The sequence below is a fragment of the Solwaraspora sp. WMMD406 genome, assembly GCF_029626025.1.
In the GTDB taxonomy this organism is placed as follows: domain Bacteria; phylum Actinomycetota; class Actinomycetes; order Mycobacteriales; family Micromonosporaceae; genus Micromonospora_E.
Map to the genome: position 1 here is coordinate 5,654,318 of NZ_JARUBF010000001.1, position 55,766 is coordinate 5,710,083.

The 55,766-nt window shown below is 71.1% G+C and carries 58 protein-coding genes, 3 pseudogenes and 1 riboswitch (2 of these 62 running past the window's edge); of the genes and pseudogenes, 19 read left to right on the forward strand and 42 right to left on the reverse strand.

All coding sequences use genetic code 11. From position 1 onward, the window contains the following. From gatC to O7632_RS25045, 10 genes are all read right to left on the reverse strand, one after another. Positions 1-256, reverse strand: the 5' portion of a protein-coding gene (gene gatC / locus O7632_RS25000; protein WP_123600383.1) for an Asp-tRNA(Asn)/Glu-tRNA(Gln) amidotransferase subunit GatC. The gene continues 44 nt to the left of window position 1, outside the view; 256 of the gene's 300 nt are visible here — the first part of the coding sequence; it begins with the start codon at positions 254-256; the stop codon falls past the left edge of the window. Between the two features lie 141 nt (positions 257-397). Beyond that, entirely contained in the window at positions 398-2,500 is a 2,103-nt protein-coding gene (locus O7632_RS25005) for an EAL domain-containing protein (protein ID WP_278117706.1), read from the reverse strand. A 274-nt stretch (positions 2,501-2,774) separates the two neighbouring features. Continuing rightward, entirely contained in the window at positions 2,775-4,901 is a 2,127-nt protein-coding gene (ligA, locus tag O7632_RS25010) for an NAD-dependent DNA ligase LigA (protein WP_278117708.1), read from the reverse strand. Between the two features lie 75 nt (positions 4,902-4,976). Beyond that, positions 4,977-5,123, reverse strand: a complete 147-nt coding sequence (locus O7632_RS25015; RefSeq protein WP_278117709.1) for a hypothetical protein — start codon at positions 5,121-5,123, stop codon at positions 4,977-4,979. Positions 5,124-5,251: 128 nt separating this feature from the next. Then, positions 5,252-6,262: a methionine synthase gene (locus tag O7632_RS25020; protein ID WP_278117711.1), complete on the reverse strand. Its 1,011-nt coding sequence runs from the start codon at positions 6,260-6,262 to the stop codon at positions 5,252-5,254. Positions 6,263-6,316: 54 nt separating this feature from the next. After that, on the reverse strand, positions 6,317-7,390 hold the full coding sequence (gene mnmA, locus O7632_RS25025; RefSeq protein WP_278117713.1) for a tRNA 2-thiouridine(34) synthase MnmA: 1,074 nt from the start codon (positions 7,388-7,390) through the stop codon (positions 6,317-6,319). Between the two features lie 86 nt (positions 7,391-7,476). Beyond that, positions 7,477-8,673, reverse strand: coding sequence for a cysteine desulfurase family protein (locus O7632_RS25030; RefSeq protein WP_278117715.1), 1,197 nt, complete (start codon positions 8,671-8,673; stop codon positions 7,477-7,479). A 245-nt stretch (positions 8,674-8,918) separates the two neighbouring features. Beyond that, on the reverse strand, positions 8,919-9,881 hold the full coding sequence (locus O7632_RS25035) for an electron transfer flavoprotein subunit alpha/FixB family protein (protein WP_278117717.1): 963 nt from the start codon (positions 9,879-9,881) through the stop codon (positions 8,919-8,921). A gap of 14 nt (positions 9,882-9,895) precedes the next feature. Then, on the reverse strand, positions 9,896-10,675 hold the full coding sequence (locus O7632_RS25040) for an electron transfer flavoprotein subunit beta/FixA family protein (RefSeq protein WP_278117719.1): 780 nt from the start codon (positions 10,673-10,675) through the stop codon (positions 9,896-9,898). Between the two features lie 201 nt (positions 10,676-10,876). After that, the gene (locus tag O7632_RS25045; RefSeq protein WP_278117721.1) at positions 10,877-11,314 is read right to left on the reverse strand and encodes a hypothetical protein; all 438 of its coding nucleotides are present in this window, start codon (positions 11,312-11,314) and stop codon (positions 10,877-10,879) included. Between O7632_RS25045 and O7632_RS25050 the strand changes: the two genes are divergently transcribed. The 3 genes from O7632_RS25050 to O7632_RS25060 are packed head-to-tail and all read left to right on the forward strand — an operon-like array spanning position 11,315 to position 12,482. Then, the gene (locus O7632_RS25050) at positions 11,315-11,704 is read left to right on the forward strand and encodes a DUF202 domain-containing protein (protein WP_278117722.1); all 390 of its coding nucleotides are present in this window, start codon (positions 11,315-11,317) and stop codon (positions 11,702-11,704) included. It begins immediately after the preceding gene. After that, positions 11,697-12,023 (forward strand): DUF202 domain-containing protein, encoded by a 327-nt coding sequence (locus O7632_RS25055; RefSeq protein WP_278117725.1) that lies wholly within the window; start codon positions 11,697-11,699, stop codon positions 12,021-12,023. Before O7632_RS25050 ends, O7632_RS25055 begins: the two co-directional genes overlap by 8 nt. Positions 12,024-12,059: 36 nt before the next feature. Continuing rightward, positions 12,060-12,482: a PLD nuclease N-terminal domain-containing protein gene (locus O7632_RS25060; RefSeq protein WP_278117727.1), complete on the forward strand. Its 423-nt coding sequence runs from the start codon at positions 12,060-12,062 to the stop codon at positions 12,480-12,482. Between the two features lie 134 nt (positions 12,483-12,616). Here the strand turns inward: O7632_RS25060 and O7632_RS25065 are convergent, their stop codons facing one another. The 4 genes from O7632_RS25065 to O7632_RS25080 all read right to left on the reverse strand — a co-directional run bounded on the left by O7632_RS25065 (position 12,617) and on the right by O7632_RS25080 (position 17,140). Then, positions 12,617-13,402, reverse strand: a complete 786-nt coding sequence (locus tag O7632_RS25065) for an ABC transporter permease (protein WP_278120364.1) — start codon at positions 13,400-13,402, stop codon at positions 12,617-12,619. 26 nt (positions 13,403-13,428) lie between these two features. Continuing rightward, positions 13,429-14,469: an ATP-binding cassette domain-containing protein gene (locus O7632_RS25070; RefSeq protein ID WP_278117728.1), complete on the reverse strand. Its 1,041-nt coding sequence runs from the start codon at positions 14,467-14,469 to the stop codon at positions 13,429-13,431. Between the two features lie 140 nt (positions 14,470-14,609). Continuing rightward, positions 14,610-16,232 (reverse strand): acetolactate synthase, encoded by a 1,623-nt coding sequence (locus O7632_RS25075; RefSeq protein WP_278117730.1) that lies wholly within the window; start codon positions 16,230-16,232, stop codon positions 14,610-14,612. A 134-nt stretch (positions 16,233-16,366) separates the two neighbouring features. Beyond that, the gene (locus O7632_RS25080) at positions 16,367-17,140 is read right to left on the reverse strand and encodes an enoyl-CoA hydratase-related protein (protein WP_278117732.1); all 774 of its coding nucleotides are present in this window, start codon (positions 17,138-17,140) and stop codon (positions 16,367-16,369) included. A gap of 95 nt (positions 17,141-17,235) precedes the next feature. Here O7632_RS25080 and O7632_RS25085 point away from each other — a divergent pair, with 95 nt between their 5' ends. Continuing rightward, positions 17,236-17,877 (forward strand): DUF6232 family protein, encoded by a 642-nt coding sequence (locus tag O7632_RS25085; RefSeq protein ID WP_278117734.1) that lies wholly within the window; start codon positions 17,236-17,238, stop codon positions 17,875-17,877. Positions 17,878-18,708: 831 nt separating this feature from the next. Here the strand turns inward: O7632_RS25085 and O7632_RS25090 are convergent. Continuing rightward, a pseudogene (locus O7632_RS25090) lies at positions 18,709-19,401 on the reverse strand (PrsW family intramembrane metalloprotease); the annotation flags it as partial. A 98-nt stretch (positions 19,402-19,499) separates the two neighbouring features. Then, positions 19,500-20,060: a hypothetical protein gene (locus tag O7632_RS25095; protein WP_278117736.1), complete on the reverse strand. Its 561-nt coding sequence runs from the start codon at positions 20,058-20,060 to the stop codon at positions 19,500-19,502. Between the two features lie 186 nt (positions 20,061-20,246). Between O7632_RS25095 and O7632_RS25100 the strand changes: the two genes are divergently transcribed. From O7632_RS25100 to O7632_RS25110, 3 genes are all read left to right on the forward strand, one after another. Continuing rightward, positions 20,247-21,020 (forward strand): hypothetical protein, encoded by a 774-nt coding sequence (locus O7632_RS25100; RefSeq protein ID WP_278117738.1) that lies wholly within the window; start codon positions 20,247-20,249, stop codon positions 21,018-21,020. 37 nt (positions 21,021-21,057) lie between these two features. After that, the gene (locus tag O7632_RS25105) at positions 21,058-21,603 is read left to right on the forward strand and encodes a hypothetical protein (RefSeq protein WP_278117741.1); all 546 of its coding nucleotides are present in this window, start codon (positions 21,058-21,060) and stop codon (positions 21,601-21,603) included. An 87-nt stretch (positions 21,604-21,690) separates the two neighbouring features. Further along, positions 21,691-22,170 (forward strand): DNA-binding protein, encoded by a 480-nt coding sequence (locus O7632_RS25110; RefSeq protein ID WP_278117743.1) that lies wholly within the window; start codon positions 21,691-21,693, stop codon positions 22,168-22,170. Here the strand turns inward: O7632_RS25110 and O7632_RS25115 are convergent. The 4 genes from O7632_RS25115 to O7632_RS25130 all read right to left on the reverse strand — a co-directional run bounded on the left by O7632_RS25115 (position 22,141) and on the right by O7632_RS25130 (position 25,659). Next, positions 22,141-22,548 (reverse strand): YccF domain-containing protein, encoded by a 408-nt coding sequence (locus O7632_RS25115; protein ID WP_278117745.1) that lies wholly within the window; start codon positions 22,546-22,548, stop codon positions 22,141-22,143. The genes O7632_RS25110 and O7632_RS25115 overlap by 30 nt on opposite strands. A gap of 45 nt (positions 22,549-22,593) precedes the next feature. Continuing rightward, positions 22,594-23,484 carry a ribokinase gene (locus tag O7632_RS25120; RefSeq protein WP_278117747.1) on the reverse strand — a complete coding sequence of 297 codons (891 nt, stop codon included), beginning with the start codon at positions 23,482-23,484 and terminating at the stop codon, positions 22,594-22,596. Positions 23,485-23,555: 71 nt separating this feature from the next. Next, positions 23,556-24,365: an ABC transporter ATP-binding protein gene (locus O7632_RS25125; RefSeq protein ID WP_278117748.1), complete on the reverse strand. Its 810-nt coding sequence runs from the start codon at positions 24,363-24,365 to the stop codon at positions 23,556-23,558. Between the two features lie 118 nt (positions 24,366-24,483). Next, a complete protein-coding gene (locus tag O7632_RS25130) occupies positions 24,484-25,659 on the reverse strand; it encodes an ROK family transcriptional regulator (protein ID WP_278117750.1) in 1,176 nt (391 codons plus the stop codon). A gap of 180 nt (positions 25,660-25,839) precedes the next feature. Here O7632_RS25130 and O7632_RS25135 point away from each other — a divergent pair, with 180 nt between their 5' ends. Further along, complete coding sequence (locus O7632_RS25135) at positions 25,840-27,291, forward strand: glycoside hydrolase family 3 N-terminal domain-containing protein (protein WP_278117752.1); 1,452 nt, start codon at positions 25,840-25,842, stop codon at positions 27,289-27,291. Positions 27,292-27,450: 159 nt separating this feature from the next. Here the strand turns inward: O7632_RS25135 and ahcY are convergent, their stop codons facing one another. The 4 genes and pseudogenes from ahcY to O7632_RS25155 all read right to left on the reverse strand — a co-directional run bounded on the left by ahcY (position 27,451) and on the right by O7632_RS25155 (position 31,831). Further along, positions 27,451-28,920: an adenosylhomocysteinase gene (gene ahcY / locus O7632_RS25140; protein ID WP_278117753.1), complete on the reverse strand. Its 1,470-nt coding sequence runs from the start codon at positions 28,918-28,920 to the stop codon at positions 27,451-27,453. A gap of 221 nt (positions 28,921-29,141) precedes the next feature. Further along, positions 29,142-29,816: pseudogene (locus tag O7632_RS25145) on the reverse strand (NADPH-dependent F420 reductase); the annotation flags it as partial. A 118-nt stretch (positions 29,817-29,934) separates the two neighbouring features. Continuing rightward, positions 29,935-31,242 (reverse strand): NAD(P)/FAD-dependent oxidoreductase, encoded by a 1,308-nt coding sequence (locus O7632_RS25150; RefSeq protein ID WP_278117754.1) that lies wholly within the window; start codon positions 31,240-31,242, stop codon positions 29,935-29,937. A gap of 172 nt (positions 31,243-31,414) precedes the next feature. Next, the gene (locus O7632_RS25155) at positions 31,415-31,831 is read right to left on the reverse strand and encodes a CBS domain-containing protein (RefSeq protein WP_278117755.1); all 417 of its coding nucleotides are present in this window, start codon (positions 31,829-31,831) and stop codon (positions 31,415-31,417) included. Between the two features lie 181 nt (positions 31,832-32,012). Here O7632_RS25155 and O7632_RS25160 point away from each other — a divergent pair, with 181 nt between their 5' ends. After that, positions 32,013-33,143, forward strand: coding sequence for a PP2C family protein-serine/threonine phosphatase (locus O7632_RS25160; protein WP_278117757.1), 1,131 nt, complete (start codon positions 32,013-32,015; stop codon positions 33,141-33,143). A gap of 21 nt (positions 33,144-33,164) precedes the next feature. Here O7632_RS25160 and O7632_RS25165 read toward each other — a convergent pair whose 3' ends face one another. The 3 genes from O7632_RS25165 to O7632_RS25175 all read right to left on the reverse strand — a co-directional run bounded on the left by O7632_RS25165 (position 33,165) and on the right by O7632_RS25175 (position 35,307). Beyond that, a complete protein-coding gene (locus O7632_RS25165) occupies positions 33,165-34,190 on the reverse strand; it encodes an aspartate-semialdehyde dehydrogenase (RefSeq protein WP_278117759.1) in 1,026 nt (341 codons plus the stop codon). Between the two features lie 134 nt (positions 34,191-34,324). Then, entirely contained in the window at positions 34,325-34,948 is a 624-nt protein-coding gene (locus tag O7632_RS25170) for a GNAT family N-acetyltransferase (protein WP_278117761.1), read from the reverse strand. A 77-nt stretch (positions 34,949-35,025) separates the two neighbouring features. Then, positions 35,026-35,307 carry a hypothetical protein gene (locus O7632_RS25175; RefSeq protein WP_278120366.1) on the reverse strand — a complete coding sequence of 94 codons (282 nt, stop codon included), beginning with the start codon at positions 35,305-35,307 and terminating at the stop codon, positions 35,026-35,028. Positions 35,308-35,616: 309 nt separating this feature from the next. Between O7632_RS25175 and O7632_RS25180 the strand changes: the two genes are divergently transcribed. Further along, positions 35,617-35,799, forward strand: coding sequence for a DNA-binding protein (locus O7632_RS25180; RefSeq protein ID WP_278117762.1), 183 nt, complete (start codon positions 35,617-35,619; stop codon positions 35,797-35,799). A gap of 157 nt (positions 35,800-35,956) precedes the next feature. Here O7632_RS25180 and O7632_RS25185 read toward each other — a convergent pair whose 3' ends face one another. From O7632_RS25185 to O7632_RS25215, 7 genes are all read right to left on the reverse strand, one after another. Then, positions 35,957-36,265, reverse strand: a complete 309-nt coding sequence (locus tag O7632_RS25185; RefSeq protein ID WP_278117764.1) for a TraR/DksA C4-type zinc finger protein — start codon at positions 36,263-36,265, stop codon at positions 35,957-35,959. A 295-nt stretch (positions 36,266-36,560) separates the two neighbouring features. After that, the gene (locus O7632_RS25190; protein ID WP_278117766.1) at positions 36,561-37,628 is read right to left on the reverse strand and encodes a hypothetical protein; all 1,068 of its coding nucleotides are present in this window, start codon (positions 37,626-37,628) and stop codon (positions 36,561-36,563) included. A gap of 4 nt (positions 37,629-37,632) precedes the next feature. Beyond that, on the reverse strand, positions 37,633-38,847 hold the full coding sequence (locus O7632_RS25195; RefSeq protein ID WP_278117768.1) for a geranylgeranyl reductase family protein: 1,215 nt from the start codon (positions 38,845-38,847) through the stop codon (positions 37,633-37,635). 55 nt (positions 38,848-38,902) lie between these two features. Beyond that, positions 38,903-40,246, reverse strand: a complete 1,344-nt coding sequence (locus tag O7632_RS25200) for a pitrilysin family protein (RefSeq protein WP_278117770.1) — start codon at positions 40,244-40,246, stop codon at positions 38,903-38,905. After that, positions 40,243-41,535 carry a pitrilysin family protein gene (locus O7632_RS25205; protein WP_278117771.1) on the reverse strand — a complete coding sequence of 431 codons (1,293 nt, stop codon included), beginning with the start codon at positions 41,533-41,535 and terminating at the stop codon, positions 40,243-40,245. The genes O7632_RS25200 and O7632_RS25205 overlap by 4 nt, the downstream gene beginning before the upstream one ends. A gap of 125 nt (positions 41,536-41,660) precedes the next feature. Then, the gene (locus tag O7632_RS25210; protein WP_278117773.1) at positions 41,661-41,921 is read right to left on the reverse strand and encodes a hypothetical protein; all 261 of its coding nucleotides are present in this window, start codon (positions 41,919-41,921) and stop codon (positions 41,661-41,663) included. A 94-nt stretch (positions 41,922-42,015) separates the two neighbouring features. After that, a complete protein-coding gene (locus O7632_RS25215; RefSeq protein WP_278117776.1) occupies positions 42,016-43,170 on the reverse strand; it encodes an alkaline phosphatase PhoX in 1,155 nt (384 codons plus the stop codon). Positions 43,171-43,496: 326 nt separating this feature from the next. Between O7632_RS25215 and O7632_RS25220 the strand changes: the two genes are divergently transcribed. Beyond that, the gene (locus tag O7632_RS25220) at positions 43,497-44,582 is read left to right on the forward strand and encodes a 3-deoxy-7-phosphoheptulonate synthase (RefSeq protein WP_278120368.1); all 1,086 of its coding nucleotides are present in this window, start codon (positions 43,497-43,499) and stop codon (positions 44,580-44,582) included. Between the two features lie 173 nt (positions 44,583-44,755). Here O7632_RS25220 and O7632_RS25225 read toward each other — a convergent pair whose 3' ends face one another. After that, positions 44,756-45,046 (reverse strand): GlsB/YeaQ/YmgE family stress response membrane protein, encoded by a 291-nt coding sequence (locus O7632_RS25225; RefSeq protein WP_278117778.1) that lies wholly within the window; start codon positions 45,044-45,046, stop codon positions 44,756-44,758. Between the two features lie 343 nt (positions 45,047-45,389). Here O7632_RS25225 and O7632_RS25230 point away from each other — a divergent pair, with 343 nt between their 5' ends. Further along, positions 45,390-45,599, forward strand: coding sequence for a hypothetical protein (locus tag O7632_RS25230; protein WP_278117780.1), 210 nt, complete (start codon positions 45,390-45,392; stop codon positions 45,597-45,599). A 6-nt stretch (positions 45,600-45,605) separates the two neighbouring features. Beyond that, on the forward strand, positions 45,606-45,812 hold the full coding sequence (locus O7632_RS25235; protein ID WP_278117782.1) for a hypothetical protein: 207 nt from the start codon (positions 45,606-45,608) through the stop codon (positions 45,810-45,812). Between the two features lie 46 nt (positions 45,813-45,858). Here the strand turns inward: O7632_RS25235 and O7632_RS25240 are convergent, their stop codons facing one another. The 3 genes from O7632_RS25240 to O7632_RS25250 are packed head-to-tail and all read right to left on the reverse strand — an operon-like array spanning position 45,859 to position 47,095. Further along, positions 45,859-46,383, reverse strand: a complete 525-nt coding sequence (locus O7632_RS25240) for a DUF1360 domain-containing protein (RefSeq protein WP_278117784.1) — start codon at positions 46,381-46,383, stop codon at positions 45,859-45,861. 15 nt (positions 46,384-46,398) lie between these two features. Beyond that, entirely contained in the window at positions 46,399-46,743 is a 345-nt protein-coding gene (locus O7632_RS25245; RefSeq protein WP_278117786.1) for a hypothetical protein, read from the reverse strand. Next, complete coding sequence (locus O7632_RS25250; RefSeq protein ID WP_278117788.1) at positions 46,730-47,095, reverse strand: DUF6158 family protein; 366 nt, start codon at positions 47,093-47,095, stop codon at positions 46,730-46,732. Before O7632_RS25250 ends, O7632_RS25245 begins: the two co-directional genes overlap by 14 nt. Positions 47,096-47,275: 180 nt before the next feature. Here O7632_RS25250 and O7632_RS25255 point away from each other — a divergent pair, with 180 nt between their 5' ends. Next, positions 47,276-47,815, forward strand: a complete 540-nt coding sequence (locus O7632_RS25255) for a hypothetical protein (protein ID WP_278117790.1) — start codon at positions 47,276-47,278, stop codon at positions 47,813-47,815. 66 nt (positions 47,816-47,881) lie between these two features. Beyond that, positions 47,882-48,208: a DUF3817 domain-containing protein gene (locus O7632_RS25260; RefSeq protein ID WP_278117792.1), complete on the forward strand. Its 327-nt coding sequence runs from the start codon at positions 47,882-47,884 to the stop codon at positions 48,206-48,208. A gap of 132 nt (positions 48,209-48,340) precedes the next feature. Here O7632_RS25260 and O7632_RS25265 read toward each other — a convergent pair whose 3' ends face one another. Continuing rightward, on the reverse strand, positions 48,341-48,556 hold the full coding sequence (locus O7632_RS25265; RefSeq protein ID WP_278117794.1) for a DUF397 domain-containing protein: 216 nt from the start codon (positions 48,554-48,556) through the stop codon (positions 48,341-48,343). A 297-nt stretch (positions 48,557-48,853) separates the two neighbouring features. On the opposite strand from O7632_RS25265, the gene O7632_RS25270 reads away from it, so the two are divergent. Further along, on the forward strand, positions 48,854-49,720 hold the full coding sequence (locus O7632_RS25270; protein WP_278117796.1) for a helix-turn-helix transcriptional regulator: 867 nt from the start codon (positions 48,854-48,856) through the stop codon (positions 49,718-49,720). A gap of 36 nt (positions 49,721-49,756) precedes the next feature. On the opposite strand, the gene O7632_RS25275 is transcribed toward O7632_RS25270, so the two are convergent. Continuing rightward, the gene (locus O7632_RS25275) at positions 49,757-50,467 is read right to left on the reverse strand and encodes a DUF6232 family protein (RefSeq protein ID WP_278117798.1); all 711 of its coding nucleotides are present in this window, start codon (positions 50,465-50,467) and stop codon (positions 49,757-49,759) included. Between the two features lie 469 nt (positions 50,468-50,936). Beyond that, positions 50,937-51,069, forward strand: a riboswitch (cyclic di-AMP (ydaO/yuaA leader). A gap of 43 nt (positions 51,070-51,112) precedes the next feature. Here O7632_RS25275 and O7632_RS25280 point away from each other — a divergent pair. Continuing rightward, on the forward strand, positions 51,113-52,039 hold the full coding sequence (locus tag O7632_RS25280) for an NlpC/P60 family protein (RefSeq protein ID WP_278120369.1): 927 nt from the start codon (positions 51,113-51,115) through the stop codon (positions 52,037-52,039). A gap of 132 nt (positions 52,040-52,171) precedes the next feature. Here O7632_RS25280 and O7632_RS25285 read toward each other — a convergent pair whose 3' ends face one another. After that, on the reverse strand, positions 52,172-53,167 hold the full coding sequence (locus O7632_RS25285) for a sigma-70 family RNA polymerase sigma factor (RefSeq protein ID WP_278120371.1): 996 nt from the start codon (positions 53,165-53,167) through the stop codon (positions 52,172-52,174). Positions 53,168-53,901: 734 nt separating this feature from the next. Here O7632_RS25285 and O7632_RS25290 point away from each other — a divergent pair. Further along, complete coding sequence (locus O7632_RS25290) at positions 53,902-54,624, forward strand: SDR family NAD(P)-dependent oxidoreductase (RefSeq protein ID WP_278117800.1); 723 nt, start codon at positions 53,902-53,904, stop codon at positions 54,622-54,624. Here the strand turns inward: O7632_RS25290 and O7632_RS25295 are convergent, their stop codons facing one another. Further along, positions 54,625-55,248 carry a thymidylate kinase gene (locus O7632_RS25295; protein WP_347403601.1) on the reverse strand — a complete coding sequence of 208 codons (624 nt, stop codon included), beginning with the start codon at positions 55,246-55,248 and terminating at the stop codon, positions 54,625-54,627. A gap of 425 nt (positions 55,249-55,673) precedes the next feature. Here O7632_RS25295 and O7632_RS25300 point away from each other — a divergent pair. After that, positions 55,674-55,766, forward strand: a pseudogene (locus tag O7632_RS25300) (nucleotidyltransferase); its annotated part runs 453 nt beyond the window's last position; the annotation flags it as partial.

Below are 55,766 nucleotides of genomic sequence, written 5' to 3' on the forward strand. Positions count from 1 at the left end.
CCTCGGCGTCGGGAGCGGCGGCGAGCGCGGCGTCCCGGTCCAGGCCGGGGACGACGACGTCGTCGCGCAGGACGTTGGTCAGCGGCACCGAGTGCGAGGTGGGTGGGATGTCGTCGGCGGCGACCTCGCCGATCCGGGCCACGGACTGCAGGATGACGTCGAGCTGGCCGGCGAACGTCGCCAGTTCGTCCTCGGTCACGGCCAGCCGCGACAGTCGCGCCAGGTGCGCGACCTCCTCGCGGGAGATGGCGGCCATCTGCGCCCCCTTCGTACGGTGATCGAATGGTCGTGCCGGATCCTCGACATCCTCGACGCGGCGTGACACGCCGACGATGACCCGAGCGAGTCTATTTGCCACCGGCGGCGGCGTGTCCCGCGACTCCCCCGATAGGTGCGATCAACCGTCGGCGGTCGGGCCGGGTGAGACCGGGCGGTATCGGGCCAGCCAGCTGACCAGTTCGTCGGCCGGCATCGGCCGGGCGTAGAACCAGCCCTGGGCGACGTGGCAGCCCAGCGCGTGCAGCCGCCGCCAGGATGCCTCGTCTTCGACTCCTTCGGCCACCACCCGCAGACCCAACGCCCGGGCCAGCTCGATCACCGACCGGACGATCGCCGAGTCGTCGGCGTCGGTGGCCATGCCGAGGACGAACGAACGGTCCACCTTGACCTCGGACAGCGGTAGCCGGCGCAGGTGCTGCATCGACGAATAGCCGGTGCCGAAGTCGTCCAGGGCGATCGCCACCCCGATCGAGTCGAGCCGGGAGATGGTGGCCAGCACCCGCCGGGGGTCGGCCATCAGCGCGCCCTCGGTGATCTCCAGCTGGAGCTGCTCCGGTGACAGGTTGTGCCGGTTGAGCCGGTCGGCGATCTGGTCGGCGATCTCCCCGGTGTGCAGGTCCCGGACGCTGACGTTGACCGCCGCCCGCAGTTTGATCCCGGCCGCCGCCCACTTGGCGAGCTGGTCCACGACGTCGTCGACCACCCGGCGGGTCAGCAGTCGCATCACCGCGCTCTGCTCGGCGACCTTGATCAACTCTTCGGGGTCGACCATCCCCCGGCGCGGATGCCGCCACCGCAGCAGCGCCTCGACGCCGACGACCGCGCCGGTGGCGACCTCGATCTGCGGTTGGTAGTACATGGTGATCTCGCCGACGTCGTCGACCTCCCGGCCGGGGTCGGCGGCGTGCGCGCCGTTGACGTCGAGCACCCGGCGCAGGTCGGCCAGCAGGCTCAGCCGTTCCGGGGAGTTGTGATCGGACTCGGCGGCGTAGACGGCCGTGCCGTCCCCGGTGTCCTTCGCGTCGTACATCGCCACGTCGGCGTGCTGCAACAAGGTGGCGAAGTCGGTGCCGTGCTCGGGATAGACGGCGATGCCGACCGAGCCGCCGACGTCCAGCGGCAGCCCGTCCAGCGGCACCGGTTCGGCCAGCGCCGTGACGATCTGGTCGGCGATCTCGCGGGCCTGTTCCGCACCGGTGAGGCGGGTGGCCAGGATGGCGAACTCGTCGCCGCCGAGCCGGACCACCAGGTCCTGGGGTCGGACCACCATGGCCAGCCGGAGCCCGACCTCGACCAGCAGTCGATCGCCGACGACGTGGCCGAGCGCGTCGTTGACATGCTTGAACCGGTCGAGGTCGAGCAGGAGCAACGCCATCCGGCCGTCCGGCGCGCCCCGGCGCGCCGCCTCGGCGTGCACCGGCAACTGGTCGGCGAATTCGCTGAGCAGGGCCTTGCGGTTGGCCAGCCCGGTGAGTGGATCGAGCCGGGCGGAGCGTTCCTGTTCGCTGGCCAACCACGCCATCCGGTACACCGCGTAGATCGGGACCAGGACCAGCGGAATCAACGCCGGGTCGGCCTGGGCGGCGACCACCAGGACCGGTCCGAGCAGCAGCAGCGCGCCGGTGGACAGCAGTTCGAAGCCGAGGCCACGGCGGGCCGCCCACCACCAGCGGCCGCCGAAGCGCAACCGGATCGCCAACGTCACGGTGCTGTAGTTGACCGCCGACCAGACCGCCGCGGCACCGACGGCGGCCACCACGTCGCCCCACCGCAGGTCGCTCGTGCCGGCGAAGGCACCCGGACCGGCCAACGACGTCACCAGGTGCGCGGCGGCCAGCGCCAGCGCGTACTGGGCGCTGTTGAACACCGCCCGCCACGGCACGTGCCGGGCCCGCCAGGCGAAGACCCCGACCGCGACCGCCTGGACGGCGACCGCCGGGCCCAACCCCCAGGCCAGCAGGATCGCGAAGGTGAAGCAGACCGACGGGAAGACTTCCGATCGGCGTCGCCGTCCGGGCGGGGTGAACGGCCGGGCGTCGCCCACCACGGCCAGGACGGCCATCAGCCAGAACGCCGCCGGCAGGTCCGGCACCTGGGCGGGGAGATCCCGCAGCGGTACGGCGCAGACCGCGATCGCCGCCGCAGTGACGCCTCCGACGAAGCCGAAGAACATCGGCGCACGTTCTGGAGGAACGGAGTTCCGCAAAGCCGCGGCCTCCATGAGCCCTCCCGTCGCGCTCGCCTGGCCACCCGCACCTGTCGGCCTATCGGCGCTACCCCCCGGTGCCGCCGATGCTGTACACCTTATGAGGGCGGACCCGTCAGGTCAGGACCGAAGCGCGGTCGTGATTGATTTGAGACGCAGTCGATCGTGGCGTCCGGCGCGGATTAGCCGCCGAATAGGCCAATGTCCGTCGCCAATTGCTTCCCCCGGCGGGCCACCGCGCGTCACGCCCGGCACCGACCGGCTTGTCGCGCACCTGATGCCGACGGCGTCATTCGTCCGGCCCGGTCCGGGCGACCGCCTGCGCGGCGCTCACCCCGGCACTGAGCAGCACGCCGAACCCTTCCTCGTCGAGGACCGGCACCTTCAGGGTGACCGCCTTGTCGTACTTCGATCCTGGGTTGTCGCCCACCACGACGAACCCGGTTTTCTTCGACACCGAGCCGCTGACCTTGCCGCCCCGGGACTGGACGGCCTCGGCCGCCTCGTCGCGCGAGTACCCGGCGAGCGAGCCGGTGATCACGACGGTCACGCCATCCAGCGGGCGTGGCGTCGCGTGGGTGGCGGCGTCGTCGGCCATCCGGACCCCGGCGGCCCGCCAGCGACGGACCACGTCCTGGGCGTACGGCGAGGCGAACCAGTCGGCGACCGCCGTGGCGATCACCGGACCGACTCCGTCGACCTCGACCAGTTCCGGCTGGCTGGCGGCGGCGATCGCGTCGATCGACCGCAGCTCACGGGCCAGCGCCTGGGCGGCGACCGGGCCGACGTGCCGGATCGAGAAAGCCACGACTATCCGCCACAGCGGCTGCCGCTTGGCCTCGGCGAGATTGGCCAGAAGCTTTTTCGCGTTTTCGCTCAGTCCGCCGTCCTGGTTCCGAAAGAACTCCACGGCGGCCAAGGCGTCCGCGTCGAGCTCGAAAAGCTCACCGATGCCCCGCACCGCGCCGGAATCGACAAGTGCGATAGCGGACCGCTCGCCGAGCGCCTCGATGTCGAGAACGCCGCGGCCGGCAATGTACTCCAGTTTGCGGGTCAACTGGGCGGGACAGTCGAGATTCGGACACCGAATGTCGGCGTCGCCTTCCTTTTCGTACCGCAACTCGGTGCCGCACTCCGGGCAGTCGGTCGGCATCACGAACTCTCGTTCGGCACCGGTCCGCAGGTCGACGACCGGGCTGACCACCTCGGGGATCACGTCGCCGGCTTTGCGGATCACCACCATGTCGCCGATCAGCACCCCCTTGCGGGTCACCTCGCCGGCGTTGTGCAAGGTGGCGAAACCGACGGTCGACCCGGCCACCTTGACCGGTTCGAGGACCGCGTACGGGGTGACCCGTCCGGTGCGCCCCACGTTGACCTTGATGTCGAGCAGCCGGGTGTTGACCTCTTCCGGCGGATACTTGTACGCGATCGCCCAGCGCGGGGCACGGCTGGTCGATCCGAGTCGCCGCTGGACGGCCACCTCGTCGACCTTGACCACCACGCCGTCGATCTCGTGTTCGACCTCGTGCCGGTGGGTCGCGAAGTGGCCGATGAAGTCCCGGACCCCGGCGAGGTCGGCGACCACCCGCCAGCGGTGGCTGATCGGCAGCCCCCAGGCGGCCAGCCGCTCGTACGCCTCGGACTGACGTACCAGCTCGAATCCCCGGCGGGCCCCGATGCCGTGCACCACCATGCGCAGCCCGCGCCCGGCGGTGATCCGGGGATCCTTTTGCCGCAGCGAGCCGGCGGCGGCGTTACGGGGGTTGGCGAACGGTGCCTTCTCCTGGGCGACCAGGCTGGCGTTGAGCTCAGCGAAGGCCGCGACCGGGAAGTAGATCTCGCCCCGCACCTCCAGCAGCTCCGGCACCTCGCCGGTCAGCTGGTCCGGGATCTGGCGGATGGTCCGCACGTTGGGGGTGATGTCCTCGCCGACCCGGCCGTCACCCCGGGTCGCCGCCCGGACCAGGGATCCGTGCTCGTAGGTGAGGTTGATCGCGAGGCCGTCGACCTTGAGTTCGCACAGGTAGCTGACCGGGCCACCGGCGTCGCGCTCGACCCGCTCGGCCCAGGCGGCCAGTTCGTCGTCGTCGAAGGCGTTGTCCAGGCTCATCATCCGCTCGGCGTGGGTCACCGGGGCGAACTGGGCGGCGTACGCGTAGCCGACCCGTTGGCTGGGCGAATCCGGCGTCCGCAGGGCCGGAAACCGCTCCTCCAGCTGGGTCAGTTCCCGGATCAGCAGGTCGTACTGCCCGTCGGAGATCTCCGGAGCGTCCAGCACGTGGTAACGGAACTGGTGCCGGTCGATCTCCGTGGCCAGTGTCGCGTGCCGCTCCCGCGCCGATGCGTCTGGTTCCTCCCCGGCCCGCGCCTCCTGGGCGGCACTGACCTGCTGCGGAACGGCTTCTTCGGACACCGGCTGACCTCCGTGATCGAACACCTACCAGCGCACGGTAACGGTTCGCACCGACAACGACGTGCACGCCAGGTGTCAACCGCCCTGGACGACGCGGAACGCCGCCACCCCGGCACACCACAGGAAGCACAACACCAGCACCACCAGTACGACCACGACGAGCAGGCCGCGGTAGGTCGACCACCAGCCCGGCCGGCCCGAACCGGCGTCGTCATGACTCACCCTGGCAACGGTAGTCGCTCAGCGGCCGCGAGTACGCCGGACGAGCCGGTGCCGACCTACTGCGCGAATACGCCGGACGAGGCGGTGCCGACCTACTGCGCGAATACGCTGGACGAGCCGGCGCCGGTCTACTGGTCGTCGGCCAGCCGTCGCCCCGCGTCCCGGCAGGCGGCGAGCGCGGCCCGCGCGTACCGGGGTGTGGCGCCGGCCAACCCGCACGCCGGCGTCACCACCACCTGAGCGGCGGCCCGTTCGGCCGCGAAACCCAGCTGTGACCACAGTGTCCGGATCCGTTCGGCGGCCGGCGCGGACTCCGGGTCGCGGCCGCCGCCCGGCGTCCCTGTCGCGGGCACCACCCCGGCGAACAGCCCCATCCCGGCGTCCAACGCCTCGCCCAGGGGGTCCAGCCGGTCGAGCCGGTCCAGGTCGATCGCGACCGCGACCGCTCCGGCGGCCCGGATCATCGCCAGCGGTACGTCGGCCGCGCAGCAGTGCACCACCACCGGCGCACCCGCCGCGTCGACGACCACGCCGAGCAGTTCGCGCGCGGTCGCCTCCGGCACCGATCGGTAGGTGTGCAGCCCCGAGTCGGTCGGCAGCCGGCCGGCCAGCGCGGCGGGCAGCAGCGGTTCGTCGAGCTGCAGCAGCGGCTCGGCCCCGGGCACCCGGCGGCGGACCTCGTCGAGATGCGCCCGCAGTCCTTCGGCCAGCGACGCGGCCAGGTCACGGACCGCGCCGTGGTCGCGGATCAGCCGTCCGCCCAGTCCGACGTCGAGGCTGGCCGCGAGGGTCCACACGCCGGCGGCCTGCAGCTTGAGCGGCCCGGTGTAGCCGTCGGCTTGCTCGGTCAACTGGTCCAGGTCCCGCTCCCGCAGGTCGAGTGCGCGCCGCAGATCCCGGCCGGGGCGGGCGGCCACCCGCCAGTGTCCGGCGTACAGCTCGATCGGCAGGTCGACCAGGAAGCTCGCGCCGCGACCGATGATGTCCGCGCCCGGTCCGCGTGCCGGCAGTTCCGCCAGATGCGGCAGGTCCGCGAGCTCGCCGAGCACGGTCCGCTGGGCCTCGGCGACGTCGGTGCCGGGCAGCGAACCGATGCCGGTCGCGCTCCCGGCCGGCCAAGGCCACGATGGTGAGGTCACGTCCGACGACTCTACCGCCGGGGCGGCGGCGGTCAGTCGGTGATGGTGGACGGATCAGTCGGTGATGGTGGCGGAGCCGAGGACGACGTCGCCGGCCGGCTCCGGGCGGTAGACCACCATCGCCTGGCCGGCCGCCACCCCACGGATGGGCTGCCGCAGCTCGGCGCGGATCCGCTCGCCGGTCACCTCGACCACCGCCGGCACCACCGAGCCGTGCGCCCGTACCTGGACCATGGCCTCGACCGGCCCGTCGGGCACCGGCCCACCGGTCCATACCGGACGGTTACCGGTAACGGTGGTGACGTCCAGCGCCTCCGCCGGGCCGACGGTCACGGTGTTGGTCGTCGGCGTGATCGACAGCACATAGCGGGGCCGTCCGTCGACCGCCGGCGCGCCGATGCCGAGCCCGCGTCGCTGGCCGACCGTGAACGCGTACGCGCCGGAATGGCTGCCGACCACCGCGCCGCTGGTCACGTCGACGACGTCACCGGGAGCGCTGCCCAGCCGCTCGGCCAGGAAACCCCGGGTGTCGCCGTCGGCGATGAAGCAGATGTCGTGCGAGTCGGGCTTGTCGGCCACGGCCAGCCCGCGCTCGGCGGCCTCGGCGCGCACCTGCGCCTTGGTGGTCCCGCCCAACGGGAAGATCGCCCGGTCCAGCTGGGCTCGGGTCAGCACGGCCAGCACGTACGACTGGTCCTTGGGCAGGTCGACGCTGCGCCGCAGCAGACCGTCGGCGCCCAGCCGGGCGTGGTGGCCGGTCACCACCGCGTCGAACCCCAGCGCGACCGCCCGGTCCAGCACCGCCGCGAACTTGATCTTCTCGTTGCAGCGCAGGCAGGGATTGGGGGTACGGCCGGCGGCGTACTCGGCGACGAAGTCGTCCACCACGTCGGCGTGGAACTGGTCGGCCATGTCCCACATGTAGAACGGGATGCCGACCACGTCCGCCGCCCGGCGCGCGTCGCGGGCGTCCTCCACCGTGCAGCAGCCGCGCGCACCGGTCCGATAGGTCTGCGGGTTACGGGCCAACGCCAGATGTACGCCGGTCACGTCGTGCCCGGCCGCCACCGCCCGCGCGGCGGCCACCGCCGAATCGACGCCGCCGGACATCGCTGCCAGCACCCGCACCGCTACCCACTCCGTCCTGTCGCCTCTGTCGAGGCTGTCGCCTTTCGTCGAGGGTAGCCTGTGCGCCGGTGGCCTGTGCGCCGCGCTCAGCCCGCCGTGGACTGACCGTGCTTGCCGCCCCGGACGGCGCCGGCCCGCCGGGCCCGGTCCACCGCACCCGGCAACGCCGTGATCAGAGCGTCGATGTCGGCCTGGGTCGAATCGTGCCCCAGGCTGAACCGCAGCGACGAACGCGCCCGGTCGTCGTCGGCCGCCATCGCGAGCAGCACGTGCGACGGCTGGGCCACCCCGGCGGAACAGGCCGATCCGGTGGAGCAGGCGATCCCCTGCGCGTCGAGCAGCAGCAGCAGCGCGTCGCCCTCACAGCCGGGGAACGAGAAGTGCGCGTTGCCGGGGAGCCGATCGACCGGGTCACCGTTGTAGATCGCGTCCGGCACGACCTGACCGACCCGGGCCACCAGGTCGTCGCGTAGGGACGCGACCCGGGCGGCGTGTTCGGCCTGCCGTTTCACCGCGATCTCGACGGCGACCGCGAACGCCGCGATGCCGGCGGTGTCGAGCGTCCCGGAACGCACGTCACGTTCCTGCCCGCCGCCGTGCAGCAGCGGACTGCAGGCCATGTCCCGACCGAGCAGCAGCGCACCGACCCCGGCCGGCCCGCCGAGCTTGTGCCCGCTGACGGTGAGCGCGCCGACCCCGCTGGCCGCGAAGTCCACCGGCACCTGGCCGACCGCCTGGACCGCGTCGGTGTGCGACGGCACACCCGCCTCGACGGCGATCGCCGCGTGCGCGGCGATCGGCTGGATCGTGCCGACCTCGTTGTTGGCCCACATCACGGTGACCAAGGCGACGTCGTCGGCCCCGGCACTCAGCGCGGCCCGCAGCGTCTCGGGTGCGACCCGTCCGGCGGCGTCCACCGCGAGCCAGGTCACCTCGGCCTGTTCGTGCTCGGCCAGCCAGCTCACCGCGTCGAGTACGGCGTGGTGCTCGACCGCGCTGGCCAGGATCCGCCGTCGGCGCGGCTCCTCGGCGACCCGTGCCCAGTAGATGCCTTTGACGGCGAGATTGTCACTTTCGGTGCCGCCGCCGGTGAAGATCACTTCGGAGGGGCGGGCGCCGAGCGCGGCGGCGACCCGCTCGCGCGACTCCTCGACCGTACGCCGAGCTGCCCGCCCGGCGGCGTGCAGAGAGGACGCGTTGCCGACCTGACGGGCGGTGGAGACGTACGCCTCCACCGACTCGTCGAGCATCGGCGTGGTCGCGGCATGATCGAGGTAGGCCATCGTCAGCAAGCCTATCGGCCTTCTCGCAGCCAGCGACACGCGAGGCGGACGACCACCGGGCTCGCGCCGGCGGCACACTTCTCCCAGGCGACCAGGCCCGGCAATCCGGGACGGCCTGCTGCGGGGCACCCTCTCTGGCTGACGCGCCGCTACGACGCCGATAGCCGGGACCTGACCAGGTCCCGGCTATCGATCACCCCGCCTCGGGTCGGCACGCCACCGGCGTCCGACCGTGCGTCAGCGGGTCACTTGCGCTTGCGGATCTCCTCGGCCGCCTGCGGCACCACCTTGTTGAGGTCACCGACCACGCCGAAGTCGACGAGTTCGAAGATCGGCGCCTCGGCGTCCTTGTTGACCGCGACGATCGTCTTCGAGGTCTGCATGCCGGCCCGGTGCTGAATCGCCCCGGATATGCCCAGTGCCACGTAGAGCTGCGGGGAGACTGTCTTACCGGTCTGCCCGACCTGGAACTGATGCGGATAGAAGCCGGAATCGACCGCTGCCCGGGACGCGCCGACCGCACCGCCGAGCAGGTCGGCGAGTTCCTCGACGAGCTTGAAATTGTCCCCGCTGCCGACACCCCGGCCACCGGAGACGACCACCGACGCCTCGGTCAGCTCGGGGCGCGACCCGGACTGCTCGGCGACCCGCTCGACCACCTTGGCGCGCTTGTCCGACTCCGCCACCCGCACCTCGACCTGCTCCACCTGCGCGGTGGCCGGGGCCGGCTCCGGGGTGACCGAGTTCGGCCGCAGCGTCACCAGCGGCAGGCCACGGGTGACCCGGGCGGAGACGATTGTGGATCCGGCGAAGGCGACCTGAGTGGCGACGCCGTCGGCGGACAGGTCGACCACGTCGGTGAGCAGGCCGTTGTCCAGCCGTACGGCGAGCCGGCCGGCGATCTCCTTGCCTTCCTGGGAGGAGGCCAGCAGGACCGCGCCGGGCTGCACCCGCCGGATCAGGTCGGCGAGCACGGTGACCTTCGGGGCCACCAGGTAGCCGTCGATCTCCTCGCTCTCGGCGGCATACACCTTCGCGGCACCGTACTCACCGAGTTTGTCGGTCATCGCGGCCGCCGCGCCGGGTCCCCCCAGCACCACCGCGCAGACCTCGCCACCGAGCTTGCGGGCGAGCGTCAACAACTCCAGGGTGACCTTCTTGACCCCGAACTCGCCGGTGGCCTCAACGACAACGAATACCTCAGCCATCTCATCCACCCCGCTCACACGAACTTCTCGGACGCCAGGAACTGCACCAGCCGTACGCCGCCGTCGCCGTCGTCGGCCACTGTCTCGCCGGCCGCGCGCGGTGGCCGCCGGTGGTGTTCGACCACTTCACTGGTCGCGCCGTCGAATCCGACCTCTGCGGGGGCGACCCCCAGATCGGCCAGGGACAGCGTCTGCACCGGCTTCTTCTTGGCGGCCATGATCCCCTTGAAGGAGGGGTAGCGGGGCTCGTTGATGGTGTCCCAGACGGAAACCACGGCGGGCGTGGTCGCGGTGACGATCTCGTAGCCTTCTTCGTTCTGCCGCTCCACGGTCAGCGTGGTGCCGTCCACGGTCAGCTTGCGCGCGCCGGTGAGCGCGGCCATGCCCAGCCGTTCGGCGAGCATGTGCGGCATGACCTGCACCCGCCCGTCGGTCGACTCCGCCCCGCACAGGACCAGGTCGGCGCCGAGAGTGTCGAGGGCGGCTGCGAGGACCTTGGAGGTGGCCACCGCGCAGGAGCCACGCAGCGCGTCGTCGACGACGTGCACGGCCTTGTCCGGTCCCATCGACAGCGCCTTGCGGATCGATTCGCTGGCCCGGTCCGGGCCCATCGTGAGTACGGTCACCTCGCCGCCGTGCGCCTCGCGCAACCGCAGCGCCTCCTCGATCGCGTACTCGTCCATCTCGTTGATCACGTTGTTGGCCGACCCACGGTCGACGGTGTTGTCGTCAGCACGCAGGGCGCGCTCCGCGCCGGAATCGGGCACCTGCTTGACGAGTACGACGATGTTCATCGCGCTTCGACAACCCTCCTGATAGGTGGTGCGTTGCATTGCCGCTCTCGGCGCAGCCTGCCGAGTACCTTAACGATCGGTCGGCCGAGCTGCGGTGTGGGCGTCCCATCCGCAATGTTACCCGCAAGTAGCCTAGGGCCAAACGACACCTGGCTCCAGATCCGACCGGCCCGACCTTCGCCGGCGGACGACCAGTATCGGTCAGGCGGGCGTGGCCAGCGCCTGCTCGATCTTGCCGACCATCTCCGCCTCGGCCGGATCGATCCCGGCCGCGGCCCGCGCCACCCGCTGGGCGGCACCGGTGATCGTGGCGCGGTACTGCTCCACCTCGTGCGGAGCCTTCTCGGTGAGGATCGCCACCGACCGTCGCAGCGCGGGCAGCACCAGCCGCTCGACCTCGTCGGCCGACTCACGGGGCAGCTTCGGCAACGGTCCGGTGCTCAGCACGTCCTTGACCAGCCCGGTCGCGTCCGCGAACGCGCCAGATGCAGCGAAGCTCTCCTTCACCATCGAGATGACTCCCGGGTCGGCGTTCGACACCAGGTACACGGCTCCGAACGCGGCCGTCTTCAAGGTCTCCCGGTCATCGTCGGTCAGCTCTGCCACAGTCGGTGAGTCTAACCGCCGATAATGATCCATGTGTGGAGTGCGCTGCGAGACTGGTTCGACCCACGGGAGCTACGCCGGACCGGCGTCGCCCCCGACTACCGTTTCTCACTGGCCAACGAACGGACCTTCCTGGCCTGGATCCGCACCGCGCTCGCGCTGATCGCCGGTGGGCTGGCGATCGCCCAGTTCCTGCCCGAGCTGTCCATCGCCCATCTGCGCGAGGGACTCGCGGTGACGTTGCTGCTGTGCGGCGGCGTCGTCGCGGTACGGGCGGTCGACCACTGGGCGCGGTCCGAACGGGCGATGCGGCTCGGGGTGGACCTGCCCGCGTCCCGGTTCCCGGCCGTCCTGGCGATCGGCGTGGGCATCGGCGCGGTGGTGCTCACCGTCGCCGTACTGGCCGAGGCCGTCCGTGGCTGATCGGCCGGAGCGCCCGCCAACCGAGCCGAGCGATCCCGGGCTGCAGCCGGAACGCACCCGGCTGGCCTGGCGACGGTCGGCGTTGGCACTGACCCTGGTGGTGCTGCTCGCGGTGCGATTCGCCGTCGAACGGGGTGGGCCGGCGATGATCGCCGGGTTGCTCGCGGTGATCGGCTGGGCGGGTCTGATCGGGTACGGCTACCGGCGGGCACGGGGCCCACACCGGCCGGCAGCCGGCCAAATCGGGGCAGAAGTTCCGCTTTTGGGCTTGATCACCGCCGCTTACGCGGTACTCGGAGTGATCCTCATCCTCGGCTGACTAGGCTGAACCCGCCGGGCGGGGCATCATTGCCAGATGGCCCGCGTGTTCATCTTGCTCTTCATGCTCCACGTCGTGCTCATGGCCGTGGCGCTGATCAGCTGCCTGTCGGCGGAGAAGAGGGACGTCCGCGCCCTGCCACGCTTCCTCTGGGTGCCGGTCATCGTTCTCGTCCCGATCATCGGACCGGTGGCATGGTTCCTCAGCCGCCGCCGGCCGATCCTGGGCGGTATCTCTCCGGCGGGCAGCCCGGCCCGGCCGCTCGGCGGTCCAGCCAACCGCGCCAGACCGCCGGCCCCGGACGACGATCCCGACTTCCTGCGTGATCTCGACGCCGAGCAGGCGAAGCGGGACCGCGAACTCTTCCAACGCTGGGAGGAGGATTTGCGACGCCGGGAGGACGACATCCGTCGGCGGGAAACCGACGACCGGGAGGACCAGCACCGGCCCGAGCCGTGAGTCCGACTCCACGACGGCCATCAACACGACGGTGGTGAAACCCTCGCGCTCATGGGGCGACCTGGGGGAACAGTCGCCGTACGCGACCGCCCGGCCCCGGTCCGGCCACCGACCGGACCGGGAGCGCGGAGCTGTCACATCCGGCGCTTGAACCTGGCCAGCGCCAACGGAGCGAATATCGCCGCGATGCCGACCGCCCACAGCAACGAGTAGCCGACCGGTCCCGCCGCCGGTACGCCGCCGAGCAGCCCGCGAAGGGCGTCGGCCAGGATCGTGACCGGGTTGATCTCCACCCACGCCTGCAGCCAGCCGGGCATCGTCTCGGTAGGCACGAACGCGTTGCTGGTGAAGCTCAGCGGAAAGATGACCATGAAGCCGAAGATCTGCACCTTCTCCGGCTCGCTGACCATCACCCCGACCAGGACCGAGATCCACGAGGCGGCCAAGGTGAAGGCGAGAATCAGCGCGAAGGCACCCAGCAGCCCGAGCACGCCACCGCCGATCCGGAAGCCGAGGATCAACCCGACGGTCAACAGCAGTGTCACCGACCACGCCTGCTTGACCGTGTCGGCGAGAATTCGCCCGGCCAGCGGCGCCCAGCGAGCGATCGGCAGCGAACGAAGTCGATCGAACACGCCCTTGGTCAGGTCGGTGTTCAGCCCGAACCCGGTCGTCATCGTCGCGAAGAGCGCGTTCTGCACGATGATCCCGGGCAGCGCGAAGGTCAGGTAGTCACCCGGCGATCCGGCGATCGCGCCGCCGAACACATAGGTGAACAGCAGCACGAACATCAACGGTTGGATGCTCAGATCGAGCAGCTCCATCGGGTTGTGCTTGATCTGCACCAGGCTCCGCCAGGCGAGGGTCCCGGTGTGGCGCAGGCCGGCCAGCGGGCTCACCCACTGCGGAGTGGCTGCCATCTCGGCCGTGGGCGCGGTCGTCGCGGTCACCTGCGAATCCCTTCCATGCTCGGCGTCGGCCGCTGGCCATCCGCCGGTGTCTCAGATGTTCCGGGGTCGTCGATCGTGCCGGGGCTCCCCGGTGCCGGGTCCGGGGATTCGGCCCGGTGCCCGGTCAGCGAGAGGAACACCTCGTCCAGGCTGGAACCGCGCAGCGCCAACTCGCCGACCCGGATGCCCGCGTCGTCGAGCCGGCGTACCACGGCCGGCAGTAACGCCGGGTCGGCGGTGCCGACCGTCACCGTGGTCTGCGCCAACGCCGGCTCGTTGCCGGAGAGTTCCCGCAACGCCGCGAGGACGACGGGCAGATCGGCCGGATCGACCGGGCGCACCGCGAGCACCTGGGCGCCGGTCTTGGCCTTGAGCTCCTCCGGGGTGCCGCTGGCGATCACCCGACCGTGGTCGACCACCGCCAACTCGTCAGCGAGCTGATCCGCCTCCTCCAGGTACTGCGTCGTCAGCAACACCGTCACCCCGCTGGACACCAGCCCTCGCACCAGGTCCCACAGCTCGTTGCGGCTACGCGGGTCCAGCCCGGTCGTCGGCTCGTCGAGAAAGAGCACCTGCGGGCGCCCGACCAGGCTGGCGGCCAGGTCGAGCCGGCGGCGCATCCCGCCGGAATAGGTCTTGGCCGCTCGGTCGGCGGCGTCGACGAGATGGAAGTCGACCAGCAGCTGCCGGGCCCGCGCCCGCGCGTCGGAGCGGGACAGCCCTAGCAGTCGACCGATCATCACCAGGTTCTCCACCCCGGTGAGGGTCTCGTCGACCGAGGCGTATTGGCCGGTCAGGCCGATGCACTGGCGTACCTGGTGGGCCTGGCGGACCACGTCGTACCCCTGGATGCGGGCGTGTCCGGCGTCCGGCCGCAGCAACGTGGCCAGCACCCGTACAGCTGTGGTCTTGCCCGCCCCGTTCGGGCCGAGCAGCCCGAACACGGTGCCGGTCCGGACCGCGAAATCCACCCCGGCCAGCGCCGTGGTCGGACCGAAGCGTTTGATCAACCCTTCGGCCCAGATCGCGTGCGACATCATCGCTCCTGTCGTTCGTCTGTGCTGATCACAATGAACGAGGGGACCGACATTCCGCCAAGCATTTGTCGACGCGAGATCGTTTCACCGCAGCCTGACGAGCCGAGCAGCGGAAATTTGACAGTGCCGGGCGGTGCGCGTCAGGCGAGGTTCGACGACCTCGGATAGGCGTCGTCCGGGTCGGTCAGCACGTTCACCAGGTACGGCACCCCGGCGTCGAACGCCCGCCGCAACGCCGGACCGAGATCACCGGCCTTGGCGACCGTCTCCCCTGCCCCGCCGAGCGCCACGACGATCTCGTCGTAGCGCAGACCCGGCTGCAGGTCGGCGGCGACGTCGTAGCCGTACATGGCCCGCATCGGGTGCTTCTCCAGACCCCAGATCCCGTTGTTGCCGACCACGATCACCACCGGCAACCGCTGCCGGACCAGGGACTCCACGTCCATCAGCGAGAAGCCGGCCGCGCCGTCGCCCATCAGTACACAGATCTGCCGGTCGGGGTACGTGACCCGGGCACCCATCGCGTAACCCATTCCGGTGCCGAGGCAGCCGTACGGGCCCGGGTCCAGCCAACTACCGGGGACCGCGGGTTCCAGGTAACGCCCGGCGTAGGAGACGAAGTCGCCACCGTCGCCGATGGTGACCGCGTCCGGCTCCAGCACCGCCCGCAGTTCGCCGTAGATCCGGGCCGGCCGGATCGGATCGGTCTCGGCGGCCAGGGCGACGGCGTCGCGCGCCCGGGCGGCGTCCTCGGCCACCCGCAGCTCGGCGATCCAGTCCGTGTGGTCGACCCGGTCACCGGTGTGGTCGGCCAGCGCGGACAGGATCAGCCGCAGGTCACCGGCGGGCGAGACGACCGGCTGTACGTGGCTCGCCCGCTGGCTCGGGGCGTCCACGATGTGCACCACCTGGGCCGCGCCGAAGTCGCCGAAGCTGAGTCGGAAGTCCAACGGCGTACCGATCACCACCACGACGTCGGCGGTGCCCAGGCCGATCCGGCGCGCCTTGGCGAACGACAGCCGGTGCCCGGGCGGCAGGGCCCCGCGACCCATCCCGTTGGTGAACACCGGCACCTGCAGCGCCTCGGCGGCTTCCCGCAGGGCCGCGATCGCGTCGGCGGCGTACACGTCGGAACCGGCCACGATGACGGGACGGTCGGCGGTGGCGATCAGCCGGGCCGCCTTGGCGACGTCGTCCGGGTCGGGTTCGAGCACCGGGATCCCGGCGGCGGTCGGCACGTCGACGTCGGCGGTCGAGAAGACGACCTCTAGCGGTAGGTCGAGAAACGCCGGCCCACGGTGCGGAGTCAGGGCCGCCGTCAGCGCGGCGCTGACGGCGGCGGGGATCTCGTCGGTCGACGGCACCGTGGCGGCGTGCTTGGTGACCGGGGCGACCAACGGCACGTGGTCGATCTCCTGGAGACTGCCCGAGCCCCACCGGAAGGCCGGCGCCCGACCACCCAGCACCAACACCGGTGCGGCGTTGAAGAACGCGCTGGTCAGGCCAGATATGCCGTTGGTGACGCCAGGGCCGGCCGTCAACGCGGCCAGGCCGGGCCGGCGCCGCAGCTTGGCCACCGCCTCGGCGGCGAACACAGCTGTCTGCTCGTGGCGCACGTCGAAGATCGGGAAGTCGGCCGTGTGCGCCGCGTCGTAGAGCGGGAAGAGGTGTCCGCCGGAGAGGGTGAACAGCTCCGTCACGCCGTACGCCTGCAACGTGGCCAGCGCCAGCGCACCGCCGTGACCTTCGATCCGTTCCGCCATCGCCGGTCTCCTCCAGTCCCGTGGACGCCGGTCGTCCGCCACAGGGCAGGTTACCGCTCAGTCACTTGGCTTGTCCGCCTGTGTCGGCGGACCCGACCGGCCGCGCGACATCAGCCTCGGCCGCCCGCGCCGTGTCAGCGGCCGGTGAAGTCGGGCTTGCGCTTGGCGACGAAGGCGGCCATGCCTTCGGCGCGGTCGGCGGTGGCGAACAGCCCGGCGAAGAGCTGGCTCTCCCAGGCCAGACCGGATGCGAGGTCCATCTCGAGCCCACCGTCGATGGCCAGCTTGGCCGCGCGGATCGCCTGTGCGGGACCGGTGACGAACGGACGGACCAGGTCGAGCGCGACGGCGTACACCTGGTCAGCCGGGACGACCCGGTCGGCCAGGCCGATCCGCTCGGCCTCGGCGGCGTCGACCATTCGTCCGGTGAGGATGATGTCCTTGGCCCGGGCCGGACCGACCAGGCGGGCGAGCCGTTGGGTGCCGCCGGCACCGGGGATGACGCCGAGTTTGATCTCCGGTTGGCCCAACTTCGCGTCCTCGGCGACCACCCGCCAGTCGCAGGCCAGCGCCAACTCGCAGCCGCCACCGAGGGCGTAGCCGGTGATCGCGGCCACCACCGGCTTGGGGATCCGGGCGATCGCGTCGAAGGCGCTGGACAGGTGGGCCGCCCGCGCCGACATGTCCACGTACGACATATCGGCCATCTCCTTGATGTCGGCGCCGGCGGCGAAGACCTTCTCCCCGCCGTAGATCACCACCGCCCGCACCAGGGGATCGTCGGTGACCTGGAGCGCCGCCGCCCGTAGCCGCTCCTGCACGGCGGTGTCGAGCGCGTTCATCGGTGGCCGGGCCAGCCGGATGGTGGCGATGCCCTCCTCGACCTCGACCAGCACCAACTCGTCCACGGCGGACCTCCCCATCGACGTCGCGTTCCTGGGACAGCCTACGGCGAACGCCGGAGAGTGGGTAACGTGATCGATAACGTGACGAGGGCGGGCGGATGATCACCTATTACGACGACAAATCCGTACGAATCACATCGGCCGAGATCCGGGTCGGGCAGCAGCGCTTCCCGCTGCGGGACCTGTACCGCATCTGGCAGCGGCGCGGTGCCCGCTCCTGGGGCGCGCTGGCCGGACGAGGGATGGTCGGCATTGCCTTCGTCGCCCCGGTGGTCACCGCGATCCTCGGCCTGGTGACCGCCCTGACCATCCAGGCGTCGCCGACGATCACGATCGCCCTGGTCGGCGGATCGATCCTGGTCGGCCTCGCCATCGTGCCCCTGGCGGACCTGCTGCTCGGTCTGCTGGACGACTCCTACGACCGGGGCTCGCACGTCCTCGAACTGTGGGTCGAGGCACGCGGCGTACCGGTGCTTCTGGTGGCCAGCCGCGACGCGCTGCGGATCGGTCGGATCCACCGCTCGCTGCGCCGTGCGGTCGAGGCCGCGCTCGACGCCGAGGCCCGGACGACCGCCCGCGAACGTGACGGCGTCCAACGGGCCGCCATCGCGTCCGGGTCAGAACTCGTGCGCGAACAACGCCACGGTCAACAGGCTCGCCGACCACAGGTGCAGGCTGGCCACGGCCAGCGCGGCGGCCGCCAGATCGAGCGGGCGTACCGCCCGACCAGCGACCCGTGAGCTGATCAGCCACGCCACGGCGAGCGTCGCCGCCATCGACGCGGCCGCCCAGTGGAACACACCGACCACCCCCAGCAGGAGCAGCGTCACCAGGACCACGGGACGGACGATGGTCACCGGCCGCTGCGGCAGCGCCGGTAGCCGGTCGTCGCCACCGGCCTCGCGCAACGCGGCCCGGGCCCGCGCCACCTTGTCGCGGGCCTGCTCCAGAGGGCCGGGCGGGGGCGGCGGGGCCACCGTCGCGAACGGCCCCGCCGGATACCAGGCCGGCGGGCCGGGCTCCGCCGGAGGCACCGGATAGGGGTACGGATACCCGGGATACGGATACGCGGGATACGGATACGCGGGATACGGATACGCGGGATACGGATACGCGGGATACGGAGTCGGCGGCAGCGGAGCGGCGGGCTGACCGGTCAACGGGGCCGGCCACGACAGTTGGCCGTCCGCCGCTGGCGGCCAGGCGGGTGACGGTGACCAGGTCGCCGTCGGTGACCATGCCGGCGGAGCGATCGGCGCCGGCGACCACACCGGTGGTACGGCCGGCGGGGCCGGGGCGGTGGGTCGGGTCAGCTCGTCGGCCAACGCCAACATCGCCCGTTGCACCTCACACGCGGCCCGTACCGCCGGGCCACGGGCAGCCGGCGGCACGCCGTCGCGGACCAGCCGACGTACCCGCGCCCGATCCACGTAGCCGGTCAACGCCTCGGCCTCGGCGGCCGTCGCCGCCGCCGGTTCGACGCCGGCCAGCCGCTGCACGGCCTGCCGGAACTCGGTCCGACGCAGCCTGGCCAGCCACCACAACGCCGCCGCCGTGGGCACCCAGACGATCAGCAGGTAACCGGCCAGGTCGCCGGCGGGTCGCGGCCAGGCCGGCAGGGTCACCACGAACGGCGCGTTGACCACGGCGTGCGTCAGCCAGGCGAGACCGGCCGCCGCGACCGTCACGCCGACCCGGCGCGCCCGGCTCCGGTCGGTCCGCAGCAGCAGATAGGTGACGCCGGCACCGAAGGTCGCGGTGAACAGAGCGTGGCCGGCCACCCCGGGCACGAGCACCCGCAGCGCCACCACCGAGACGGCGGCGGACACGTCGTCGGGCAACGGATCGTCGGCCGAGATCAGCGCGTAGCCAAGGTCCTCGACGGCGGCGAAGCCCACTCCGACGACCGCGCCGTAGACCGCGCCCGCGAAGACGGTCCGCAGGTGCGGTCGGGCGGCGAGGAAGAGCAGCAGCACCCCGGCGCCCTTGGCCAGTTCCTCGGCGGTCGGGGCGACCAGCGCCGCGCCCCAGGTGGCGGCGAACCACGGCGAGGTCGCCTTGGCCAGCAGATCGTCCAGGAGCCAGCCTGACCCGGCACCGACGGCCACCGACACCGTACCGCCCCAACCGAAGGCCAGCGCCACCAGCCACCACGGGCGGCGGGCCAACTGGTCGACCGACCGGACGACCAGCAACACCGCCACCGCGTACGCGGCGATCAACGGCAGCGCCGCCAACGTCGACAGCGGTGCCGTGAACGCCATGAACGGCACCAGCAGGAGTACGGGAACACCGGTCAGCCCGACGGCACCGGTCAGCAGCCAGAAGCTCGGTACCCGTACCGGTGTCCAGGCCTGGCTGGTCACGGCGACTCCTCGATGCTCAGGCTGTCGATCGCGCGGCGCACCGCGTCGGGTACGGCGGCGCAGTCGGGCACTCCCGAGACCAGGGCGGTCACGCCCACCCGGCTGGCGGCGGTGCCGGCGGTGACGACGGTCAGGCACTCGCCGAGGTCGTCGTCGAACGGGTCCGGCGTCCAGTGGCGTACCCCGGTGAAGCCAGAGCCCGGTAACCGGACCTGCTCCAATTCGGCCGACGGCCCCGGCGGATCCCAACTCAACCGGTCGAGGGCGTGGTCGACGAACGGCTGCGGATCACCGGTGAACCGCCGGGCGGCGAGGGCGAGGTACACGTCGTCGCCGACGTCGATGCCGACGTCACCGGTGCCGGGACGGGAATCGATGGCGAGTCGCGCGTCGGCGGGCGGATCGACCGTCACGCCGTAGCCGACGTCGAGCCGTCCGGTCAGCCGTGGCCCGTCGACGGGCCACGCGAGCGACACCACACCGGGCAGGCACACCAGGATCGTCAGCCCGACCAGTACGGCGACCCCGGCGAGGGCGTTGCGCCAGCCCTTGTCCACCTGAGCTGGCTCCTCTCGCCCGACCACCCGGGTCGACCCACGCGTCCGGGTGCTCCACAGTGCCAGACCCGCGCCATCGGTCCGGCGGCGGGCAGCGCCAACCGGCACGGGGCGGTGGGCGCCGGGGACGAGGGCGGTGGGCGCCGGGAACGGGCGCCGGTGGTCCGGTGGGCGCACAATGAGGGGATGCCGCTCCCACTGTCGCTCCCGGTGAAGGTCCTCGCGTTGGCCCGGACCACGGCCGGCCAGGTCGCCTCGTCGGCGACCGACACCGTCGGCCGGGTCACCGGGCACACGATGCAGCTGGTGGGACAGGCCGGTCAGCTCGCCGCCGAGTACGCGGCGGTGCCCGGCCGGGCGTTCGCCGTACTCGACGAGATCGAGTCCCTGGTCCGCCGGACCGGCACCGTGGTGGACCATGTCGAGTTGCTGCTCGAACGCAGCGCCCAGGTGGTGGACGAGACCGAGGAAGCGACCCGCCGGGTCGAGGTGATCGCGGCGGCGGCCACGTCGGCGGTGGAGGCGGCGACCCGGTTGGCGGCGGCGGCCGAGACGTTGCTCGGCGACGCCGACCAGGTGGCGGTCGGGGCGAGTCGGCTGGTGGGGCAGAGCGAACAGATCGCCGCCCGCTCGGCCGATCTGCTCGGGGAGTACGAGCCGGCCCTGCGCCGGGGCGCGCCGATGGCCCGGCACTTCGTCGAACAGCTCAGCGAGGACGAGGTGGACGCGGCGGTGAAGCTGGTCGACGAGCTGCCCCGCTTGACCCGGCACATCCAGGCCGACGTGCTGCCGATCCTGGCCACCCTGGATCGGGTCGGTCCGGACATTCACAGCCTGTTGGAGGTGACCCGGGATCTGAAGCTGGCGGTGGCGGGCATTCCCGGGCTACGGATGCTCCGTCGGCGGGGCGCGGACCGGCTCGGCGAGGAGGAGGAGCCCGCCGCGAACGACTCAGCGTGATCGCGGGATCGTTGACCCGCCGGCCTACCCTGCCCGCATGCGCAGATCGATGGTCCGGCCGACCCGTGGTGTCGTCGGGCTGATGCTCGTCGGGATCGGGTTGACCGGGTGCGGCGCCATCGTTCCGGGTGTCGGTTCGGGCGCTGTCGACCGTACCGCCGAGCGGGGTGTCACGGCCGGCGGACGCGGCGACGTCGCCGACGGACGGGGTCCGACCCCACGGACCTTGACCGCCGCCGAGGTCGAGGCCAACGCCAAGGTACGGCTGCCGCCGGGCACCGTCCTGTTGTCCACGTCGTTCGTCAGCTTCCAGGACTGGCATCTCACCGCGATGTTCCGGATGCCGGCCACGGCGTTGCCGGGGTTCCTGGCCGACAGCGGGTTCCCGCGGCCGCGGCCGGGGCTGCGCGCCGTCGGCGACGGCGACCACGCGTCCGGCGACACGTGGCGGCCGGACGCCGCGGTCGACGTCGTCGGGGTGGAGCAGTTGACCGAGCCGACGCAGGGCGTGTTCCGCAAGCTGCTGGTCGACCTGGACCGGCCGGACGACGTCACCGTCTACCTGGTGGCGTTCACCACTTGACGGTGGACTCGCTGCACCCCATTGAGATAAACACTTCGTTGAAAACACCAAATTGACAACGGCATGATTTGGTGATTGAGTCGAACGGTGACTGTCGACGACCCGTTCACCCCGCCCGATGCCGCCCGGTCGCGGGCACACCGCGCTCACGCCGCGCTGCTGCGAATCGCCGAGCGGCACGCTGACACCTCCAGCAGGCGCCACCGTCATCTGCACCCCGAGGTGGTCGATCCGTACGAAGCCATCCGACTGGTCCTGGCCCTGGCTGTCGGCGGCGCGACGTCCGAGGCGGGCGAACCGGCGCTCGACCAGAGCGACCTCGTCGCGGCGCTGACCCTGGTAGCACCCGTGCGCGCCGACCTCGACGCGATCGAACTGGGCCTGCTGGAGGCCGCCCGGCAACGGGGTCTCACCTGGCAGGCCATCGCCTTCGGGCTCGGTCTCGGCACCGCCCAGGCCGCCAGGCAACGGTATGAACGGATTTCCGGCCGGAGCTTGCCACGGACCACATCCGGTACGCAGCAGACTCCGGAGACGTCAGGCGTGGACCAGACCGGGACGGCGTAGGTCCTCGACGTCGACCACCTCGCGACCGAGCGGCCAGAACGCGGCCGGCACCAGCTTGAAGTTGGCGATCCCGAACGGGATGCCGATGATGGTCAGGCAGAGAGTGACGCCGGTGACAATGTGGGTCAGTGCCAGCCACCAGCCGGCCAGCAGCACCCAGAGGAGGTTCGCCAGCCCGGAGCCGATGCCGGCACCCGACTTCGCGACCAGGGTCCGGCCGAAGGGCCACAGGGAGTAGTACGCCAGCCGCAGCGACGCCACCCCGAACGGAATCGTGATGACCAGGACGAAGCAGATCAGGGCGGCGATGCCGTAGGCGACGCCGAGCACGATGCCGCCGCCGAAGATCAGCCAGAGCAGGTTGAGGATGACTCGCATACCGGCCATGGTCGCCCATCGGCGCCACCCGTACCGGCGGATGCGTCAGACGGCCAGGGCGTCGATCTCGGCGCGGTCCGGCAGCGACACCGACGCACCGAGCCGCCGTACGCAGGCCGCGCCGGCGGCCGAGGCCCAGCGGACCGCCGCCAGCAGGTCCCGTCCTTCTCCCCAGGCCACCGCGAGCGCCCCGGTGAACGCGTCACCGGCGGCGGTGGAGTCCACCGTCTCGACGGCGATGGCCGGCACGTGACACGTCGGCCCGTCCCGCTCGACGAACCAGGCACCTTGTACGCCGAGGGTGAGAACCGCCCGGGACACCACGGTCAGCAACGCCGTCGGATCCTCGCTTCCGGCGCCGACGAGCGCCCTGGCCTCGGTGTCGTTGACGACCAGCAGGTCGACCGCGTCGAGCAGTTCGGCCGGCAGTGGCCGGGCCGGTGCGGCGTTGAGCACCACCCGGGTGCCCGCCGCCCGGGCCGCCGACGCGGCGGCGACAACGGTGTCGAGCGGGATCTCCAGCTGGGCGACCAGCACGTCGGCGGACCGGATCGCCGCCAGCTCGGGCTCGGTCAGGCCGTCGAACGCGGAGTTGGCGCCGGGGGTGACCACGATGGCGTTCTCGCCCGCCTGGTTGACCATCACGACCGCGACACCGGACGGCCCGTACACCACCCGTAGTTGACTGGTGTCCACGCCGGAACGGGCGATCCTGCCGGTGAGGGTGACGCCGAAAGAGTCGGAGCCGACCGCGCCGAGGAAGACGCAGTCACCGCCGGCCCGGGCGGCGGCGATCGCCTGGTTGGCACCCTTGCCGCCGGGGACCATCACGAAGTCGCTGCCAAGCAACGTCTCCCCCGGCGACGGCAGCCGAGGAGCGGTCGCGACCAAGTCCATGTTCGCGCTGCCCACGACGACGATCCTCGGACGTCTCACGGTGCCTCCGCCTCGTCTGCTCACCGCCGGGTAACCCTGCGGCCTGCGAGTGTAGGCCGGAGTTGCCGGCGTCAGGCGGCGCGGGCGGTGAAGCGCGCACCGGCGCGTTCCACCACCAGCGGCAGGTCGAAGGTCTTCGACAGGTTTTCGCCGGTGAGCGTCGACGCCAGCGGGCCGGCGGCCACGATCGTGCCCGTCCGCAGCAGCAGAGCGTGGCTGAAACCGGCTGGGATCTCCTCGACGTGGTGGGTGACCAGCACCAGCGCCGGGGCGTCCGGGTCGCTGGCCAGCGCGCCGAGCCGGCCGACCAGTTCCTCCCGGCCGCCGAGGTCGAGCCCGGCCGCGGGCTCGTCGAGCAGCAGCAGTTCCGGGTCGGCCATCAGGGACCGGGCGATCTGGACCCGCTTGCGTTCGCCTTCCGACAGGGTGCCGTAGCCGCGGTCGGCGAACCCGGCGACGCCGAACTGGCCGAGCAGCGACCGGGCCCGGCTCTCGTCGACCGCGTCGTAGCTTTCCCGCCACCGGCCGACCACCGACCACGCGGCGGTCAGCACCACGTCGAGGACCCGCTCGTCGGCGGGGATCCGGTCGGCCAACGTCGCGGTGGATAACCCGATCCGGGTACGCAGTTCCGCCACGTCGGTACGGCCGAGTCGCTCACCGAGCAGGTGCACGGTGCCGGTGGTCGGGTGGAGCCGGGCGGCGGCCAGGCTGAGCAGGGTGGTCTTGCCGGCGCCGTTGGGCCCGAGCACCACCCAGCGTTCGTCGGGGCGCACCCGCAGCGTGACGTCGTGCAGCAGGGCGGCGCCGGAGCGGGTCACGCCCACCCCGTCGAGCTGGATCACCAAGTCGTCAGCAGCGGTCGGCACCGGTCCATCCAACCACGCGGGCCCGACCGGGTTCCGGCCGGATCTGCCCGACGGGTCGACGTGCCGACGCAGACCGCCAGGTATCGGCCGGACACCCGCAGGCGGCGGGCCGGTGAAGGTCAGGCGCAGGTCAGGCCACGGTGGAGCCGAACACCTCGTCCCGTACGGCATCGAGGGCGATCCGCAGGGCTCCCTGCAGCACCGGTTCCTCGGTGACCTCGGTGACCACCACGCGGGGGGTGACCAGAGTGATCGCGGCCACTTCGTGCTGCACCCGTTGCGCGAGCGCGTCACCGCCGGCCTGGCCGACCTCGCCGGTGAGCACGACCAGCGGCGGGTCGAGCACCACGCAGGCGCTGGCGACGCCGAGGGCGAACCGGCGGGCCAGTTCGTCGAGGACCGGGCCGCCACGGGTACCGGCGGCGACCGCGGCCCGGACGGCGTCGCCCGCGCCGGCCGCGCGGAACCCGTGTTCGCGGGCGAGGGCGCGGACCGCGTCCGCTCCGGCGATCTGCTGGAACGCCGGCTTCGCCCGCCGGGAGACGTCGCGTGGGATCGGGGCACCCGGCACCGGCAGGTAGCCGATCTCACCGGCGGCACCGGTGCTGCCGTGGTGCAGCCGCCCGCCGAGCACGATGGCCAGACCGACGCCGACTCCGGCCCAGACCAGCACGAAGTTCGGCACGTCGCGGGCCGCGCCGGCGTGTGCCTCGGCGACGGCCGCGAGGTTGACGTCGTTTTCGAAGACCACCGTGGTGTCGAGATCTTCGCGCAGGGCGGCGAGCAGACCTCGGTGCCACCGGGGCAGGTTGTAGGCGAAGGTGATGTCGCCGGTGGCCGGGTCCACCAGGCCGGGGGTGCCGAGCACCACCCGCCGTACGCTGGCCAGTTGGGTCGCCGCGCTGCCGGCCGCCTGGACGACGGCGTTGTGCACCACGCCGACCGGGTCGTCGGTATCCTTGGTGGACTGTTCGACCCGGCCGATCACCGATCCGGTGATGTCGGCGCAGGCGGCGACGACCCGGTCGGGTCCGACGTCGACTCCGACCACGTGGGCGCTGCCGGGTTCGACGGCGTAGAGCTGCGCGTTCGGCCCTCGGCCGCCGGCCTGCTCACCCACCCGGGTGACCAGGCCACGACCTTCGAGCCGTTCCACCAGCTGGGAGGCGGTCACCTTGGACAGCCCGGTCAGCTCGCCGAGTTGGGCTCGGGTCAGCGGACCCCGGGCGATGAGCAGCTCCAGCGCGGCCCGGTCGTTGAGGGCGCGCAGCAGACTTGGCGTGCCGGGTAGGCGCGGGGAACCCATACGTCGTCCTCTAGCGTTTAGGAAAGTTAACTATTATCTTGGGCAACCTCAACGGAGTAGCCGTAGCGTAATGGCCGTCGACACCGTCGACGGTCCGACGATGCGGCACTCACCGGCAACGACAGTGCACCCACGGTGCGACACTCGGACCGCGAGGCTGTCACGGAGGGGGAAGACACCGTGTCGATCGATCCGGGCCTACGCCGGCTGGCGTTGCGTACCCTGTTGGCCGCGTTCCCCGGCCACACCCCGCCAGGCTGGGCGATCGACCTGGTCGGCGCCGGGCTCGCCGGACACACCCTGTTCGGCACCAACGTCGCGGACCCGGCGCAGGTCGCCACGATGACCGCCACGCTGCGCGCCGCCCGGCCCGACGTCCTGATCGCCATCGACGAAGAAGGCGGCGACGTCACCCGGCTGGCCCACGCCACCGGCAGCCCGTACCCGGGCAACGCCGCGCTCGGCGCGGTCGACGACCCCGACCTGACCCGGGCGGTCTACCGGGCGATCGGCGACGAACTCGCCACCTGCGGGATCAACCTCAACCTGGCCCCGACCGTCGACGTCAACACCGCCGACGACAACCCGATCATCGGCACCCGATCGTTCGGCGCCGATCCGGCCAGGGTCGCCGCCCACGCCGCCGCCGCCGTCACCGGACTGCAGGACGCCGGAATCGCCGCCTGCGCCAAACACTTCCCCGGCCACGGAGCCACCGTCACCGACTCCCACCTGGAACTGCCGGTCGTCGACGTACCGCTGCGGGTGTTGCGCGACCGGGACCTGCCGCCCTTCGCGGCGGTCGTCGGCGCCGACACGCGGGCGATCATGACCGCGCACATCCGGGTCCCGGCGCTCACCGGCGACGCCCCGGCCACCCTGAGCCCGGACGCGCTGACCGGGCTGCTCCGCCAGGAATACGGCTTCACCGGGGTGATCGTGACCGACGCGTTGGAGATGCGCGGCGCCACGCTCGCCGCCGGCGGCATCGTGCCCGCCGCGGTCGCCGCGCTCGCCGCCGGGGCCGACCTGCTCTGTGTCGGCGCGCGGGTCGACCAGTCGCTGGTGGAGCGGATCGCCGCCGGCATCGCCGACGCGATCACCGACGGCACCCTGCCGGTCGGCCGGGTCGAACAGGCCGGCGACCGGGTCGGCGCGCTCGCGTCGACGGTACGTCGCGCGTCCGACGCGGCCGGCGGGCCGAGTGACCTCGGGTACGCCGCCGCCCGGCTCGCGGTCCGGGTGGAAGGATCCCTCGACGGGCTCGGTACGCCGCTGGTGGTGCACCTGGCGACCAGTTCGACGATCGCCGAAGGCCGGGTGCCGTGGGGGCTCGGTCCGCATCTGGACGGCACCGAACACCGCCGGGTGGTACCGGCCGACGTCACCGCCGACGCCCTGCGTACGGCAGCCGCCGGTCGTCCGCTGGTGCTGGTCGGCCGGCACATCCACCGGGTCCCCGGCGCTCGGGAACTGATCGAGACGCTCGCCGCCGGGTATCCGGTCTCGGTGGTGGAGATGGGCTGGCCGTCACCGTGGCGCCCGGCGGGCGTACGAGCCTTCGTCACCACCTTCGGCGCAAGTCACGCCAACGGGCGGGCGGCCGCCGAGGCACTCGGCCTGGCCGCCTGACCACGATGCACTCGGCCTGGCGGCCTGACCACGAGGCACTCGGCCTGGCGGCCTGACCCCAAAGGAGCCCGGAGACGGGCCGACCCCGGAACCTGGAGACGGTTCCGGGGTCGGCACACCGGCCGGTGCGCGGACCTGGTGGCCCGCACCACGCCCAGGTCAGTAGCGGTAGTGCTCCGGCTTGTAGGGGCCGGCCACGTCCACGCCGATGTAGTCGGCCTGCGCCTTGGTGAGCACCGTCAACTTGGCGCCGAACGCGTCGAGGTGCAGCCGGGCCACCTTCTCGTCGAGGTGCTTGGGCAGCACGTAGACCTGCTTGCCGTACTCGCCGACCTTGGCGAACAGCTCCACCTGGGCGATCACCTGGTTGGAGAACGAGGTCGACATCACGAAGCTCGGGTGCCCGGTCGCGTTGCCGAGGTTGAGCAGCCGGCCCTCCGAGAGCACGATCACCGAGTGTCCGTCCGGGAAGCGCCACTCGTCGACCTGCGGCTTGATGTTGATCTTCTCGATGCCCGGTACCTTGGCGAGCCCGGCCATGTCGATCTCGTTGTCGAAGTGCCCGACGTTGCCGACGATCGCGTTGTGCTTCATCTTCGCCATGTGCTCGGCCATGATGATGTCCTTGTTGCCGGTCGTGGTGATGAAGATGTCGCCCCGCTCGACCACGTCGTCCAGGGTCACCACGTCCAGCCCGTCCATCGCCGCCTGCAACGCGCAGATCGGGTCGATCTCGGTCACCACGACCCGGGCACCCTGGCCGCGCAGCGACTCGACCGCGCCCTTGCCGACGTCGCCGTACCCGCAGATCACGGTGAGCTTGCCGGCGATCATCACGTCGGTGGCCCGGTTGATGCCGTCCACCAGCGAGTGGCGGATGCCGTACTTGTTGTCGAACTTGCTCTTGGTCACCGAGTCGTTGACGTTGATCGCCGGGAAGAGCAGCTTGCCGTCCCGGGCCAGCTCGTAGAGGCGGTTGACGCCGGTGGTGGTCTCCTCGGAGACGCCGATGATCGGCTCGGCCATCTCGGTGTACTTGGTGGGGTTCGTCGCCAGCGACCGCCGCAGGGTCTCCAGGATGATGCCGTACTCGTGCGAGTCGGTCGGTGCCGTCGACGGCACCGCGCCGGCCTCCTCGAACTGCTTGCCGAGGTGGATGAGCAGGGTCACGTCCCCGCCGTCGTCGACGATCGAGTCCGGTCCCGAGCCGTCCGGCCAGGTCAGCATCTGCTCGGTGCACCACCAGTACTCGTCGAGCGTCTCGCCCTTCCAGGCGTACACCGCCACACCCTGCGGGTCCTCGACGGTGCCGTTGGGCCCCACGACGACCGCCGCCGCCGCGTGGTCCTGGGTGGAGAAGATGTTGCAGGAGACCCAGCGCACGTCGGCACCGAGTGCGGTCAGCGTCTCGATCAGCACCGCGGTCTGCACCGTCATGTGCAGCGAACCAGCGATCTTCTTGCCCTTGAACGGCTGCTGGGCGGCGTACTCGCGGCGCAGCGCCATCAGGCCGGGCATCTCGTGCTCGGCGAGCTCGATCTCCTTGCGCCCGAAGGCGGCCAGCGAAAGGTCAGCGACCTTGAAGTCGCTGACCGAGCCTGCGCTGTCGGCGGTCAGAGTGACGGTCACGAAATCTCCTCGGGTTTCTACGGATGCGTCCGTCCTGCCGGGTACGGCGCGCACGACACCCATCCACCATACGGCCCGTAGAAGAGCATTCCCGCCCCGAGGGCGGACCGCGCAACCTGGAAGTCACGCCGGTCCGCCCCTACCCGTACGCTCCGTCGATCCGGACCCGACCGGGTCGGGGTCGACTCCGAGTCGTCCCGAGTCGAATCGACCGCGGTGGCTCAGTCCCTGGCCAGGGCGAACCCGACGGTCGGGCCGCCACCTCCGCCGTACGCGACCTGGATGAGCAGCGCGGCGACCGGTTCCAGATAGCGTGCGCTGGACAGCGGCCCGGCGTCGACCGTGTCGAACCCGAGCTGGGTGCCAAGCTCCTGGACTGTCTTCTTGGCGGCCAGGTCGTCCCCGGCCACCGGTACCGACTGCCGGACCCCGCCCAGCACCGGCCGGGCGTGATTGGGCGCGAGAACCGTGTTGAACGCCTTGATGACCTGTGCCGCCGGCACCAACTCGGCGATCCGCTCGGCGGCTGAGGTGTCGTGCCCGATCCGCAGCGACATGTGGTCCGGGCCGAGCGGGTTGGTCACGTCGATCACCGTCCGCCCGGTCAGGGCCCCGGCCACCGGCCCGGCCAGCGTGCTGTCGACGTCGGCGAAGGGTACGGCCAGCACGACCAGGTCCGCCTCGGCCGCCCGCTCCGGCGCCACGGGGGTCACCCCGGTGGCGGTGGTCGCCTGCGCCAGCCGGGGGGAATCGGGGCTCGACGCGGAGATCGTCACCTGGTGGCCGACCTCGGTGAGCCGGCGCGCCATCGCGGATCCGACATTACCGGCGCCAATGATGCCGATGTCCATCGTTTCTCCCTCTCGCTCTCCCGTTCGCTCCCGCTCGCTCTTTCGCTCGGCGGAAACGCTGGCTGGTAGCTCGTCAGCGGGCCCTCGCCGGGGCGGGTACCCGCTGCCCCCGGACGGAAACGATCACCGGCGAGTCGGGCGGGGCGGCACACCCCCCGGCCGGTCAGCGGCCCACCGGATGGAACAGTTCCGGCGACGACGTTTCCAGCGGCACCGCCGACGGCGGCACCAGCCCCAACTGCACACCTTGGCGGGACAGCAGCGACTCCAGCATCCAGTCGGCCGCCACCCGTACCCGGTTGCCGGGGATCGACGCCAGGTGGTAACCACGGGTGACCACCTTGGCCAGTGGCCCGGACAGCGGCACGTGCAGCGGGTTCGCCGCCGCCTGCGCGCCGCCGAGGTCCACCACGAAACCGAGGTCCTTGTGCCGGTACGGCGCGGGCGAGCCGTGCCCGTACGAGGCCGCGATGTTGCGGGCGACGAGCTTGCCCTGCCGTACGGCGTGTTGGGCGGTCATCGGGGTGATCTCGCCGGGACGACTCGGATCCGGGACGGCGGCGGCGTCGCCGCACGCGAACACCTCCGGGTGCCGTGGTACGGCGAGGAACTCGTCCACCACCAACCGACCCTTCAGCGTGGCCAGCCCCAGCTCGTCGACGACCGGATCCGGCCGGACCCCGACGCACCAGATCAGCGAGCGGGTGGCGACGAACTCGCCGTCGGACAGGTGCACCCCGTCGGCGGTGGCCTCGCGCACCGAGGTGCCGAAGCGGGTGTCGACTCCACGCGAGTCGAGCACCTTCTGCGCGGTGACCGACATCCGCTGGTCCAGCTCCGGCAGCACCCGGTCGGCCAGATCGAGCAGCAGCCAGCGAACCTCCTGGTTGGCCAGCCGGGGGTGACGGCGGACCAGCAGGTCGGTCGCTGTCACACAGTGCGCGGCGACCTCCGTACCGGTGTATCCGGCCCCGACCACGACGAACGTGCAGCGGGCCGCGCGTTCGGCGGAGTCGTCGGTGAGGTCGGCGAGTTCGATCTGCCGGGTCAGGTGGTCGCGCAGGTAGAGCGCCTCCGGCAGGGTGCGGAAGCCGTGCGCGTGTTCGTTGACGCCCGGTATCGGCAGCAACTTGTTGACGCTGCCGATCGAGACGACCAGTCGGTCGTAGCGCAGGTCGGCCGGGCTGCCTTCGGCGTCGACGTAGCCGACCCGACGCTCCGGCAGGTCGATCCGGTCGATCTCACCGAGCACGATGCGCACTCCGGGCAGCGTGTCCGGCAGGGAGACGGTCGCCCGGCGGGGTTCCAGCACCCCGGACGCCACCTCCGGAAGCAGCGGTACGTAGAGGAAGTAGTCGGTCGGGTTGATCAGCACGATCTCCGCCGCCCCCCGGGCCGTCCGGGAGAGCGTACGGGCGGCCTGGTAGCCGGCGAATCCGGCGCCGACGATGACGATGCGTGGTCGACTCATGTCGTTGATCTCCGATCGAAGGTGTCTGCGGTGCCTGCGGCGCGAAAGTGGGTGTCCCCGCCACCGCCCGGCCCCGGGCGCCGGGGAGACCAGGCGGAGCACTGAGGACACCCACCGGAGGGTTCCGCCGACCGCCGGTCGGCCTACGGCCGGCGGGTTCGACGACGAGTGGTCAGTTGTTGGGTTCGTCGGTGCTGATGTCGGCCAGCACCGAATCCGGCTCCCACTCGACGGCCAGATCACCCATCGACACCACACCGACCAGGCGGCCGTCGTCGACCACCGGCAGTCGGCGCACCGAGTAGGTCCGCATCAGTTCGGCGGCGGCGACCGCGTCGTCGTACGGCGAGACGACCACCACGTCCTCGCTGAGGATCTGGCTGAGCTGGGTGCTCGCCGGATCCATCTCGGAAGCCACCGCACGGACGGTGATGTCCCGATCGGTCACGATTCCTTGGATTTCACTGCCATCGGTGACGATGATGTCCCCGATGTCGGCATCGCGCATCTGTCGCGCCGCTGCGGTCAGCATGTCGTTCGCGTCCATGGTGAACGGCCGGGCTGTCATGAACTCTCCGACGGTCGTCATCATGCACTCCTCTCGGTGTCGGCGCCATGTTCCGGGTACCCGTGCCCCGGCCCGGAAAACCGGCCGGCACCCCGCTCACCCACCCACATTGGCGGGCCGGCCGGAGCACCCGCGATCGGCTAGGCTTCCTGCACGAGAACGGCCTGCTGGGACCGGTCCAGCGTCGGGTAGGGAGCAGGACGTGTGGGTGCGCCGGGGCGACTGGCGTATGCCCGGTTCGCCGGACTGGACGCTGATGCGACGTACCGAACGCTGGCGCGGGCTGCCGGCGGCGTTGGCGCTGATCGCGGTGATCACCGTGATCGACGTGCTCACCCGGACCGACGCGGTCGTGCTCGGTTTCCTGTCCCTCGCCCCGCTGCTCGCGGCAGCGGTCGAGAAGACCCGCCGGACCGCGCTGGTGGCGGCCGTCGCCTGCCTGGTCGCGCTGGTCGCCGGCCTGCCCAGCGGCGTGTTCGGCAGCCTGGACCACCTGCTGCGCACCTCGGTGGTCTTCGCCGTCGGCATCGTGTCGATCTACGTCGCCCGGTCCCGCAACCTGCGCGAGGCCCGCCTGAGCCGGATGACGGAAATCGCCCAGGTCGCCCAGCGGGCGGTGCTGCGGACCCCGCCACCCTGGCTGGGTGATGCCGCGCTGGTCGCCCGCTACCTGTCCGCCTCCGAGGCGGCGAACGTCGGCGGCGACCTGTACGAGGCGGTGGCCAGCCCGTACGGCGTACGGCTGATCATCGGTGACGCGTGCGGCAAGGGGCTGCAGGCGGTGCAGATCGCCACCACGGTGATGGGCACGTTCCGGCAGTCCGCCTTCGTACGGCCGGAGCTGTCCGCGGTGGCGGCCGACCTCGACCAGGCGGTGGTACGGGACGCGATCGGCGCCGGTCAGCCCGCGCAGTTCGTCACCGCCGCCCTGGTGCAGCTGACCGGTGACACGCTGACGGTGATCAACTGTGGCCATCCGGCACCGGCGTTGCGGACCGCCGACGGGAAGCTGGAGATCCTGGAGCCGACGGACCGGCATCCGCCGCTGGGACTGCACCGCGACGCCCCGGATCCGACCGAGCTGACCCGGCCGTGGTCACCCGGCGACCGGCTGCTGCTCTACACCGACGGACTGGTCGAGGCGCGCAACGGTGGCGGCAAGTTCCTCGACTCCACGCAGGTGACCGCCTGTCTGGACCTGGCGGACCGGCAGGAGGTCCTGGACCGGATCGTCGCCGAACTGCACCGGCATTCCGGCGGTCAGATCACCGACGACGCCGCCCTGCTGCTCGCCGAACGGCAGAGCCCGGACCTGCCGACCATCGGCCGGTAGCCGGCCCGGGCCGGTACGGGGTCAGGCGGTGCCGGCGATGAGCAGTTCGGCGATCTGCACAGTGTTGAGCGCCGCGCCCTTGCGCAGGTTGTCGTTGGAGCAGAACAACGACAGCCCGTGTTCGACGGTCTCGTCGGCGCGGATCCGGCCCACGTACGTCGGGTCCTGCCCGGCTGCCTGCAACGGCGTCGGGATGTCCGACAACGCCACCCCGGGTGCGTCGGCGAGCAGCTCCATCGCCCGCCGTGGGCTGATCGGCCGGGCGAACCGGGCGTTGATCTGCAGCGAGTGGCCGGTGAAGACCGGCACCCGGACGCAGGTTCCGGAGACCTTCAGCTCGGGGATGTCGAGGATCTTGCGGCTCTCGTTGCGCAGCTTCTGTTCTTCGTCGGTCTCCCCCGAGCCGTCGTCGACGATCGCGCCGGCCAGCGGCAGCACGTTGAACGCGATCGGTCGGGCGAACGAGCGCGGGAGCGGGAACTCCACCGCCGTACCGTCGAAGGTCAACGCTGCCGCGTCCTCGGCGACCTTGCGGACCTGCTCGTCCAGTTCGGCGACGCCGGCCAGACCGGCCCCGGACACCGCCTGGTAGGTCGAGACGACCAGGCTGACCAGGCCGGCTTCGGCGTGCAGCGGACGCAGCACCGGCATCGCGGCCATCGTGGTGCAGTTGGGGTTGGCGATGATCCCCTTGGGCCGGTCAGCGGCGGCCTGCGGGTTGACCTCGGCGACCACCAGCGGTACGTCCGGATCCATCCGCCACGCCGACGAGTTGTCGATCACTACGGCACCGGCCTGCGCGATCCGGGGCGACAACTCCTTGGAGGTGGCCTTGCCGGCGGAGAGGAGCACGATGTCCAGGCCCTGGTAGTCGGCGCTCGCCGCGTCCTCGACGGTCACCTCACCGCCGCGCCACGGCAGCGTACGGCCGGCCGAGCGGGCCGAGGCGAACAGCCGCAGCTCGTCGACGGGCACCTGACGCTGCTCCAACACCTGACGCATGACGCCACCGACCTGGCCGGTCGCGCCGACAATCCCGATCCTCATGTCGCGAAGATTACCGACGGGCCGGGGTACGGCGGAACCGAGTTGTCGCACGTCACCTTTCGACCCGTCGATGTTCCCCGCCGGCCCGTCGAGGTGTTCCGCTGATCCCGGCGACGTCGTTCGCCGGTCGAGAGTCAGCCGTAGTGGCGGGTGGGCTGCGCCGGACGCCACATCGGCCAGAGCAGCGGGCCGCCGTCGGGCAGGTGGAACGGGACGGTCGCGGTCATCTGGTAGCCGAGCCGGGCGTACAGGTCGCGGGCCCGTGGACTGCTCGCCACGACGTACGCCGCGCTCCCGGCGGTGTCGAGGATGGCGTGCCGGTGGGCCAGCAACGCCGTACCCAGGCCGAGCCGCTGCCGGCCGGGGGTGACCGCGAGATACGCCAGATAGTGGTGCTCGCCGACCGGATGCCGCTGGGCGAGCACGTCGTCGAGCAGCCGGAACCGGTATGCGTACTCACCGCAGGCGTCATCGAGCAGCTGCTCGTACTCCACCGGGTTGGGCAGGATCAGGCTGCACGGACGCCAGATCGCCACCGCGCCGTAGTCCTCGGTCCGGTAGACGCTGCCCTGCCGCAGCCCGTAGTCGATCAACGCCGGGCAGAACCGCTGGAACACCTGCCGGCGGGCCACCGGGTCGGGGATCAGCCAGGCCGCCTCCGGGGTGTCCAGAAACGCCGCCACCAGTGTCCTGGCCACCTGCGGGGTGTCGGTGTAGGTCGCGTACCTGATCATCACCGACGTGTGGAGCTGGTGCATCAGCGGCTCGCCTCTCTGCGGCACATTGCGGACACCCGGGTACAACGGATGACACACCCTCGTGGGTTCGACCGTGTTCAGTCGCCTACCGCCGGCGAGGTCGCCGGGCCGCGACCGCGCCCGGTCCACTGCAGGAACCGGGCGTACAACTGGGCGGGGTCGGGACCCGGCTCAGGGCTCAGCCGATGCAGGTCGGCAGCCGCGTCGAAGAGGTTGACCGCCATGTAGACGCTGAGGCCGACCCGGTCGGCGCGGTACTCGTGCAGCAGATCGAGGCGGGCGGTGGCGCACGGCCACGGTTCGGCGCAGCGCCGGCACAGCCACAGCGGCCGGCGCGGCTCGTGCGGGCGACCGGCCAGCCGGGCCTGGGCGCTCACCACCAGCCCTCGTTGCGGCGGCGCGCCCGCCGCGACGCCGGCCACGTCGGTCCGGGCAGCGACATCGGCGGCGACCAGAACCGGTCCGGGCAGTTCGACCACCGCAGGCCGCAGCTGCACCAGCGCCGGCACCACCGCCAGACCCGCCGGTGCACCGGCCCGAGCGGTACGGGTTTCGCGTCTCCGTAAAGGGGCATACGCGCAACGCTGCCACAGGGGTTGACGAGTAGTCAATGGCCCCATTGATAAGTCGTCAACCCACCTACTCGGAAGCTCCGCCGGATGCAGGTCATGGCGCTCACAGAGGTAGCCGACTGCCTCGGGGTCAGTCGGCAGCGGGCGGCCATCCTGGTCGACCGGCCCGACTTCCCGGCCCCGATCGCCACCCTCACCGTCGGACGGATCTGGCTCGCCGCCGACGTACGGGCGTACGCCGAGAAACGTCACCGCCGGATCAGCGACTCCGAGGAGTGACAGCGCGGCTCGTCCACTCGTCGACCATCGTGGCCGTCGCAGTGAAGTCGTCAGGCCTGCCGGGAGACAGGGTCAGGCACCGGCGGGAGGGGCGTCGGCGGCGCGGCGCAAGCGCCGGACATGGGCTGACGCCGACACCCCTGCCGTTGGCTTTCGCTCAGGCGGTGCAGGGCACGCAGTACCGGGCGTGCGGCAGGATCTCCAGCCGTTCCCGGGGGATGTCGCCGCCGCACTTGTCGCAGCGACCGTAGCGACCGGCGGCGATCCGGTTCAGTGCTTCCACGGCCTGGTCGTAGCCGCGCCGGGCGGCCACGATCAGCGCGGCCCGGGTGTGCGCGTCACGCGGGTCGCCGGTGTCGGCGGTGAGTTCGGTCAGTTGGGCCCGGTGCGTGTCGAGCTGGTCGGCCAGTTGCACCCGCGCCTGTTCGATCCATTCGCTGTTACGGCCCTGCAGTTCGGTGCTCATGAAGTCGCCTCCTAAATGGAAGAAGGGCCGAAGCTGATGCGCTTCGCCCCTGGTGGCCGTCGGATGGGTGTACGTCAGCCGCCAGGTGGACCCCGGTCGGCCGGATTCGGCAGCACCGGTCGACCTCCGGCGGTCGGCGCGACGGCGCGCACACCGACGGCAGTCGTGTGAGTCACGACTGCGTAGCGCTGCGCGAATCCACCCATCCGGCAACCATAGGCCGGCCCCACTGGAAAGCCAACCGGGTTACCTGCGGGAACGGTCACCACTGGGCGGCGTACGACGCTCAACGCGCTCACCGGGAGCCGACGATCTGGGCGACGGTCAGGGCGATCGGCAGGATCAAGGTGGTGGCGGCCCGGCCCAGGAAGCCGGGTGAGAACGGAGCAGGTTCTGTCGCGGCGACCGCCTGCCGCAGGCGCAGTGCCAGGTCCAGACGCGACAGTTCGCCGACCATTCGCTCTGGCACCAACCGATTGGGGGCTGTCACCGCGAGGGCCGCGTCCTCAATGGCGGGTGCCAGTTGGTCCAACGCCCGTTCCTGCGACTCCCGACTGAGCCGGTACAGTCGCCAGGCCGGAATGCTGAAAACCGCCAGCCCGCCCAGGGACAGCAACAACAGGAACAGCCAGACGATCACCAGGCTCACCGGCCGTAGCTGCGGCAGGATGCCGAGCATCGCCGGCACGAACAGTGCTCCGCAGCTGAAGATCAGCCCTTCGAGCCAGGCGAATCCGTACAACTCTCGAATCCCCCAGGCCCGGTCGGCGCGAAACGCGCTCCAGCGCAGGCCGGCCGTACCGCATGCCGCGTCGATCAACGCGATCACCTTGGTGATGCCCCAGATACCGGACGCCGAACAGATCCCGACCGCACCGATGACCACGAGTCCGGATATCCGCTGCCCGGTCGTGTGTACCGGGATCAGCGCAGTCAAGGGTTCAAAGGACACCGCCAGAGCCAGCGACGGCGCCAGGCCGACCGGCAACACGGTCCAGAAGTAGGCCCGGTCCCAGCGGTCCAGACGCCGTTGCATCGCGGTCAGGTCCCAGCCGGCGTACCGCCCGTGCCGGCTGAAATCCGCCAGCAGCCTCTCCAGGACGAACTCGCCCTGTTGCATCAGGATCGGGGACAGCGTGACCCACAGCGCGGCGGTGGGGATCGCCCAGTGCAGGGTGGACGGCCTCGTCCCGAGGTGATCGACGACGGCGGTGGCGTACCACCACCAGAACAACCCGGTCGGTGCCGCAGCGAAGATCAGGACGGCCAGCAGCCGCTGCCGGCCGCGATTTCGCCGCGCCCAGGCCACCCGACGCGGCACCGACGTGTACGGTCCGACGAAGGTGGTGACCCGCTGCGGCATCGCCTCACCAGCCGTGTCGCAGAATCCGCCAGGTCGTGTCGGCCCGGATCCGCCCGACACCGAACAGCAGCGAAACGGCGTCGGAGAACACCACCGGGTCGCGTTGCGCGGCCTGGATGACCTGCCGGGCCCACCACGGCATCGACATCAGGCCGTGGGCGATCCGGCAGGAAACCAGATGTGCCCGATAGGTACGCCGGAACCAGGCTTCGAACTCGTTCAACGCCGTTGTCAATGGCACTGCGGAGGTCAACTCCGCCGGTAGCCCGGTGATCAACTGGCGGGCGGCCGTCATGCCGTAGACGATGCCTTCCCCGCTCAGCGGGTTGACCATCGAAGCGGCGTCACCCAGCAGTACCGCCCGTTCGTGCGCCAGCGGCGGGACCCGAGACGCGAGGGGCAGGTGATGCGACCGGTAGGCGTGCAGGTCGGCCAACTCGATCCCCCGTTGCCGGCACGAATCCGCGAACCGGTCGAGCACCGAGCGGAGGTCGAGACCCCGGTGCCGCATCGCGCGCAGCATCACCCCGACCCCGACGTTCACCACGCCCTTGCCGGTGGGAAAGAGCCAGCCGTACGCCGGCAGCAACTCCTTGGACCATTCGAAGATCATTCGGCCGCCGTACGGACCGTCCGGATCGAAGGCGTCGGTCTCGGCGTACGCCCGCATCGCGATCGCGGTGTGTCGCACAGCCGGCCGTCCCACGCCGAGCATCCGGCGTACGGTCGAATAGGCCCCGTCCGCAGCGACGACGAGCGGCGCGGTCAGTCTCGACTCGGTGCCGCCCCGGCGCACGGACAGCCACCGTCGCTGCTCGCCGAGCCCGGTGCCGGTCACCTTGTGTCCGGCCAGGTCCACCGCGCCGGCGGCGAGGGCCGCCAGCCGCAGCCGCTGATCGAAGTCGGCCCTGGGCACCACGTAGCCCTCGGTGGTGTGCCCGTCCACTCCAATCAGCGGGGCGTTCAGCTCGGCACCGCCGGGACCGTACACGGTGAGGGCGGCGACCGGAGTCTCGGCAGCCAGCAATCGGCCCAGATCCAGCTCGCGCAACAGCTGCGCGACGCCCGGACCCAGACCGTCGCCGCACGGCTTGTCCCGAGGGAATGCGCGCTGGTCGACCAGGGCCACATGCCAGCCGCGTCGGGCGGCGAGCAGCGCCGCGGTCGCGCCAGCCGGACCGGAGCCGACCACCACCACATCGAAGGCCGTCGCGTCCACACCGCCAGTGTGACAGTCCGCGACAACGACTTCGACAACAGCGGAGCGCGATCAGTCAGCTGGCGTCGAGCATCTCCCCCAGGCCGGAGGCGGTCAGTTCGTCGCGGATCTGCGCGGCGTCGCCCTCCACCACCAGGGTCAGCCCTTCGGCGTGCAGGTGGGTCGCGGCGGCGGCGCCGACCTCGTCGACGGTGGCCGACAGCAGCTGCTCGCGCAGGGTGGCGTGGTAGTCGTCGGGTAGGCCGTACACCACCAGGGTGGACAGTGCCCCGGCGATCGCCGACGGGGTCTGCAGGTCGACCGAGAGCTGACCGGCCCGCCAGGACCGGGCCACCGCCAGCTCCTCCTCGGTCACCCCGCCGGCCTGGGTACGGGCGACCTCGCCGACCGCGTCGACCAGGGCGGGCGCGGTGACTCCGGTCTGCACACTCGAACTGACCGTGAACCGTCCGAACCGGCGGGACAACCCGAAATCCGACCGGATGCCGTACGTGTAGCCGCGTACCTCCCGGATCAGGTGGTTGAGCCGGGACGTGAAGGCACCGCCGAGCACCGTGCTGGTCAGGCTCATCGGCACGTAGTCGGGGTGGGCCCGGTGCGGTGCCGGGTGACCCAGGCGCAGCGCGGACTGCACCGAGCCGGGCCGGTCGACCAGGATGATCCGACGCTGGTCCCGCAAGGTCACCGGCAGCGGCGGACCGACCGGCTCCGGCCCGCCGGTGGCACCAGCGAACGCCGCCGCGCCGAGCGCGTCGAGGTCGAGCAGATCCAGGTCGCCGGCGACCAGCAGGGTGCCGGGGCGGGTCAACCACCGCCGGTGGAAGCCGACCACGTCGTCGACGGTGACCGCTGCCACCGAGTCCGGGTCGCCGCCCATCGGGCGGCCGTGGCGCTGGTCGGCGCCGAACAGGTCGGCCCGCAGCGCCGCGTCGGCCCGTGGTCCTGGGTTGGCCCAGTACATCCGCAGGCCGGTGACCTCGTCGTCGCGGACCCGCTCGACGTCGGCCGGATCGAGCTTCGGCGTACGGACGGCTTCGGCGAGCAGTTCGACAGCGGCGCCCAGCCGGTCGGCGGGCACCTGCACGCCGACCCGGAACGAGTCCCAGTCGGCCGAGACGAACAGTTCGGTGCCGAGCCCTTCCAGAGCGAGGGCGTACGCGGCGGAGTCCCGGCTGGCGGTGCCCTCCTCCAACGCCTTGGCCAGCACACCGGCCAGCCCTTCCCGGCCGATCGGCTCGCGGCCGGCACCGGCGTCGAGCAGCAGGCTGGCCACGGCCAGCCGGTGTCCGGGCAGGTGCGCGGCGACGATCTCGCCGCCGGCGACGCTGCGCCGGATCACCGGTGGGAACCGGTACGGCCGGGCCGCCCCGGCGTCGGGACGTTGCGCGATGACGGTCACTTGTCGCCCTCCGGCAGGTAGGTCAGGTGAACCCGGTTGTCCGGCCGCAGCAGCCGCGCGGCCTCGTCGCCGACCGCTTCGGTGGTGACGGCCAGCCAGCCCGACAGCCGCTCGCCGGCGCGGGCCGGTTCGCCGAACTGGGTGGTGAAGCGGCCGAGGATGTCGGCCCGGCCTTCGAACGTGGCGACCTGCCGCCACCAGCCGGTGGTCAGCAGCGCGATGGCCCGGTCGAGTTCGGCCTGGGTGACGCCGTCGCGGGCGACCTCGTCGAGCACCTCGATCAGCCCGTCGGCCAGGCGTTCGGCGCTGACCTGCGGCTGGGCGGTAGCGGTGACGATCAGCGGGGCGGGCGCGTGGGCCAAGTCGACGCCGTACGCCCCGAGGTAGTCGGGTTGGGCGATGCGCGCGCCGTCGGCGAGCCGTTGGTAGAGCCGGCTGCCCCGACCGCTGCCGAGGATCGTGCCGAGCACGGTCGTCGCGTCATATCCGGGGGTGCCGAACGGGTGGGTCCGGTAGGCCAGGTAGTGCCGGGGGGCCGGCACGTCGGCGGTGACGGTCTCCCGCACCGGGCCGCCGAGCGGGGGCGGCTGGCGGCCGTCCGGGGCCGGTGGGATGTCGTCGCGTGGCGCGATCGCGCCGAAGTACTTGTCGGCGAGGCTGAACACCTCGTCGGCGTCGGTGTCGCCGACGACGGTGAGCACCGCGTTGTTGGGCGCGTAGTACATCTCGTGGAACGCCTGGAAGGTGGCCAGGTCGGCGGCGTTCAGGTCGTCCATCGAGCCGATGGTGGCGTGGTGGTACGGGTGGCCGGGCGGGTAGAGCAGCGGCAGCATCCGCAGCCAGGCGTCACCGTACGGCACGTTGTCGTAGCGCTGCCGGCGCTCGTTCTTGACCACTTCCCGCTGGTTGTCCAGGGTTTCCTGGGTCAGCGCGGGCACCAGGGCACCCATCCGGTCGGCTTCCAGCCACAACGCCAGGGCCAGGTGTTCGGCCGGCACCGTTTCGAAGTAGTTGGTCCGGTCCGGGTTGGTGGTGGCGTTGAGCGAGCCGCCGGCCCCCTGGACCAGCTTCATGTGCTCGGTCTTGGCGACGTTGACCGAGCCTTCGAACATCAGGTGCTCGAAGAGGTGGGCGAATCCGGTCCGGCCGGCCGGTTCATGCCGTGAGCCCACGTCGTACCAGAGGTTGACCGCGACAACCGGTGCACTGCGGTCTGAGCTGACGACGACCCGCAGGCCGTTGTCCAGTCTGGTGGTCTCGATCGGCCAGGGGTACCCGTTGGGCGACATGGGCCCGACGTTAGCCGATCGGGGCGGTCGGCGAGCGCACCGGCACGGCCGGCGACGGTACCGATCCGTCCCGGCGATCCGTCCCGGCGATCGGTCCGGGTCGACCGGTCCGGTCCGACCGGCGATCAGCCCGGCGGCTCCGGCGTGGGCGCGGTCTCGGCCGAGGTACGCCGCTCCAGGATGGTGTCCGGGGCGGCGTTCGGGTCGGCCTCGCGCCGGTCGGAGTCGTCGAGAATGGTTTCGGCCTGGCGGACCGGGTCGTCGCTGCCCGCCGCCTCTTCCTCGGGAAGCAGGTGGCGGGCGCGGGACTCGATCCGCTCGGTCTCGGCGTCGTCGAGCGATGCCAGCGGCGGGCTGACCCAGGAGTCGTCGGTGTCGGTGTTCATGGGTATCGGGTTTACCCACTGGTGGCGGTGGCCACGCCTGCCGGGCCCAGGACCGCCGGCCAGGAGACGGTCAGGACCGCCGATCAGGAGACGATCAGGACCGGAACGGGCCGCGTACCTCGTAGGTGATCCCGCCGGACGACGACCCGGAGGTGCCGCGCTGGGAGGAGAAGTAGAGCCGGGTGCCGTCCGGGGAGAACGCCGGACCGCAGATCTCCGACGACGACTGCCCGCTGATCCGCAGGAACGGGGCGACCCGTTCGTCGGGGGTGATGACGCAGATCTCCATGTTGCCGCCGTCCTCGGCGACGTAGAGGTCGCCGCCGCGCGAGCCGGTGATGTTGTCCACCCCGGTCAGCGGTGGGGTGCCGGAGATTAGCGAGTCGTCGTAGGCCAGGTCGATGCGTTGGTTGACCGCGTCGTACGCCCAGACCCGGTTGTCGCCCTTGGTGGTGAACCAGCAGACGCCGTCGGCGTAGTGGCAGCCTTCGCCGCCGTTGAACCGCTTGGCGCCGGAGACCTGGTTGCGGGTCGCGGTCGGCAGGCCGTCCACGTCGGGGACCCGGGCCCAGCTGACCGGCCCGCTGGTGGCGGTGCCGGCGACCAGGACCTCCAGGGTGCCGGCGGACAGGTTGCCCCAGGTGGTCGGGCGGAAGCGGTAGAAGCAGCCGTTGCTTTCGTCTTCGGTGAGGTAGATGACCTGGCGAACCGGGTCGGCGGCGGCGGCCTCGTGGTTGAACCGGCCCATCGCGTCGCGGCGGACGGCAGTGGTGCCGCCGAGCGGGTACGTCTCGTAGACGAAGCCTCGGCTGACTTCCTCGCAGGACAGCCAGGTTCCCCACGGGGTCGCTCCCCCGGCGCAGTTACGGTTGGTGTTGGCCAGGATCCGGTACGCCGAGACGATGCCGCCGCCGGAGTCGAACCGGATCGCCGAGGCGCCGCCGGTGCGGGAGATCTCGGAGTTGGAGACGTAGACCCAGCCGGAGCCGGCGATGAAGCAGGCGCCGCCGTCCGGGGCGTCGTGCCAGACGTACGAGGTGGTGCCGACCCGTTGCCGCGACCGGGCGACGATCCGGCTGGTGAATCCGCTGGGCAGGGCGATGCCGTTGGCGTCGGGGCTGCCCAGTGGCCCGTACGGGCTGGCTCCGGGTTGGGCCGGGGCAGCGAAGGCACCGGTCCAGAGGCTGCCGGAAAAGGCGGCGGTGCCGGCGCCGACCACGGCGGCGCGCAGCATGGTACGACGGTCCATCTCGACCTCCGTCAACAACGACAATGATCGATAGGCTAGCCACGCTCGGTGACCGGACATATCGACATCGGTTAACGCGAGGCAAGAAGCCACCGAAGTTCATGGTGGCGTCGCGGCGCGAGTCCGGTACAGTGATCGCCGTGACGCGTGTGTATCGATGGTTTATGCGGCCGGCCCTGGTGCCGGTGACGCGGCCTTGATCTGACGTCACCCCCTCCAGAGCCGGCCAAGGGCAGGGCGTCCGCCCCTGCCCTTTCGCATGCCAACGAGCAGCCGGCTCGCGCCTGGGGACGCCGGCCCCCAGGGAGGTCGGCGGAAGGAAGACCATCGTGATCCCGTCCGGACGCGTCACCGACCAACGCATCGACCGGGTCGTCCCGCTGACCACCCCGGCCCTGCTGCACCACGAACTCCCCCTCGACGAACAGCTCTCCGCGCGGGTCCTGGAAGGCCGACGAGCCGTCGCCGGGGTGCTGGACGGCCAGGACGATCGACTGCTGGTCGTGGTCGGTCCCTGCTCGGTGCACGACCCGGCAGCCGCCCTGGAGTACGCGCACCTGCTCGCCGCCGCCGCCGAACGACTCGCCGACGACCTGTTGATCGTGATGCGGGTGTACTTCGAGAAGCCCCGCTCGACCGTCGGCTGGAAGGGCCTGATCAACGACCCGGGCCTGGATGGTTCCGGCGACGTCAACTCGGGCCTGCGGATCGCCCGTTCCCTGCTGCTGGAGGTGTTGCGCACCGGCCTGCCGGTCGGTTGCGAGTTCCTCGACCCGATCACCCCGCAGTACATCGCCGACACGGTCGCCTGGGGAGCGATCGGCGCGCGGACCGTCGAAAGCCAGGTGCACCGGCAACTCTCGTCCGGGCTGTCGATGCCGATCGGGATGAAGAACCGTCCGGACGGCAGCGTGGAGACCGCCGTCGACGCGATCCGCGCCGCTGGCGTACCGCACGTCTTCCCCGGTATCGACATGTCCGGAACCCCGGCGATCCTGCACACCCGGGGCAACGCCGACTGTCATCTGGTGCTCCGAGGTGGCGCGGGCGAACCCAACTACGACGCCGAATCGGTCACTGCCGCGTTGTCCCTGCTGAGCGCCGCACGGTTGCCGCAGCGGCTGGTCATCGACGCCAGTCACGGCAACAGCGGCAAGGACCACCGCCAGCAGCCGGTGGTGGTCGAGGACATCGCCGAGCAGTTGGCGGGTGGGCAGCGCGGCATCGTCGGGGTCATGCTGGAGTCGTTCCTGGTGCCCGGCCGCCAAGACCTCGATCCGACCCGCGACCTGGTGCACGGTCAGTCGATCACCGACGCGTGCCTGGGCTGGGACCAGACGGAGCAGGTGCTGCGGCGGCTGGCCGAAGCGGTCGGTGACCGCCGCTCGGCCCTGGCCACGGCGACGCAGTAGTCCGACGTCGTCGACCGGCGTCCTCGACCGAGTCCGGGGTCCGGGGTCCGGGGTCCGGGGTCCGGCGTCCGGGGTCCGGGGTCCGGCGTCCGGCGTCCGGCCCGCGTCGACCGGCAACGCGTCGACGTTGGCCGGGCCTCGGGCCGGCGCTTCGTGGCGCCGCTACGCGGTCGTCACGGGCCGGCGCGGCCCGGCGCGTCGGTCGGCCGATGCCCCGCCACCCGGGCGGCGATCCAGACGAAGAAGACCGCCAACGCGACCTGGATCGCGTGCCGCAGCCAGTCGATGCCCCGGGTTTCGCCGATCCCGAGCCAGGTGGCGAAGACACCGCCCAGCAGCGCGGCGGCGATCCCGACGCCGATGGTGAGCCACACCGAGATGTTCTGCCGGCCGGGCAGCAGGAGCCGACCCAGCGCGCCGATCACGGCACCGGCGACGAGTGCCCACAAGATGGTCCCGATCATGGTTGCACCTCCTCGGCCGAGCCTAGGTGGGCAGACCTCGGGTGTGTGGCGGGAACGCCGAGGTCGGCAGGGTGAAACGCCGAACCGCCCCCGGCCAAATGGCCGGAGGCGGTTCGGTGGTGTCGGCGCGCAGGTCGCCTCTCGGCGAGTGGCACGACGCGGCTCCAGCCGGACGGTATTCCGCGACGGCGTGTAGGTGAGGCCCGGGGACACTGGACGCGCCGACGATCCAGTCAACCACGACCCCGGCCCGGATGTTCCCGGCGTCGTCGGGTGGGCTGGCTCACCCGTGCGGTCCGGGACCCCGGAGTTTGCTGATCCGGCACCGGGGTAGCAGGCACGGGTGACCGACGACTCCCGTGCCGGGCTCTATGAGCTGCTGGACGACATCTATCTCGGCAAGGAACGTGTGAGCCGGGGCGAGATCGCCCGGCGGGCGGTCGCCGCTGAACTGCCGGCGGACCTGCTCACCAGGATCAACGCCCTACCAGAGGGCGAGTACGCGCAGGACGAGGCCGAGGAAGTCCTGCGCCAGCCGATGGAAGAGAGCTGACCTGAGATGTCCGACCAACCCGAACCCCGGCCCGCGCTCGGCCAGACCCCGCAGGGCGAGGTCCCGCAGGAGGCCGCGGACTCGGACTTCGCCAGCGAGCACGACGACACGGCGGTCTCGGACGACATCATCGAAGGGACCGACCGGGACCGCGAGCCGGAGTCGCCGCGCGGCTGGGCCGGGCTCGAAGAGCCCGGCCTGACGGTGGACTGACCAACGAACGGGCCGGACTGACCAACGAACGGGCCGGACGGGCGGGTCACCGCTCCGCCCGGCGCGCCGCCGAGTACGCCATCTGCAGGAAGTCGGAGGCGGCCACCACGGTGAAGCAGGTGGCCACCAGCCGGGTGGTACGCGGGGCGAGCACCAAGCCGCTGGTCATCGCGGTCGCGATCCAGACGGCCAGGCAGAACGGACAGCTGACCATCTCACCGAAGACGTGCCGGGACCCGCTGCCGTCGTCCCGTACCTCCTCGGCGACCTCGCCGCCACCGATCGGCTCGTGATAGCGGGTGAACGGTGCCCGCAGCGGACTGGTCACCGCGTCCTTGCTGATCACCCGGCTCAACTTGTGGGTGGCGACGCTCAACAGCACGATGTCGCCGACGTCCACCCGTGGCGGTAGTCGCCGGCCGGTGGCCGCCACGACGACGCCCACGGCGCCGACCGCGCTCAGATAGACGGCGAGCGCACGGCTGTACCCGCCGAGCGGTCGCTCCTCCGTCGGCGCGTACGCCCGCAGCAGCCGGCCGCGCTTCTCCCGCCACCGTTCACGCACCCTCATCGCGGATCCTCCCGCTCAGCCGGCGTTCAGGTTGTCGGTCACCGCGTCGACCAGTCCGGTCAGCGCCTCGTCGGCGATCCGGGTCAGTTCCTCGTGCGGCAGGTCGGCGTCGAGCTCCAGCCGCATCATGGCACCACCCGCTTGTACGGCGTACACCTGCACAGTGGCCGCCCACGACGTGCCGGTCGCCCTCCAACGGGCCTGCAGTCGGTCGGCCGACACCTGTTCGCGGCGCGCCTGGTGCAGCGGCGCGGGCATCCAGGCGGTACGCCGGTCCGGATCCGTCGCGGTGCCGAAGGCGACCTCGGGGGGCGCCGACACGCCGCGTTCGGCGCTGGCCGGCACCTCAGCGGCCGTCACGGAGGCGGGCCGGGTCGATCTCCCGGCCCGGGTGGCGGGTCAGGTACTCCGTTTCCAGATCGGCGGTACGCCGGAGGTGGGTGGCGAGCGCCGCGTCCGTTCCGTGCCGCAGCGTGTCCAGTCGGGTCCGGTGCAGACTCGTCATCTCGCGCAGCAGGTCGTCGTCGGTGAGCTCGACCGGGTCGACACCGGGCTCGTCGACGACCGGGGCGACGCCGTAGCCGTCCGTCGGGTCGACACCGGCCGTGTCGGAGCCGGTTCCGCCGAAGCGGCTCGGCTCGGGTCGGGGTTCGAACGGAACGCCAGCGGTCGACGGCGAGTAGTCGCCGTACCGTACTGATTCGGTCATCACGTGCCTCCTGGGGGTTCGACGAGGCCTACACCCTGTAGGGGTTCCCTGCCGGCCACCGGCCAAACACCGGGACCGTACGACCGAGGGCAGCCGGCGGACCGCACGATCGGCACCACCGCACCGGAGTGTCTACGACGGCTCGTCGGAGAGCGCGCCGGGTGGGCGGTAGGCTGTAGGACCATGCGGCAGCTCTGGACCCCGGCGTGGATCCTGCGGCACGTCGGCGCCGTGACGCTGGTCGTCAGCTTCCTCGCCCTGGGCTGGTGGCAGATCAGCAGGGCCGCCGCCGGAAACACCCTGAGCTGGGCCTACGCTGTCGAATGGCCGGTCTTCGCGGCATTCGTGGTCTTCATCTGGGTTCGTGAGATGCGTCAGGCGCTCCGGGGTGCCGGCGGCCGACCCGCCACCGCCACGACCTCGCCGGACGGCGACCCAGCCTCGCCGGACAGCGAAACGACCTCACCAGCGACGAACAGCTCCGGTCCCGAGGGAGGTGGCTCCGTACCCGAGCGGACGGACGACACCGCCGAAAACGGCCGCGTACCTCGACCGGGGATCCGGCGACCGGTCCGCGTCCGGTCCGCCGTCGCCGCCCGAGCGGCGGTCGGCGGACCAGGTACTGACCCGGCGGAACACGACGCGGAGCTGGCGGACTACAACCGCTATCTGGCGTGGCTGAACGCCAACCCGGGAGCCCGGGCCAGTGACTACCCCGGCTGACGCCGGTCGACAGGCCTGCGGCGGGCGAACCGCCCACTGCGGGAGAACCGAAAGGACGGAACCCAGTTGTCTGCCGCACTCACCCGGTACCGCCTGATCGCCTACGTGGTCGGTGTGGTGCTGATCGCGCTGATGGTGGTCGGAATGCCGTTGAAATACCTGTTCGATCAGCCTGTCGTGGTGGAGACCATCGGTCCGGCGCACGGTTTCCTGTACATGATCTATCTGGTGGCGGTCTTCGACCTGGCCAGACGGGCCAACTGGTCACTCGGCCGGATCCTGGCGATCATGCTCGCGGGAACCGTGCCGTTCGTTTCCTTCTACGCCGAACGGGTGGTGCACCGCTGGGTCCAGGCCAGCCGGCCGGAGCCCCGTACGGTCACCACCGGCTGAGCCCACGGACCCACCGTACGAGCGACCCGCCCACCGGGCGGACCCACGGCACCGTCGACGTGGTCGCCCGGCCGACCACGGTGCCGTCGGGGCGGACCGCCGAGCTGGCGGACCGCCCCGACGGACGATGGGTCAGTCGGCGTCACCGCCGACTCGACCCGGGCCACCGGCGCTGAACCGGGCCACGAAGGCCGTCCATGCCGGGGCGGAGAACTCCAGGTGCACGTCCGGATCGGTCGAGTCACGTACCCCGACCATCGGTCCGATCCCGGCTACCTCGACGCACGTGGTCGCCTCGCAACGGCGGCTCTTACGCCACACCGGACCGGCGGTGCTGATCCCAGTCAACCAAACTCCTTAAAAGGGCATTACTGCATAATTGCCATCAGAACCCTCGGCATTTGGGCGGACTGTATCAGCTTCGGATCTTGGCCCGACGGTGGGGAGATCGGTTGCCGGAGCGGAACATTCGGCCCACGATCCGGGCCCGCCGTCCATAGCAGACCGGATCGGCTCGGTGTAGCGTGCAATGAGGTGGCAACCAGCCAGGTGGCACTCTGCTAACAGGTGGCACTCTGCTCAGGAGCGCACTCACCGCCAGGAGCGCACTCACCCTCGGAGCCGGCTCACCCCCCGGAGCGTTCCATGCCTGCCCGACACCAGGGACCGACGATCGGCCGTCGCCGTCTTCGTGCCGCGCTGCGACGGGCCCGCGAAGCCGCGGACCTCACTCAGGATCACGTGGCACGCCAGATGGACTGGTCCCTGTCGAAACTGATCAGGATCGAGTCGGGATCGGTCAGCGTCTCGACCAACGACGTCAAGGCCCTGCTCGACCTGTACGGCGTACGCGACCACCAACAGGTCGCCCAGATGGTCGAACTCGCCCGCGCTGCCCGTCGCCGGGCCTGGTGGAGCGGATACAAGGACCGGGTGCCACCGGCCTACGCGGCGTACATCGGCTTGGAGGCGGACGCCGCCGTGCTGCAGTACTTCCAGCCGATCAGCTTTCCCGGGCTGCTACAGACCGAGGAGTACGCCCGCGCGGTCATCCCGGCCGACGGGCCGCACCACGTGCCGGCCGCCGAGATCGAGAGCCGGGTCCAGATCCGGCTGGCGCGCCAGCACGCGGTGCTGCACGGCGCCGATCCACCGCAGATCGAGGTGATCCTCGACGAGGCGGCCCTGCGACGGGTCACCGGCGGAACCCGAGTGTTGCGCGAGCAGTTGCGGCACGTGGCGACGATGTGCGCGAGAACCGGGATCACCGTACGGGTCCTGCCGTTCACCGCCGGCAGCAACACCGTGCTCGGTCCGTTCGTCATCCTGCGGTTCGCCGACCACGAGGACGGCGACGTGGTCTACGTGGAGAGCGCGCTGGTCGAGGAGATCATCGACCGACCCGCCGACGTCCGCTCTTACCAGCACGTCTTCGACCGGCTGAGGGCCGAGTCGCTCTCCCCCGCCGACTCGGTCGCGCTGCTGCGACGAATCGCCGAGGAGCTCGGCTAGCATCGGGGCCGAGGAGCGCGTCCGAGGTCGGGTCCGTCAGTCGTCCGCCGGTCGGTGCCGATCCGGCACCCACGGCTCGATGGTGACCATCGCATCGTTCGGTCCGGACAGCCGGGACACCTCCCTGGCCCGCATCAGCGCCCGGCTCACCTGGCCGTACTGACGCTCCTCGTCGCTGCTGAACAGCAGCATCATCCCGCCCCGATGCCGGCCCCAGAGTTCGAACGACCGTGGTCGCAGCCGGTCCGCCAGCCAGGCGATCCCGACCGGGATGAAGGCAGCGACCAGCAGCGCGAGGTAGGCGAGGGCACTCACCTGGTCCAGGCCCCGGGTGAAGCCGATCACCACGGCGATCACGGCCAGCACGACGGCGACGACTCCGCCGGCCCGTACGGCCAGCGGGTCCCGGGGCCCCCGGGCGGTCCGCAGGTCAGTGAGGTCTGTGATGGCGAACCGCCGACCGGCCACGACGAACCATCGGGTGGTCACCTCGATACCGGGTTGGCGGTAGAACGCACGGCCGGGCACGTCGGCGCTGGTCGCGGTGACGTCGGCCGCCGTCTCCTCGGGCCACGCCGCGCCGACGAGGCGACCCCGACCGTCGCGGGCCGCGAGTACGCTGTCCCGGCCACCGGAGGTGCGGGGGCGGGGGACGGTGTCCCGCCGGGGGACGGTGTCCTCACGCCGACCGGCTGGCCGGATGAGCGGGGATCCCCGGCGAGGCGGGGTCTGGCGAGTAGCACGCATGGCGGCCTCCGAGGGCTCGAGCGGCGCTGACCTTGGGTCCATTGTGCAAACGGCGAGCTACTCAATGGAAGCATCGCAATCTGCCACCTAGCAGACTGACGGACGGCAGGACGCATCCTGGACGTCGATTCGAGCCTTTGGTAGCGGTTTCTCCTGCTTGACGGCTACCGATCAGCGCGCAGACCGACTAATGCCACATCTCGCCCACGATCCGTGCGGCGGTTCGGAGGACGCCGGAATTCCCCGACCCACCACCTTATTCGAGGCTCCTCAGTGACTCAGAAATGACATGTGGCCACTTTCCGTGACCCTCCCGACGATCGAGCCGCCCGGATGCCAACCATCACATTGGCGGCCCTTTCCGGAGTACATCCTTACCGCTAAATTGGACCCGCTGGTCCGGTCGCCAGTCACCGACCGTGGTGACGCCGGCCCAGTGCCGCCGAATCATCACTCCCCAGTGACGCACAGTAATTCTTTGCACGTACTGGCGTGGTGGCCGGGGACCCAAGGTGCACCTGGGGTGAATCCGCGTCTCGCGGTAGGGCGAACTTCCCGTCCGAATCCGTCAGCTAACCCGGTAGGCGGCAAAGGAAGAGGGGTTCTGCGTTCTTGTCATCAGCGCGGATTCTGCTGCGCGCCGTCATGCTGACCGGAGTCACCATCGGTCTGGTGGTCCCCGCCACGGTGGCGTCCGCCCAGCCCACCGTCAGCGAACTCACGCAGCAGATCAACAAGGAATCCACCGAGCTCGCGAAGGTGGTCGAGTCGTACAACCGACTCAACGAGGAGACCAAGGCGACCCGCGCGGCGATCGAGGAGATCGACACCAAGCTGGGTCCGCTGCGGGCCGAACTGAGCCAGGCCGAGATCGAAGTCGGACAGATCGCGGTAACTGCGTACAAATCTGGCGGAATGAGCACCGCGAGCGCACTGCTCGACGGCACCTCCGACACGTTCGTGCACCGGCTCGACACCCTCGATCACCTGGCCCGGGATCGTCAGCAGCGACTAACCGACTTCACCAGCACCCAGGCGACCTACCTCGCCGAGCAGGAAAAGCTACAGGCGGCGCTGACCAAGCAGGAAGCCCAGGTCACGGAACTCTCCGAACGCAAGAAGGCGATCGAGGAGGACATCGACGAGCTGTACGCCAAGCGGGAACGAGCGTACGGCGCGGCGACCGAGACCGGCTCGTCGTACACCGGCACCGTCCCCTCGATCTCCGGCGCGGCCGGCGTGGCCGTCGAGTTCGCGTACGGAGCGATCGGCAAGCCGTACGTCTGGGCCTCGAGCGGGCCGAACGGCTACGACTGCTCGGGGCTCACCCTCGCCGCGTGGCGCAAGGCCGGCAAGAGCCTGCCGCACAACGCCGCGATGCAGTGGGACGTGGTGGCCAAGATCAACCGTGGCTCGTTGCAGCCCGGGGATCTGGTCTTCTACAACGGGCTCGCCCACGTCGCGCTCTACGTCGGCAACGGCAAGGTCATCCACGCTCCCACCTTCGGCCGCAGCGTCGAGCTGGCCAGCGTGGACATGATGACCCCGTACGGCTACGGCCGGGTGCGCTGAGGTCCTGCCGCCTACCAGGCCTCGGCTGGACACACCCAGGCCTCGGCCGAGCACCACGAGTACCGACGAGAACGTCGGCGGCCGGCGATCCGATGGGATCGCCGGCCGCTGACGTTCGGTCGGTGTGGCTGCCTAGGCGGCCTGCAGGCCCTCGGCCCGAGCCAACTCCCGCAGCCGGCCGAGAGCCTGGATCTCCAGCTGGCGGATCCGTTCCCGGGACAGCGAGAACCGCGACGCCACCTCGGTCAGTGAATGCTCCCGACCGTCTTCCAGGCCGTACCGGGCCCGCATGATGCCGGCGGACCGGTCGTCGAGATGGTTGAGCAAACCTTCGATCCGCTGCCGCTCCAGCCCGGTCAGCACGATGTCCTCCGGCGACGGCGCGTCGCTGTCGGCGACCAGGTCGCCGAGGTTGGTGTCCCCGTCGTCACCGACCGGGGTATCCAACGATACGGTGTCCTGCGACCAGCGAACGAGCTCGTGCACCCGCTCGACCGGTACGCCCAGCGATGCCGCGATCTGCTCGGGCTCGGGATCCGAGCCCAGTTCGCGGGTGAGCTGGCGGGCGACGTTGCGCATCCGGTTGACGTCCTCGACCAGGTGCACCGGCAGTCGGACGGTCCGCTCCTGCTGGGCGATGGCCCGGCTGATCGCCTGCCGGATCCACCAGGTGGCGTACGTCGAGAACTTGTAGCCGCGCTCGTAGTCGAACTTCTCCACCGCCCGGACCAGACCGGTGTTGCCCTCCTGGATCAGGTCCAGCATGGGCATGCCCGACCGTACGTAGCGCCGGGCGATCGACACCACCAGCCGCAGGTTGGCGCGGATGAACAGGTCCTTGGCCCGTTCACCGTCGACGACCAGCCGTTCCAGCTCCTCACGGCTCACGCCCGGCCGCGGCATGCCCTGCTCCAGCAGGTGCTCCGCGTACAGTCCGGCCTCGATCGCCTTGGAGAGGTCAACTTCCCCGGCCGCGTCGAGCAGCGGCGTCCGGGAGATCTCATGCAGGTAGACGCCGACCAGGTCCCGTTCCTCGGCAACCTCGTCGGTCCGCAAAGCCATCGTCTTCTCCACGTTGCCCACGGTCCCCTCGTTTACCCCACTTGCCTTGTCACCTGCGACGCGCATCTCCATCAGCCTCTCCCCCGACACGTCTGCCCTCCGGTCCGGCGTACCGTTGTGGTGGTGCCGCCGTACGGCGCTGACACCTACACAACAGATGAGACGTGCCGGGGATTCCGTCTCGTGAGTTGAAGCTGACATGATTGCCTGAGTAATTGCTGTGAGCGGGATTGACGTTTCCTGCCAGGTGCCGCCCTGGCGCCGTACCGCCAGCTCCGTCGCCGCGCCCGCCAGCTCCGCCGCCGCCTCCGTCGCCCGCGCCGCGAACGGTCGTCGCGCGCCGCGACCAACCGCCGGTGGCCTGCTAGCGGCCGGCGCGTGGTCGGCGGGACACCTGGCTGTCCAGCAGACCATGACCAGCACGGCGTCGCAGCGATTCCCGTCACTGGCCTACCTGCGATCCTCGTCACTAGCGGCGGTCACTCGTCCCATCCGGCCTGGAGTACGGTTCTATCGGGTACCCGGTTCATCGCGGCCGGCGGTTCGCCGAGCGGCACGGTGTCCGCTACCGAGCCGGGCGGTCCGGCCCTGCGGTTGTCCGACGCCGGTGTGGCGACGATGCGACGACGAAGGTGGAATTTCCACTTCCCTCGTCGATCACCGACTAAACGGGTACCCGGCTCGACTTCCGATTGCAATCGCATTCCCGACGCAAGCCTCAATCAGGATTTTCGTCGCAAATTACGAAGCCGGTCCGGCCGGCGGGATCCGCCGGACACCATCGAGAGTACGGTGTGCCGATGAGCGATCGCACCGTTCTGGTCACCGGTGGCTCCGGCGGACTGGGAAGCGCCGTGACGGCTACCCTGCGGGCCAGCGGCTGGCGGGTGGTGTCAGCCAGTCGCCGCGTTCGTGGCGGCACCGCCGACGACCGGCCGGCCCCGGGTGACGCCACCGTCGCCGGGCCCGCCGTCACCGAAGTGGCGGCCGATCTGACCGAGCCCGACGGTGCGGCTGCCGCCGTGCAGCACGCGGTGAGCGACCCGGACGCACCGTTGCGCGCGGTGGTGAACCTCGTCGGCGGCTACCACAGCGCCGGTCTGATCCACGACACACCGGTCGCTGACTTCGACCAGATGCTGCGGGTCAACCTGCGACCCACCTATCTGGTGACCCGCGCCGCCCTGCCGTACCTGATCGACGCCGGCGACGGCGCCATCGTCTGTGTCTCCTCCCGCGCCGCCGGTACGCCGTTCGCCGGGGCGGCTGGTTACGTCACCGCCAAGGCCGCCGTCCAGGCCTTCGCCGCGGCGGTCGCGGTCGAGTATCGACAGTTCGGCGTACGGTGCAACACGGTCGCGCCCGGAGTGATCGACACCCCGGCCAACCGCCGGCAACAGCCGGCAGCCGATCACGGCGCGTGGGTCGACCCGTTGGAGATCGCCTCGGTGGTCAGGTTCCTGATCAGCGCGGACTCCGCCCCCACCAGCGGCGCCGTGATACCGGTGTACGGCCGCGGTTGATCAGCCCGACGGCCGTGGCCCGGCCGGTGCCACGCCCCGCCACCACCGTCCGCGAGGCACGGCGTCCGGACGGGACAGCCAGGCCGCCAGCTCCGCTCGGATGAGTCGAGCGACCTCGTCGGCACTGCCGCTGGCGTCGATCACGACGAAGGCAGCGGCCTCCGGCAGCGACTGGTAGGCCGCCGCGCTACGGACCAGGAACTCCAGGGATTCGCTGTCGGTGCCGCGAGTCTCGATCCGCTGGCGTGCCTCGGCCGGCGGCAGCCACAGCAGAAACGTCACGTCCGGCTCCGGAAAAGGTCGGTAGACCAGTCGGGCAAGCGATTCCCAGGCGGACGCGCCATGGGTGCGGATGCTGGCGTACTGGCAGGCGGCGTACCGGTCCATCACGGCGACCTTTCGCGGCGAACCCACCACCGACCGGGCGATGGCGAGCCACCGCAGCAGCGCCTCCAGGAACAGCAGCCCGCCCCGACCCAGCAGGCGCCGCGCGTCGGGGCGGCCGAGCCGGACCGCGAGGCGGTCGAGCCAGCGGCGTCCACCCGCGTTACGCCAGTAACGCGCCGGTAGGCCGGCGGCGGTCAACTCCTCGGCCAGTCGGTGCGCCTGAGTGGTCTTGCCCACGCCGTCGATGCCGACCAACGCGATCCGCCGTAGTGGGGGCGGGCTCGGCGTCGTCGCGGGCGCGGGCGCTGGGGCTACCAGAGTGGACGCCGGACGCACCGGCGAGGACGAGAGTCTCGAATCATTGGTGGGTGGCGGCTGTCGTCGTGCCGGAGGCAATGTGGCGAGCACCTTTACCACGGTACAAAGCTGCCGCACCTCGTCCACCGTGCCCGCGACGGCATCAACGACCCCCACGGCCGGCGACCGGCGGACACGCGACCGGGTGGGCCGACCCGGACACTCCGCCGTGAAGCGGACCCCGGGCATGAAGCGGGACACCCACAAGGTGTGAACTCTCGGCGGGCCGGGTAGGGGTGAACTCCACCACAGGACCACGCCACGGCACCGACCGCCGCTATACACCACCCAGCACGGGAGCACAGATGGTTCACCGAGAAGACGACGGGCTGCTGTACACCCTGAAGCGGGTCGCCGCCGTACTCAAACAGTCGGACATCCCGTTCGTGCTGGGTGGA

Excerpts from the sequence above, each read along its gene's own strand:
- O7632_RS25005 (WP_278117706.1), bottom strand. The coding sequence starts at position 2,500 with ATGGAGGCCGCGGCTTTGCGGAACTCCGTTCCTCCAGAACGTGCGCCG.
- O7632_RS25030 (WP_278117715.1), bottom strand. The coding sequence starts at position 8,673 with ATGGCCTACCTCGATCATGCCGCGACCACGCCGATGCTCGACGAGTCG.
- O7632_RS25035 (WP_278117717.1), bottom strand. The coding sequence starts at position 9,881 with ATGGCTGAGGTATTCGTTGTCGTTGAGGCCACCGGCGAGTTCGGGGTC.
- O7632_RS25040 (WP_278117719.1), bottom strand. The coding sequence starts at position 10,675 with ATGAACATCGTCGTACTCGTCAAGCAGGTGCCCGATTCCGGCGCGGAG.
- O7632_RS25045 (WP_278117721.1), bottom strand. The coding sequence starts at position 11,314 with ATGGATCATTATCGGCGGTTAGACTCACCGACTGTGGCAGAGCTGACC.
- O7632_RS25060 (WP_278117727.1), top strand. The coding sequence starts at position 12,060 with ATGGCCCGCGTGTTCATCTTGCTCTTCATGCTCCACGTCGTGCTCATG.
- O7632_RS25065 (WP_278120364.1), bottom strand. The coding sequence starts at position 13,402 with ATGGCAGCCACTCCGCAGTGGGTGAGCCCGCTGGCCGGCCTGCGCCAC.
- O7632_RS25070 (WP_278117728.1), bottom strand. The coding sequence starts at position 14,469 with ATGTCGCACGCGATCTGGGCCGAAGGGTTGATCAAACGCTTCGGTCCG.
- O7632_RS25075 (WP_278117730.1), bottom strand. The coding sequence starts at position 16,232 with ATGGCGGAACGGATCGAAGGTCACGGCGGTGCGCTGGCGCTGGCCACG.
- O7632_RS25085 (WP_278117734.1), top strand. The coding sequence starts at position 17,236 with ATGATCACCTATTACGACGACAAATCCGTACGAATCACATCGGCCGAG.
- O7632_RS25100 (WP_278117738.1), top strand. The coding sequence starts at position 20,247 with ATGCCGCTCCCACTGTCGCTCCCGGTGAAGGTCCTCGCGTTGGCCCGG.
- O7632_RS25105 (WP_278117741.1), top strand. The coding sequence starts at position 21,058 with ATGCGCAGATCGATGGTCCGGCCGACCCGTGGTGTCGTCGGGCTGATG.
- O7632_RS25115 (WP_278117745.1), bottom strand. The coding sequence starts at position 22,548 with ATGCGAGTCATCCTCAACCTGCTCTGGCTGATCTTCGGCGGCGGCATC.
- O7632_RS25130 (WP_278117750.1), bottom strand. The coding sequence starts at position 25,659 with ATGGGTTCCCCGCGCCTACCCGGCACGCCAAGTCTGCTGCGCGCCCTC.
- O7632_RS25150 (WP_278117754.1), bottom strand. The coding sequence starts at position 31,242 with ATGAGTCGACCACGCATCGTCATCGTCGGCGCCGGATTCGCCGGCTAC.
- O7632_RS25155 (WP_278117755.1), bottom strand. The coding sequence starts at position 31,831 with ATGACGACCGTCGGAGAGTTCATGACAGCCCGGCCGTTCACCATGGAC.
- O7632_RS25165 (WP_278117759.1), bottom strand. The coding sequence starts at position 34,190 with ATGAGGATCGGGATTGTCGGCGCGACCGGCCAGGTCGGTGGCGTCATG.
- O7632_RS25170 (WP_278117761.1), bottom strand. The coding sequence starts at position 34,948 with ATGCACCAGCTCCACACGTCGGTGATGATCAGGTACGCGACCTACACC.
- O7632_RS25180 (WP_278117762.1), top strand. The coding sequence starts at position 35,617 with ATGGCGCTCACAGAGGTAGCCGACTGCCTCGGGGTCAGTCGGCAGCGG.
- O7632_RS25185 (WP_278117764.1), bottom strand. The coding sequence starts at position 36,265 with ATGAGCACCGAACTGCAGGGCCGTAACAGCGAATGGATCGAACAGGCG.
- O7632_RS25190 (WP_278117766.1), bottom strand. The coding sequence starts at position 37,628 with ATGCCGCAGCGGGTCACCACCTTCGTCGGACCGTACACGTCGGTGCCG.
- O7632_RS25205 (WP_278117771.1), bottom strand. The coding sequence starts at position 41,535 with ATGTCGCCCAACGGGTACCCCTGGCCGATCGAGACCACCAGACTGGAC.
- O7632_RS25210 (WP_278117773.1), bottom strand. The coding sequence starts at position 41,921 with ATGAACACCGACACCGACGACTCCTGGGTCAGCCCGCCGCTGGCATCG.
- O7632_RS25215 (WP_278117776.1), bottom strand. The coding sequence starts at position 43,170 with ATGGACCGTCGTACCATGCTGCGCGCCGCCGTGGTCGGCGCCGGCACC.
- O7632_RS25225 (WP_278117778.1), bottom strand. The coding sequence starts at position 45,046 with ATGATCGGGACCATCTTGTGGGCACTCGTCGCCGGTGCCGTGATCGGC.
- O7632_RS25235 (WP_278117782.1), top strand. The coding sequence starts at position 45,606 with ATGTCCGACCAACCCGAACCCCGGCCCGCGCTCGGCCAGACCCCGCAG.
- O7632_RS25240 (WP_278117784.1), bottom strand. The coding sequence starts at position 46,383 with ATGAGGGTGCGTGAACGGTGGCGGGAGAAGCGCGGCCGGCTGCTGCGG.
- O7632_RS25255 (WP_278117790.1), top strand. The coding sequence starts at position 47,276 with ATGCGGCAGCTCTGGACCCCGGCGTGGATCCTGCGGCACGTCGGCGCC.
- O7632_RS25270 (WP_278117796.1), top strand. The coding sequence starts at position 48,854 with ATGCCTGCCCGACACCAGGGACCGACGATCGGCCGTCGCCGTCTTCGT.
- O7632_RS25275 (WP_278117798.1), bottom strand. The coding sequence starts at position 50,467 with ATGCGTGCTACTCGCCAGACCCCGCCTCGCCGGGGATCCCCGCTCATC.
- O7632_RS25280 (WP_278120369.1), top strand. The coding sequence starts at position 51,113 with ATGCTGACCGGAGTCACCATCGGTCTGGTGGTCCCCGCCACGGTGGCG.
- O7632_RS25285 (WP_278120371.1), bottom strand. The coding sequence starts at position 53,167 with ATGCGCGTCGCAGGTGACAAGGCAAGTGGGGTAAACGAGGGGACCGTG.
- O7632_RS25290 (WP_278117800.1), top strand. The coding sequence starts at position 53,902 with ATGAGCGATCGCACCGTTCTGGTCACCGGTGGCTCCGGCGGACTGGGA.